This window comes from Vibrio sp. TRT 2004, assembly GCF_050113735.1.
Taxonomy (GTDB): Bacteria; Pseudomonadota; Gammaproteobacteria; order Enterobacterales; family Vibrionaceae; genus Vibrio.
Window position 1 is genome coordinate 1 of sequence record NZ_JBNJOH010000008.1, and the last position, 56,853, is coordinate 56,853.

Annotated in this window: 60 protein-coding genes and 2 pseudogenes (1 of these 62 only partly in view); 29 read left to right on the forward strand and 33 right to left on the reverse strand. The window is 44.8% G+C overall.

Annotation, left to right across the window (positions count from 1 at the left end):
- Positions 1–303 precede the first annotated feature (303 nt).
- From mutM to radC (ACQEXR_RS05140), 5 genes are all read right to left on the reverse strand, one after another.
- The gene (gene mutM / locus ACQEXR_RS05120; protein ID WP_427019877.1) at positions 304–1,110 is read right to left on the reverse strand and encodes a bifunctional DNA-formamidopyrimidine glycosylase/DNA-(apurinic or apyrimidinic site) lyase; all 807 of its coding nucleotides are present in this window, start codon (positions 1,108–1,110) and stop codon (positions 304–306) included.
- Positions 1,111–1,194: 84 nt separating this feature from the next.
- Entirely contained in the window at positions 1,195–1,683 is a 489-nt protein-coding gene (locus ACQEXR_RS05125) for a hypothetical protein (protein ID WP_427019878.1), read from the reverse strand.
- Between the two features lie 358 nt (positions 1,684–2,041).
- Positions 2,042–2,212: a 50S ribosomal protein L33 gene (gene rpmG / locus ACQEXR_RS05130; RefSeq protein WP_004410866.1), complete on the reverse strand. Its 171-nt coding sequence runs from the start codon at positions 2,210–2,212 to the stop codon at positions 2,042–2,044.
- 13 nt (positions 2,213–2,225) lie between these two features.
- Positions 2,226–2,462: a 50S ribosomal protein L28 gene (rpmB, locus tag ACQEXR_RS05135; protein ID WP_004743834.1), complete on the reverse strand. Its 237-nt coding sequence runs from the start codon at positions 2,460–2,462 to the stop codon at positions 2,226–2,228.
- Between the two features lie 462 nt (positions 2,463–2,924).
- Positions 2,925–3,593 carry a RadC family protein gene (radC, locus tag ACQEXR_RS05140; protein WP_138972944.1) on the reverse strand — a complete coding sequence of 223 codons (669 nt, stop codon included), beginning with the start codon at positions 3,591–3,593 and terminating at the stop codon, positions 2,925–2,927.
- 233 nt (positions 3,594–3,826) lie between these two features.
- On the opposite strand from radC (ACQEXR_RS05140), the gene coaBC reads away from it, so the two are divergent.
- The 4 genes from coaBC to lpxM all read left to right on the forward strand — a co-directional run bounded on the left by coaBC (position 3,827) and on the right by lpxM (position 7,681).
- Entirely contained in the window at positions 3,827–5,032 is a 1,206-nt protein-coding gene (coaBC, locus tag ACQEXR_RS05145) for a bifunctional phosphopantothenoylcysteine decarboxylase/phosphopantothenate--cysteine ligase CoaBC (protein WP_427019879.1), read from the forward strand.
- Positions 5,033–5,156: 124 nt separating this feature from the next.
- A complete protein-coding gene (slmA, locus tag ACQEXR_RS05150; protein ID WP_138972942.1) occupies positions 5,157–5,747 on the forward strand; it encodes a nucleoid occlusion factor SlmA in 591 nt (196 codons plus the stop codon).
- Positions 5,748–5,752: 5 nt separating this feature from the next.
- Entirely contained in the window at positions 5,753–6,703 is a 951-nt protein-coding gene (locus tag ACQEXR_RS05155) for a Kdo(2)-lipid IV(A) acyltransferase (protein WP_427019880.1), read from the forward strand.
- A 15-nt stretch (positions 6,704–6,718) separates the two neighbouring features.
- Positions 6,719–7,681: a lauroyl-Kdo(2)-lipid IV(A) myristoyltransferase gene (gene lpxM, locus ACQEXR_RS05160; RefSeq protein WP_427019881.1), complete on the forward strand. Its 963-nt coding sequence runs from the start codon at positions 6,719–6,721 to the stop codon at positions 7,679–7,681.
- Between the two features lie 243 nt (positions 7,682–7,924).
- On the opposite strand, the gene pyrE is transcribed toward lpxM, so the two are convergent.
- Positions 7,925–8,566, reverse strand: a complete 642-nt coding sequence (pyrE, locus tag ACQEXR_RS05165) for an orotate phosphoribosyltransferase (protein WP_138972939.1) — start codon at positions 8,564–8,566, stop codon at positions 7,925–7,927.
- A gap of 114 nt (positions 8,567–8,680) precedes the next feature.
- On the reverse strand, positions 8,681–9,397 hold the full coding sequence (gene rph, locus ACQEXR_RS05170; RefSeq protein ID WP_138972938.1) for a ribonuclease PH: 717 nt from the start codon (positions 9,395–9,397) through the stop codon (positions 8,681–8,683).
- Between the two features lie 268 nt (positions 9,398–9,665).
- Between rph and ACQEXR_RS05175 the strand changes: the two genes are divergently transcribed.
- Positions 9,666–10,532: a YicC/YloC family endoribonuclease gene (locus ACQEXR_RS05175; protein WP_427019882.1), complete on the forward strand. Its 867-nt coding sequence runs from the start codon at positions 9,666–9,668 to the stop codon at positions 10,530–10,532.
- 236 nt (positions 10,533–10,768) lie between these two features.
- A complete protein-coding gene (locus ACQEXR_RS05180) occupies positions 10,769–11,986 on the forward strand; it encodes a tyrosine-type recombinase/integrase (protein ID WP_427019883.1) in 1,218 nt (405 codons plus the stop codon).
- Between the two features lie 68 nt (positions 11,987–12,054).
- Here ACQEXR_RS05180 and ACQEXR_RS05185 read toward each other — a convergent pair whose 3' ends face one another.
- Complete coding sequence (locus ACQEXR_RS05185; RefSeq protein ID WP_206630362.1) at positions 12,055–13,935, reverse strand: ATP-binding protein; 1,881 nt, start codon at positions 13,933–13,935, stop codon at positions 12,055–12,057.
- A gap of 20 nt (positions 13,936–13,955) precedes the next feature.
- Positions 13,956–15,095: a DNA cytosine methyltransferase gene (locus ACQEXR_RS05190; protein ID WP_206630363.1), complete on the reverse strand. Its 1,140-nt coding sequence runs from the start codon at positions 15,093–15,095 to the stop codon at positions 13,956–13,958.
- A gap of 291 nt (positions 15,096–15,386) precedes the next feature.
- Between ACQEXR_RS05190 and radC (ACQEXR_RS05195) the strand changes: the two genes are divergently transcribed.
- From radC (ACQEXR_RS05195) to ACQEXR_RS05225, 7 genes are all read left to right on the forward strand, one after another.
- On the forward strand, positions 15,387–15,860 hold the full coding sequence (radC, locus tag ACQEXR_RS05195) for a RadC family protein (RefSeq protein WP_025792486.1): 474 nt from the start codon (positions 15,387–15,389) through the stop codon (positions 15,858–15,860).
- Complete coding sequence (locus ACQEXR_RS05200; protein WP_206630364.1) at positions 15,857–16,294, forward strand: DUF2787 domain-containing protein; 438 nt, start codon at positions 15,857–15,859, stop codon at positions 16,292–16,294. The genes radC (ACQEXR_RS05195) and ACQEXR_RS05200 overlap by 4 nt, the downstream gene beginning before the upstream one ends.
- 49 nt (positions 16,295–16,343) lie before the next feature.
- Positions 16,344–16,787 (forward strand): DUF2787 domain-containing protein, encoded by a 444-nt coding sequence (locus tag ACQEXR_RS05205; RefSeq protein ID WP_206630365.1) that lies wholly within the window; start codon positions 16,344–16,346, stop codon positions 16,785–16,787.
- A 3-nt stretch (positions 16,788–16,790) separates the two neighbouring features.
- The gene (locus ACQEXR_RS05210; RefSeq protein WP_071181090.1) at positions 16,791–16,967 is read left to right on the forward strand and encodes a hypothetical protein; all 177 of its coding nucleotides are present in this window, start codon (positions 16,791–16,793) and stop codon (positions 16,965–16,967) included.
- Positions 16,968–17,105: 138 nt separating this feature from the next.
- The gene (locus tag ACQEXR_RS05215; protein WP_206630366.1) at positions 17,106–17,846 is read left to right on the forward strand and encodes a WYL domain-containing protein; all 741 of its coding nucleotides are present in this window, start codon (positions 17,106–17,108) and stop codon (positions 17,844–17,846) included.
- 23 nt (positions 17,847–17,869) lie between these two features.
- Positions 17,870–18,229 carry a hypothetical protein gene (locus ACQEXR_RS05220; RefSeq protein ID WP_206630367.1) on the forward strand — a complete coding sequence of 120 codons (360 nt, stop codon included), beginning with the start codon at positions 17,870–17,872 and terminating at the stop codon, positions 18,227–18,229.
- 47 nt (positions 18,230–18,276) lie between these two features.
- Complete coding sequence (locus ACQEXR_RS05225; RefSeq protein ID WP_206630368.1) at positions 18,277–18,504, forward strand: hypothetical protein; 228 nt, start codon at positions 18,277–18,279, stop codon at positions 18,502–18,504.
- A 149-nt stretch (positions 18,505–18,653) separates the two neighbouring features.
- Here ACQEXR_RS05225 and ACQEXR_RS05230 read toward each other — a convergent pair whose 3' ends face one another.
- From ACQEXR_RS05230 to ACQEXR_RS05245, 4 genes are all read right to left on the reverse strand, one after another.
- The gene (locus ACQEXR_RS05230) at positions 18,654–19,361 is read right to left on the reverse strand and encodes an RNA ligase family protein (RefSeq protein ID WP_010433700.1); all 708 of its coding nucleotides are present in this window, start codon (positions 19,359–19,361) and stop codon (positions 18,654–18,656) included.
- On the reverse strand, positions 19,358–19,900 hold the full coding sequence (locus ACQEXR_RS05235; RefSeq protein WP_025792477.1) for a hypothetical protein: 543 nt from the start codon (positions 19,898–19,900) through the stop codon (positions 19,358–19,360). Before ACQEXR_RS05235 ends, ACQEXR_RS05230 begins: the two co-directional genes overlap by 4 nt.
- A complete protein-coding gene (locus ACQEXR_RS05240; protein ID WP_025792475.1) occupies positions 19,900–21,183 on the reverse strand; it encodes an AAA family ATPase in 1,284 nt (427 codons plus the stop codon). The genes ACQEXR_RS05235 and ACQEXR_RS05240 overlap by 1 nt, the downstream gene beginning before the upstream one ends.
- 262 nt (positions 21,184–21,445) lie before the next feature.
- Positions 21,446–21,613, reverse strand: coding sequence for a hypothetical protein (locus tag ACQEXR_RS05245; protein WP_158501039.1), 168 nt, complete (start codon positions 21,611–21,613; stop codon positions 21,446–21,448).
- Between the two features lie 240 nt (positions 21,614–21,853).
- Here ACQEXR_RS05245 and ACQEXR_RS05250 point away from each other — a divergent pair, with 240 nt between their 5' ends.
- A complete protein-coding gene (locus tag ACQEXR_RS05250) occupies positions 21,854–22,633 on the forward strand; it encodes an NYN domain-containing protein (RefSeq protein WP_025792473.1) in 780 nt (259 codons plus the stop codon).
- Between the two features lie 251 nt (positions 22,634–22,884).
- On the opposite strand, the gene ACQEXR_RS05255 is transcribed toward ACQEXR_RS05250, so the two are convergent.
- The 6 genes from ACQEXR_RS05255 to ACQEXR_RS05280 all read right to left on the reverse strand — a co-directional run bounded on the left by ACQEXR_RS05255 (position 22,885) and on the right by ACQEXR_RS05280 (position 26,952).
- The gene (locus ACQEXR_RS05255) at positions 22,885–23,985 is read right to left on the reverse strand and encodes a hypothetical protein (RefSeq protein WP_025792471.1); all 1,101 of its coding nucleotides are present in this window, start codon (positions 23,983–23,985) and stop codon (positions 22,885–22,887) included.
- A 125-nt stretch (positions 23,986–24,110) separates the two neighbouring features.
- Positions 24,111–24,548: a ribonuclease HI gene (locus tag ACQEXR_RS05260; protein ID WP_025792469.1), complete on the reverse strand. Its 438-nt coding sequence runs from the start codon at positions 24,546–24,548 to the stop codon at positions 24,111–24,113.
- 80 nt (positions 24,549–24,628) lie between these two features.
- Positions 24,629–24,829, reverse strand: coding sequence for an AlpA family transcriptional regulator (locus ACQEXR_RS05265; RefSeq protein ID WP_025792467.1), 201 nt, complete (start codon positions 24,827–24,829; stop codon positions 24,629–24,631).
- A 74-nt stretch (positions 24,830–24,903) separates the two neighbouring features.
- Positions 24,904–25,503, reverse strand: coding sequence for an inovirus Gp2 family protein (locus tag ACQEXR_RS05270; RefSeq protein WP_025792465.1), 600 nt, complete (start codon positions 25,501–25,503; stop codon positions 24,904–24,906).
- Between the two features lie 53 nt (positions 25,504–25,556).
- A complete protein-coding gene (locus ACQEXR_RS05275; protein ID WP_206630369.1) occupies positions 25,557–26,246 on the reverse strand; it encodes an inovirus Gp2 family protein in 690 nt (229 codons plus the stop codon).
- A gap of 61 nt (positions 26,247–26,307) precedes the next feature.
- Positions 26,308–26,952: an inovirus Gp2 family protein gene (locus ACQEXR_RS05280; RefSeq protein WP_206630370.1), complete on the reverse strand. Its 645-nt coding sequence runs from the start codon at positions 26,950–26,952 to the stop codon at positions 26,308–26,310.
- Between the two features lie 376 nt (positions 26,953–27,328).
- Here ACQEXR_RS05280 and ACQEXR_RS05285 point away from each other — a divergent pair, with 376 nt between their 5' ends.
- The 3 genes and pseudogenes from ACQEXR_RS05285 (at position 27,329) to ACQEXR_RS05295 (ending at position 30,064) form a co-directional block, all read left to right on the forward strand.
- Positions 27,329–28,207 (forward strand): hypothetical protein, encoded by an 879-nt coding sequence (locus tag ACQEXR_RS05285; protein ID WP_025792461.1) that lies wholly within the window; start codon positions 27,329–27,331, stop codon positions 28,205–28,207.
- A gap of 681 nt (positions 28,208–28,888) precedes the next feature.
- Positions 28,889–29,110, forward strand: coding sequence for an Arm DNA-binding domain-containing protein (locus tag ACQEXR_RS05290; protein ID WP_427019884.1), 222 nt, complete (start codon positions 28,889–28,891; stop codon positions 29,108–29,110).
- Positions 29,111–29,726: 616 nt separating this feature from the next.
- A pseudogene (locus tag ACQEXR_RS05295) lies at positions 29,727–30,064 on the forward strand (hypothetical protein).
- A 221-nt stretch (positions 30,065–30,285) separates the two neighbouring features.
- On the opposite strand, the gene ACQEXR_RS05300 reads toward ACQEXR_RS05295, so the two are convergent.
- From ACQEXR_RS05300 to ACQEXR_RS05315, 4 genes are all read right to left on the reverse strand, one after another.
- Positions 30,286–31,515: a type II toxin-antitoxin system HipA family toxin gene (locus ACQEXR_RS05300; RefSeq protein WP_427019885.1), complete on the reverse strand. Its 1,230-nt coding sequence runs from the start codon at positions 31,513–31,515 to the stop codon at positions 30,286–30,288.
- Positions 31,508–31,819 (reverse strand): helix-turn-helix domain-containing protein, encoded by a 312-nt coding sequence (locus ACQEXR_RS05305; protein ID WP_427019886.1) that lies wholly within the window; start codon positions 31,817–31,819, stop codon positions 31,508–31,510. Before ACQEXR_RS05305 ends, ACQEXR_RS05300 begins: the two co-directional genes overlap by 8 nt.
- A 262-nt stretch (positions 31,820–32,081) precedes the next feature.
- On the reverse strand, positions 32,082–32,561 hold the full coding sequence (locus ACQEXR_RS05310; RefSeq protein WP_140342541.1) for a PIN domain-containing protein: 480 nt from the start codon (positions 32,559–32,561) through the stop codon (positions 32,082–32,084).
- Positions 32,562–33,614, reverse strand: a complete 1,053-nt coding sequence (locus ACQEXR_RS05315; protein WP_222768339.1) for an XRE family transcriptional regulator — start codon at positions 33,612–33,614, stop codon at positions 32,562–32,564.
- Between the two features lie 346 nt (positions 33,615–33,960).
- Here ACQEXR_RS05315 and ACQEXR_RS05320 point away from each other — a divergent pair, with 346 nt between their 5' ends.
- From ACQEXR_RS05320 to ACQEXR_RS05360, 9 genes are all read left to right on the forward strand, one after another.
- Positions 33,961–34,434, forward strand: coding sequence for a hypothetical protein (locus ACQEXR_RS05320; RefSeq protein ID WP_427019887.1), 474 nt, complete (start codon positions 33,961–33,963; stop codon positions 34,432–34,434).
- A gap of 465 nt (positions 34,435–34,899) precedes the next feature.
- A complete protein-coding gene (locus tag ACQEXR_RS05325) occupies positions 34,900–35,478 on the forward strand; it encodes a restriction endonuclease subunit S (RefSeq protein WP_427019888.1) in 579 nt (192 codons plus the stop codon).
- A gap of 82 nt (positions 35,479–35,560) precedes the next feature.
- Positions 35,561–35,806: a DUF2188 domain-containing protein gene (locus ACQEXR_RS05330; RefSeq protein WP_077578217.1), complete on the forward strand. Its 246-nt coding sequence runs from the start codon at positions 35,561–35,563 to the stop codon at positions 35,804–35,806.
- 8 nt (positions 35,807–35,814) lie between these two features.
- On the forward strand, positions 35,815–36,045 hold the full coding sequence (locus ACQEXR_RS05335; protein ID WP_113606089.1) for a hypothetical protein: 231 nt from the start codon (positions 35,815–35,817) through the stop codon (positions 36,043–36,045).
- Between the two features lie 80 nt (positions 36,046–36,125).
- Entirely contained in the window at positions 36,126–37,760 is a 1,635-nt protein-coding gene (locus ACQEXR_RS05340) for a type I restriction-modification system subunit M (RefSeq protein ID WP_427019889.1), read from the forward strand.
- 109 nt (positions 37,761–37,869) lie between these two features.
- A complete protein-coding gene (gene dinD, locus ACQEXR_RS05345; RefSeq protein ID WP_427019890.1) occupies positions 37,870–38,712 on the forward strand; it encodes a DNA damage-inducible protein D in 843 nt (280 codons plus the stop codon).
- Complete coding sequence (locus ACQEXR_RS05350; protein WP_427019891.1) at positions 38,709–39,941, forward strand: restriction endonuclease subunit S; 1,233 nt, start codon at positions 38,709–38,711, stop codon at positions 39,939–39,941. The genes dinD and ACQEXR_RS05350 overlap by 4 nt, the downstream gene beginning before the upstream one ends.
- Positions 39,938–43,213: a type I restriction endonuclease subunit R gene (locus ACQEXR_RS05355; RefSeq protein WP_427019892.1), complete on the forward strand. Its 3,276-nt coding sequence runs from the start codon at positions 39,938–39,940 to the stop codon at positions 43,211–43,213. Before ACQEXR_RS05350 ends, ACQEXR_RS05355 begins: the two co-directional genes overlap by 4 nt.
- Positions 43,213–43,959 (forward strand): M48 family metallopeptidase, encoded by a 747-nt coding sequence (locus tag ACQEXR_RS05360; RefSeq protein WP_427019893.1) that lies wholly within the window; start codon positions 43,213–43,215, stop codon positions 43,957–43,959. The genes ACQEXR_RS05355 and ACQEXR_RS05360 overlap by 1 nt, the downstream gene beginning before the upstream one ends.
- A 280-nt stretch (positions 43,960–44,239) precedes the next feature.
- Here the strand turns inward: ACQEXR_RS05360 and ACQEXR_RS05365 are convergent.
- The 10 genes and pseudogenes from ACQEXR_RS05365 to ACQEXR_RS05410 form a co-directional block, all read right to left on the reverse strand.
- A pseudogene (locus tag ACQEXR_RS05365) lies at positions 44,240–45,312 on the reverse strand (DUF927 domain-containing protein); the annotation flags it as partial.
- Between the two features lie 399 nt (positions 45,313–45,711).
- Entirely contained in the window at positions 45,712–46,830 is a 1,119-nt protein-coding gene (locus ACQEXR_RS05370) for a hypothetical protein (RefSeq protein WP_427019894.1), read from the reverse strand.
- A 10-nt stretch (positions 46,831–46,840) separates the two neighbouring features.
- Complete coding sequence (locus ACQEXR_RS05375) at positions 46,841–47,845, reverse strand: YecA family protein (protein WP_427019895.1); 1,005 nt, start codon at positions 47,843–47,845, stop codon at positions 46,841–46,843.
- Between the two features lie 12 nt (positions 47,846–47,857).
- Entirely contained in the window at positions 47,858–49,213 is a 1,356-nt protein-coding gene (locus ACQEXR_RS05380) for a type II toxin-antitoxin system HipA family toxin (RefSeq protein WP_427019896.1), read from the reverse strand.
- A complete protein-coding gene (locus ACQEXR_RS05385; protein WP_020746923.1) occupies positions 49,203–49,493 on the reverse strand; it encodes a helix-turn-helix domain-containing protein in 291 nt (96 codons plus the stop codon). Before ACQEXR_RS05385 ends, ACQEXR_RS05380 begins: the two co-directional genes overlap by 11 nt.
- A 153-nt stretch (positions 49,494–49,646) precedes the next feature.
- A protein-coding gene (locus ACQEXR_RS05390) for an IS630 family transposase (protein ID WP_427019897.1) occupies positions 49,647–50,682 on the reverse strand; the annotation gives its coding sequence in 2 pieces (ribosomal slippage) (positions 49,647–50,210 and positions 50,212–50,682; 1,035 coding nt in all).
- 43 nt (positions 50,683–50,725) lie between these two features.
- Complete coding sequence (locus tag ACQEXR_RS05395; RefSeq protein ID WP_427019898.1) at positions 50,726–50,890, reverse strand: hypothetical protein; 165 nt, start codon at positions 50,888–50,890, stop codon at positions 50,726–50,728.
- A 374-nt stretch (positions 50,891–51,264) separates the two neighbouring features.
- Positions 51,265–51,690, reverse strand: a complete 426-nt coding sequence (locus ACQEXR_RS05400) for a phosphate-starvation-inducible PsiE family protein (protein ID WP_331427694.1) — start codon at positions 51,688–51,690, stop codon at positions 51,265–51,267.
- A 124-nt stretch (positions 51,691–51,814) separates the two neighbouring features.
- Complete coding sequence (locus tag ACQEXR_RS05405) at positions 51,815–53,128, reverse strand: DUF1501 domain-containing protein (protein WP_426953037.1); 1,314 nt, start codon at positions 53,126–53,128, stop codon at positions 51,815–51,817.
- A 4-nt stretch (positions 53,129–53,132) separates the two neighbouring features.
- Positions 53,133–54,965 (reverse strand): DUF1800 family protein, encoded by a 1,833-nt coding sequence (locus tag ACQEXR_RS05410; protein ID WP_426953036.1) that lies wholly within the window; start codon positions 54,963–54,965, stop codon positions 53,133–53,135.
- A 515-nt stretch (positions 54,966–55,480) separates the two neighbouring features.
- On the opposite strand from ACQEXR_RS05410, the gene gmk reads away from it, so the two are divergent.
- The 3 genes from gmk to spoT all read left to right on the forward strand — a co-directional run.
- Entirely contained in the window at positions 55,481–56,104 is a 624-nt protein-coding gene (gene gmk / locus ACQEXR_RS05415) for a guanylate kinase (RefSeq protein WP_138972929.1), read from the forward strand.
- A gap of 206 nt (positions 56,105–56,310) precedes the next feature.
- Positions 56,311–56,583: a DNA-directed RNA polymerase subunit omega gene (gene rpoZ, locus ACQEXR_RS05420; RefSeq protein WP_004410883.1), complete on the forward strand. Its 273-nt coding sequence runs from the start codon at positions 56,311–56,313 to the stop codon at positions 56,581–56,583.
- Between the two features lie 40 nt (positions 56,584–56,623).
- Positions 56,624–56,853: the 5' portion of a bifunctional GTP diphosphokinase/guanosine-3',5'-bis pyrophosphate 3'-pyrophosphohydrolase gene (spoT, locus tag ACQEXR_RS05425; protein ID WP_427019899.1), read on the forward strand. 1,891 nt of this gene lie beyond the right edge of the window; 230 of the gene's 2,121 nt are visible here — the first part of the coding sequence; its start codon is at positions 56,624–56,626; the stop codon falls past the right edge of the window.

Consider the following 56,853-nt stretch of genomic DNA (forward strand, 5'->3'; position numbering starts at 1 on the left):
TGACGAGTGACGAGTGACGAGTGACGAGTGACGAGTGACGAGTGACGAGTGACGAGTGACGAGTGACGAGTGACGAGTGACGAGCAAATCTTGGAAGGTTGACGTGAAAGCGTCAACCTTTTTTTCTGTATTTTAGACGTAAGTTCCCAACCAAAAGCTCTGGTTCAGATACCTACCCAGCAGCTATAACGCGCACCTCTCGAAGGACGGAGTCCGGTCTCGATTCTCGGAGCGAAGCGTTCTAGCATCTCGCAGGGCGAAGCCCGAACTCGGAGCGAAGCGTTCTAACGTCTCGCTCTCCCTCTATTTCTGACATTCGGCACAAAAAAACGTATTACGTTGGCCGATTTTAAGCTCTTCAAGTGGTTCTCCACAGCTTGGGCATGGCTCTCCAGCTTTACCGTAAACCTGAAGCTCCTGAGCAAAATATCCGGGCTTACCATCCGCTTGAGCAAAATCCTTCAGCGTCGTACCGCCTTGCTTAATGGCGGTAGCCAGTACCTGTTTAATCTCGTCGACAAGTAAAACCCACTCTTTGCAAGTCAGCGTTCCTGCAGGTCGGGTTGGGTGGATTCGTGCACTAAACAGAGACTCATTGGCGTAGATATTACCCACACCGACAACCACTTTGTTATCCATAATAAATTGCTTCACCGCGACTCGCTTACCTTTGGCTTTTTCAGCAATATATTCACAACTAAAATCATCAGTAAGTGGCTCTGGCCCCATCGTACCTAATGCAGTATGAGTCCCATCTTCGGTCCATAGCCAGGCCCCAAAACGTCGTGGATCATTATAACGCAGTACCTTGCCGTTAGTCAGTTTGAGATCAACGTGATCGTGTTTTGCTGGAGCGATCTCTGCGTCCAAAACTCGTAAAGAACCCGACATACCTAGGTGGACTATCGCGCTACCAATATCGGTCTCAATTAGTAAGTATTTGGCTCGGCGAGAGATATTCCGAATCACCTGCCCTTCCATTTGCTTAAGCTCTGTTGGAATGTCCCAACGCAGCTTAGGTGTACGAAAAGTAATTTTGGCAACCGTCTCACCGATTAAGTGAGGGGATATCCCCATTCGGCTCACTTCAACTTCAGGTAATTCAGGCATGTATAGGTCCTAGTTTCGAGTTTCGAGTTTCGAGTTTCGAGTTTCTTTAGATTGTTGCTCGGGGAACACAGCAAATCAAAGTGATTAAAGCTCGTTCGGAACAAGATACTCACTTTGCACCGAAATCGCGATCCACTTATCCTGCCAGTTTTTTAATAGCCAAAATTGAGGCGTTTGATAATAAGTGATCCTTTGCGGCTCTTCCTGATCCAAATACCAAGCTTCAATGGATTTCGGGGAGGTCAACTGAGGCTTCAAGCTATCAAAGTTCTCTTGTGTCACTTCAGTTCCTACCAAGCTCTGCCAACGCTGCGCAAGTTCTTGTTCAGCAATGGAGGTGGGGATCGTACTGCGCCAACGACCTTGGTTCTTTTCCAGCGACCAGTTTGAGAAATGTAATGCTTGCAACTCAGCATTGGGATTGAACAAATATGGGTGCTGGCTTTCCATCACCGGCTCATCAATCAAATAGGTTTTGATCAATGTCGGCAAATTCAGCAGGCCGATAAACGCAATAATGCCCAAGATAAGGATGTTGTTCCAACGCCTGCGGCGTTTTGGAGAGACTCGCATGATTCAATTCTTCACGGCTATTAACTTACTAAAAAATAGCAGAAAAAGAGACGAGAGACGAGAGACGAGAGACGAGAGACGAGAGACGAGAGACGAGAGACGAGAGACGAGAGACGAGAGACGAGCTTATTATCTCTTCGTAGGGACAAGTCCTATCAACACCTTAGAATTAAAGGTTCTTTCACCGTTCTACCAGCCCCAACCTCTCGGAGGACGAAGTCCGTTCTAGAATCTCGCAGGGCGGAGCCCGTTCTCGAAGCGCAGCGTTCTCGAACTTCACGCAATAAAAAACCCAACCATATTTCTATGATTGGGTTTCTAATTCACGCTTCCCGAAGGAAGTTCAAAGAATAATCAATTACTTGATTTTAGCTTCTTTGTACATAACGTGCTGGCGAACTACAGGATCAAATTTTTTGATCTCGAATTTGCCTGGCATGTTACGTTTGTTCTTATCAGTCGTGTAGAAGTGACCAGTACCTGCAGAAGATACTAGACGGATTTTCTCACGTACGCCTTTCTTTGCCATTGTCTATTTCCTCTTAAACGTTTACGCCGTTTGCACGGATATCAACAAGAACAGCATCGATGCCTTTCTTGTCGATGATACGCATACCTTTAGCAGATAGACGTAGTTTAACAAAACGTTTTTCGCTCTCTACCCAGAAACGATGAGTTTGTAGGTTCGGCAGAAAACGACGCTTAGTAGCATTGCGTGCGTGTGAACGGTTGTTACCCGTTACTGGACGCTTACCAGTTACTTGGCATACTCGTGACATGAATGTCTTCTCCAAAATCGTTTCAGCTCGATATCAACCTTGGTGGCCGAACCTCTCAGTTTCTAAAGTTAGAAGTTTGAGGTCTTATACCGCTATGGAAACCCATACAAGGCTATCAAAGGTCGCGCATTATACTAACTTGCGTAGCATTGCTCAAGACCCGAACAGATCCTTTTTACAGGTTTTCCTGATCTTTTTTAGGCAGAGCTGATTTATGTGCTAAAAAATGTCGGGCGATTGTAGCAGAAATCGACGTTCCCACAACCAAAACTTAAACAAAATCACAGAAAATAGCCGTTTCGAGGTTCTGGAAGCTCGCTCCTAGAAAGATTTCAGCTACTTAACAGTTGCAGATTTGCTGCTAATCAACCCCGAAATCGTCTTATCTACTTCTCTAATCGATCCACTAGCCTCTCTCGAAACTCGAAACTCGAAACTCGAAACTCGAAACTCGAAACTAAATTATATCCACCCTCGTTCCGCGAAAGACACTATCTCACCGTCTCCGATAACAAAATGGTCAAGCACTCGAATGTCCACCAGCGCCAGCGCATCACTGATTCGGCAGGTGATTCTTCTATCGCTTTGGCTAGGCTCTGCAATGCCTGATGGGTGATTGTGCGCGAGAATAAGTGCCGCTGAATTAAGTTCCAATGCGCGTTTTACCACCTCTCTCGGATAAACTGATGCGCTATCGATCGTACCTTGAAATAATGACTCACCATGTATCACTCGATGCTGATTGTCTAAAAATAGTACGTAGAATTCTTCTCTCTGCTTATCTCTTAGTAGACCAGATAAGTAAAGTTTCGTCTGCTGTGGACTGGTTAAAGCATCGCCTCGCTGCAAGGACTCAGACAAATAACGTTGAGTCATTTCCAACACGGCTTGCAGTTGAACATATTTGGCAACTCCTAAGCCTTTATAGTGACAAAACTGCTTCAGTTCCGCAGAAAAAAGCCGACGTAATGAACCAAACTCGCCGATCAAGTGATCAGATAACGCCAGCACATTCATTCCTTGCGTACCCGTTCGAAGAAAAATCGCTAATAACTCAGCATCGGTCAGTGCTTGTGGTCCGTGTGACAATAGCTTCTCACGTGGCATCGACGATTTCGGTATGGATTTCATTGTGTTCTCATCATAGTTATCAACCAAGCTAGGCTAGTATCACTCAAAAGGCACTCTGAGCACGAAATGAAATACTCTAACCGCGACACTTCAGACATTCTTGAGCAACACCCTAGTCAATTAAGTAGGAGATGTTTTGCTCCACTTCCAAATTCAATAACTCAGATAGCGACTCTAGGCACGCAATTATTAGCCGTGTTATCTTACGGGCAGAAATTTTAAGGAAGATCATCATGCAAACACTCGCAGGTAAAAAGATCCTTTTAGGTATTAGTGGTGGCATTGCTGCTTATAAATGTGCCGAACTTACACGTCGATTGATTGAGCGTGGTGCACAAGTTCAGGTTGTTATGACAAATGCAGCCAAAGAGTTCATTACCCCACTTACTATGCAGGCAGTCTCCGGCAGACCGGTATCAGATAGCCTGTTAGACCCAGCTGCTGAAGCGTCAATGGGTCACATAGAGCTTGCTAAATGGGCAGACTTAGTTCTACTGGCTCCAGCAACCGCAGATTTAATTGCTCGCATGAGTGCGGGTATGGGTAACGACCTGTTAACGACTTTGGTGTTAGCGACAGACTCTCCGATCGCGGTTTCACCGGCAATGAACCAACAGATGTACCGAAATATCGCCACTCAAGAGAACATTGCAACGCTAGAACGTCGTGGCATGCACATCTGGGGCCCGGCAGCGGGTGAACAAGCTTGTGGAGATGTCGGCCCTGGCCGCATGCTTGAACCAATGCAACTCGTCGGACTCTGTGAGCAATTCTTCGCTGAAAAACCATTAAAGGGTCAATCAGTGGTTATCACCGCAGGCCCAACACGTGAAGCAATCGACCCCGTTCGCTATATTTCCAATCACAGCTCAGGAAAAATGGGCTTTGCTCTAGCACAAGCGGCACACGCGCTGGGTGCAAAGGTCACCCTAATTGCAGGCCCTGTTTCACTGGCAACCCCTACAGGTGTTGAACGTATTGACGTCGATAGCGCGCAAAGCATGTATGACGCAGCCATGCAGCATGCAACAACAAACGATGTATTTATTGGCTGCGCTGCCGTAGCAGATTACCGACCAGCAACCATCGCAGAACAAAAAATAAAGAAAACCGATGATAGCGATCAAATGACCATTAATATGATCAAAAACCCGGACATCATCGCCTCCGTTGCCGCTCTGACTGAAAATAGACCCTTTACTGTTGGCTTCGCTGCTGAGACTCAAGATGTTGAAAGCTATGCTCGAGGGAAATTGGTCAAAAAGAATTTAGACCTCATTTGTGCCAATGATGTCTCAGTTGAAGGTCAAGGCTTTAATAGCAACAACAATGCAATCACCGTATACTGGAAAGATGGTAAGCAGTCACTTACTCTTGCATCAAAACAACAGATAGCACATCAAATAATGATGACAATCGCGGAGAAACTCGACGCTTAAAGCGCATTCATCTCTAGAGATGGAAATACCGCAGAACAAGGACATGTCATAGGTTGTCAGGTTTGAGCACGAAGAGGTTCAAACCCTTTTTTATTCAGAATGGTAACAAAATAAGGAAAGCTTCATGGCCGGAACAAGAAAAACCAACCGCCGAGATGAAATTTTGCAAGCATTAGCCGAAATGCTGGAGTCAAATGAAGGTGCTTCACGCATTACAACCGCAAAACTCGCTAAACAAGTTGGCGTTTCAGAAGCTGCGCTATATCGTCACTTTCCAAGTAAAGCGCGAATGTTTGAAGGCTTAATCGAGTTTATCGAAGAGTCTTTAATGTCACGCATTAACCGAATTCTCGATGAAGAGAAAGACACTCTGACGCGAATTCGCCTAGTATTACAATTAATCTTGGCCTTTGCTGAGCGCAACCCAGGTCTGAGCCGAATTTTATCAGGCCACGCTCTGATGTTTGAAAATGAGCGCCTGCGTGATCGAATCAACCAGCTGTTTGAACGCATCGAAACCTCACTTCGTCAAATTCTGCGTGAGCGCATGCTGCGCGAAGGAAAAGCCTTTCCAGTGGATGAGAAAGTATTGGCGGCCCAGCTATTGGGACAAGTTGAGGGAAGCTTGAACCGATTTGTTCGCAGTGACTTTAAATATCAGCCAACCGCTAATTTTGAGGAATACTGGGCGCTACTGAGCGCACAAATAAAGTAATAATTATGAGTAACAGAACCACCGTCGAAAAACCTAAGTTTTCTATTGCCTTAATGCACCCTAAATACTGGGGGGTTTGGTTTGGCTTTGGATTACTGGCCCTAATCGTTAATATCCTCCCATATTCTGTGCTATTTCGCATAGGACGTGGTATTGGACAACTTGGCATGCGAGTCGGTAAGTCACGTGTTCATATCGCTAAACGTAATCTGGAACTCTCTTTCCCTGACCTATCAGAGTCAGAGATCGACAACATGGTGACAGAGAACTTTAAGAACACGGGTATGGCGCTGATTGAAACGGGTATCACTTGGTTCTGGCCTACGTGGCGCTTTAAACGCATACTTGTTGCTAAAGATATCGAAGAGCTAAAACGACTCGATAAAGAAGGCAAAGGGGCTCTACTTTGCTGTGTTCATGCTCTCAACCTTGAAATTACCGCACGCGCTTTTGGTGTACTTGGTCTACAAGGTTATGGGGTTTACCGTCCACACAGTAATCCAGCCTATGAATTTATTCAGTACCGTGGTCGCAGCCACAATGGTAACCAATTGGTATACCGTCGTGATATCAAACAGATGATTCGAGTACTGCGCGATGGGCACCGATTGTTCTATTTACCAGACCAAGACTATGGTCATAACAAATCGGTATTTGTTCCTTTCTTTGCTGTAGAAGAGGCGTGCACAACCACAGGAACGAGCATTCTGGCTTACACAAGTAAATGTGCCATCGTGCCAGGTTCAGGTTTCCGCAATGCTGACGGTAAATACGAGATCATCGCTGATCGTGATATTTCGGCTGATTACCCGAAAAAAAATGAAGTTGCCGCCGCAGCCTACATGAATAAATTTGTTGAAGAGATTATTATGCGCGCACCAGAACAGTGGATGTGGTTACACAAACGATTTAAGTCGTTACCCGATCATACCCTGACTAACTCACGTTATAAATAATAAAGGCGTCGCTGAATGAGCACCAACGAAAAAAACAGCATTGATAAACATCTACATAACCCGACTTTTGAGTGGTCTTTTCTCCACCCAAAACATTGGGGGACTTGGCTGGGTATCTTCTTCGCCGCACTGTTTGCTTTTATGCCATACCGCTGGCGAGACAGCCTAGCACGCAAACTCTCTGTATTTGCTGTACGAAAAAATGGCCGAGTGGTTCGTCGTGCGAGAGTAAATTTAGAATACTGCTTCCCTGAGAAATCAGCGCAAGAGCGCCAAGCGATCCTTGAAGAGACTTTTGTAAAAGCCGCTCAGTATCTATTGGGCTACTCAGAGTTTTTGGTTCGTTCAACCAAACATAACCAAGACCGCGGTGTGATGATAGGTGAAGAGAATATCCTACCTCTGCTGGACGCCGGTGAGAATGTCATTATCCTTGCACCACATGCCTGGGCTGTTGACTACCCTGCGGTGATGCTTGCTGCAAAAGGCTACAAAGTGACAACGATTATGAAGCCGCAGCGTAACCCAATTGGCGATTGGCTAATGCAGGTACAGCGCATGCAGTATGGTGGTCGAATTTTTGCCCGTGAAGCTGGGGTTAAACCATTTGTTCGTTCAATAAAGGATGGATATTTGGGTTACTGGCTACCCGATGAAGATTTTGGTCCTGCCAACTCAGTATTTGTCCCTTTCTTTGGTACTGAAAAAGCGACACTTAAGGGATTTGGCAAAATGGCTCGCCTGTCAAAAGCCAAAGTCGTTCCTATTCTGCCTGCTTACAACGATAAAACAGGTAAATACGAAGTCCATATCCTACCCGCTCTCGAAAACTTCCCGACTGGTGATGAAGAAACGGATGCGCGCGCTATGAATCAAGCGATTGAAGATCTGGTTCGCCCTCGTCCTGAGCAATATATGTGGAACTTATCGTTACTGAAAACACGCCGAGATGGTGTGGGTATTTACGATAATTCGTAAAGGCGGTTGCGAGTTAAAATATTTAAGGGTTGACGCACAAACGTCAACCCTTTTTGTTTAGCTACGCTATGGAGGTGAGAGCTGGATTATTATCTCTTCGAGGGAACAAGTCCTGTCAACACCTTTGCACTAAAGTTTCTTTCACCGTTCTACCAGCTCAAACCTCTCGGTGGACGAAGTCAGTTCTAGAATCTCGCAGGGCGTAGCCCGATCTCGGAGCGCAGCGTTCTCGAAACTCAGTCTCTAAATCCCGTACTCAGCTCGGTACGCTTTCACTGCTTCAAGGTGCTCTGCATCAGTACCTTTCTCTTCTAGAAATGTCACTAAGTCCGTTAGACTAACGATAGAGATAATTGCACAACCAAAGTCACGCTCCACTTCCTGAATCGCAGAAAGCTCACCCTTACCTTTTTCTTGACGGTCAATAGCCACAAGAACACCCGCAAGGTCTGCACCATTTGCCTGAATGATCTCCATCGACTCACGAATTGCAGTACCAGCGGTAATGACATCGTCAACTAACATGATACGGCCTTCTAGTGCACTACCCACTAGGTTGCCACCTTCACCGTGATCTTTTGCTTCTTTACGGTTGAAGCAGTAAGGCGTATCTAGATCGTGGTGATCCGCTAGCGCAACTGCTGTCGTTGTCGCAATCGGGATACCTTTGTACGCTGGGCCAAATAGTACATCGAACTCAATGCCAGAATCCGCTAGCGCTGCTGCATAGAAACGACCCAGACGCGCTAAGTCACGACCAGTATTGAAAAGACCAGCGTTAAAGAAGTAAGGGCTCTTACGACCGGACTTCAGAGTAAACTCACCAAACTTCAGTACTTCCTTTTCTAATGCAAACTCAATAAATTCACGCTGGTATGCTTTCATTACTTTCTCTCTAAATAAAAGGTCTAGTTTTCTAGACGGTTTATAAACAGGTCAAAACTTAGCCTTAACTAAATCTTGATAAAAAAATAGCCCCCGTGATGGGAGCTATCTAAATCAATTTTCTAACGCCGCCTTCTGCGCCGCTACGATCTCGGTAATACCTTTGGTTGCCGACTCGAGCAATTTCATCAGCTCTGCATGAGTGAACGGTTCGCCCTCTGCAGTGCCTTGAACTTCGATCATGCGACCATCTTCGGTCATCACTACATTCATATCTGTGTCTGCTGCTGAATCTTCTGTGTACTCTAGGTCACAAAGGATATCCTCACCTAAGATGCCAACAGAAACCGCCGCTACGTGGCCTTTCATTGGATTCGCTTTGAGCTTGCCCTTCTCAACTAAGTGTTGGAATGCATCCGCCATCGCTACGCTCGCACCAGAGATAGACGCAGTACGGGTACCGCCATCAGCCTGAATAACGTCACAGTCAACCGTTACCATGATTTCACCCATCGCCTCTAGATCAACAACGGCACGCAAGCTACGTGCAATCAGACGTTGGATTTCCATCGTACGACCACCTTGCTTGCCACTTGTGGCTTCACGACGCATGCGTGAGTGTGTTGAGCGTGGCAACATGCCGTATTCAGCCGTTACCCAGCCTTTACCCTGACCTTTTAGCCAGCGTGGAACGTTCTCTTCAACGGTCGCATTACAAAGTACTTTTGTATTGCCGAATTCAACCAATACAGAACCTTCTGCATAAGCTGTGTAGTTACGAGTAATTTTGATTGGGCGAACTTGATCCGCCTTGCGATCGTTTGGACGCATGGGCATCTACCTTATATGAAGGGGGAGACGTTTTAGGTTGGGGTAGGATGATAGCATACCGAGTGGCGAGTGGCGAGTGGCGAGTGGCGAGTGGCGAGAAGGATAACACCACTTTCACTTGCGTCACCCTGAAGGAAGCACAATCGCAATTCAGAATCTAACTTCCGCACAAGCTGCTTTAGATTCCAAATAGCTCGAAGCTCGAAGCTCGGAACTGTGTTACTATTGCCTCGCGTTATTTTCAAAGATGATTAAACAGGAAAATTCGATGATCTATAGTATGACAGCCTACGCACGCCAAGAAGTGAAAGGCGATTGGGGTACAGCCGTATGGGAAATCCGCAGTGTTAACCAACGCTACTTGGAAACCTACTTCCGCCTGCCAGAACAGTTCCGTGGCTTAGAACCAGTACTGCGTGAACGCTTCCGTAAGTGCTTGGCGCGCGGCAAAGTAGAGTGTGCTTTACGCTTTGAAGCAAACCCTTCAGCAAAAGGCGAACTGAGCATCAATGAAAGCTTGGCAAAGCAAGTAATCGATGCCGCTAACCAAGTGATGAAAATGACCGGTGAAGAGAGCCGCCTTAACCCTTTCCAGATTATGAGCTGGCCAGGTGTGATGGAAACATCTGAACAAGATATGGACGCGGTAAACAAAGACCTACTCGCTGGATTTGATCGGGCTGTAGACGAGTTTATCGAGGCTCGTGGTCGCGAAGGCGAAAACATGAAAGACCTAATTGTTCAGCGCTTAGATGCTATCACAGAAGAAGTGGTCAAAGTACGCGCTCGCATGCCTGAAATTTTAGAATGGCAACGTGAGCGTCTGTTCTCTAAGTTTGAAGAAGCAAAAATTGAGCTAGATTCATCACGCGTAGAGCAAGAGCTGATCTTACTGGCGCAAAAATCTGACGTGGCAGAAGAACTTGACCGCCTCGATTCACACGTCAAAGAAGCGACTAATATCCTCAAAAAAGGCGGCGCTTGTGGCCGTCGTTTAGACTTTATGATGCAAGAGTTTAACCGTGAGTCGAACACATTAGCCTCTAAATCTATCAGCACCGATATCACCGCATCAGGCGTAGAACTTAAAGTGCTTATCGAACAGATGCGCGAGCAGATCCAAAATATAGAATAGATTCCCCTCTACTCCATACACTTCCACAAAGCCCTTATTTATAAGGGCTTTTCTGTTTCTATCATCCATATACATCCATAAAATTCATCAACAGCCATGAACAAATGGGGAGTATCTTGGGTAGCACTTTGCTATTCACTCCCCACCGTAGTATAAATATCACAACATACTCCCCACTTCTGGAGTGGTGATGTAGTCATAACTTCGATTAGAGATATAAATTCAAGGAGATAGAGATGGGTAATCTCACCGTCAACCAAGTTAAGGCGATAGTAAAAGACCAAAAAACAGGTCGGCATGCCGATGGTGATGGTTTCTATCTAATGATTCCTAGAATAGGTCGACCATACTGGATGCTAAGGTACACCCTTTTTAAGAAAAGAAAGGAGGTGACTATTGGCAAGGTCGATGAACTTTCTCTTGCAGATGCAAGGTTGAAAGCATCTGAGCTTCGAAAGCAAATAAGCGAAGGGATTAACCCAATTGCAGAAAGAAAACGGAGTAAGCAAGCCGATATACAAATCATCGATGACCTCTTCGAAGACTGGTACAAGGAGCTATCCAAAAGGCTCAAGCATCCCAATATACCTAAGCGTATCTATCAAAAAGAGATCTCTCCGCAAATTGGTCAATACACGTTGAAACGTGTCACACCTTTAGATATCCGTAACATCATCCAAATAGTCGCTGACAGTGGCCGTCCAACCACAGCTAACGACACGCTAATGTATTGTAAGCAGCTTTTTAAACACGGTATGAAGATTGGTGTTATTGAGTCTAACCCTGCACTAGCATTTTCTAACTATGATGCTGGTGGCATTGAAGAAAGTCGAGATCGGGTCTTAGAACTGGAAGAGATTAAACATGTTTTTTCCGTCTTCAATCAAAACATTTATAGCTTCAATAGAGACAATTACCTAGCTTGTGCTCTGCTTCTTTGTCTTGGCGTTCGCAAATCAGAGCTAACAGAAGCAAGATGGGCAGAGTTCGATCTTGATAATGCTTTATGGCACCTGCCAGCGGAGCGAAGCAAATCTGGCACAGGTTTCACGATTCCGCTTCCGGAGCTGTGCATAGAGTGGTTTAAAGAACTGCATATGCGAGCTTGTCGTTCGGAGTACGTCTTCCCAAACAGAAGGGAAAGCAAAGTACCTCACATGGGCAAAGACACACTGAACAGAGCTATTTCAAAGCTATTTGGTCGTGAGCCCGGTCGTAAGGTACAACCACCAAATAAAATGGGCGATATCAAACACTTTGCGGTTCACGATCTACGCCGCACCTGCCGTAGCCTACTCGCTTCGGTAAAAGTTCCTAGTCATATCGCGGAGCGCTGTCTAAATCACAAGTTGAAAGGTGTTGAAGGTATCTATGATCGATATGATTATTTGGAAGAGCGTAAAGAAGCGCTAGAAAAAGTCACTGAGCTAGTTAAGAATCACATAGTCATTTAGACATAAGCAAAAAAAAGAAAAGAGGATGCAACTAGCATCCTCTATAACTCAATTTGTATGTAAGAAAATCAGGCACCATTTAAGTTTGGCTTACCATCAGCTAAAAATTCTAACAACTCTATTGTCGCATCACGCATACTAAACAAGTCATTCGCATTACCCAAAACACGATTCCCATGAACTAATCCATTGAGAACCTGAACCTCTTGTTTAAACCTTTTAGCACATAGAGATAAGCGCTTTTTCATATCAGAAGGGTACAGACTATCGTTATCAACTATCCACCCTGCGCACATAGAAAGATCCAATGTACGTTTTTTGACATAATCGCTATCGTGATTCTTTTTGCGCCCCTCACCCTTTGTATAGTAATGCTCTTTGATTTGATCATGTAGTGAATGTTTTTTCGCAAAAGCTTTAAACGCAGCTTCAAAAAGTGAGCGATAAAGTAAACTAGCAGAGTTTGGTACTTCCGAGATCACAATTGTCGTGGCTTCAAGAGCTAAATGATCAAAAATCGCATCTCCACTCATTGGAAAGTAATCTGGAAGTATGGTTTTCCAAGACTTAGAATGCTTATTTGAATTGTTTCTCGCTGCTTTGGCACTATTTTTAGCAGTACTTAATGTAGGAGACTTAGTTTCTTTTGGAGTAAGTAGGGCTGTACTTGAGGTATTATTAGGATTATTTTTATGTGTTGTTAAAGTTGAAGCAGATACATTCGATCTATCTAACTTTTTGACACCGGTTTTAGCAGCAAAAATTTGCTTACGTTGTTCTTCTGGCAACAATTTTGTTTCTTTATTCGTCCATATATTTATCAACTTTTTAGCTTTCGAACGATACTCTTTAGCTAAAGGCTCGACGTTTTCCCTAATCTTGATAAAAAGAGGACTAAATAGCTTAACATCAGTTTTAGCCGTATTCCAAGGAAGATCCTTAGGGCTAGCACCGGTTACATGAGCTAAACATACAAAGCCGCCATATTCGGAGTGCCAGTTAGCGGTAAAACCATGCTTTTTCTCTCTGCTGGCTTCAACAATAACCCGATCATTAAATATGTAATATACACCGTATTGATCGGTTAGCTCTTCATTACATTTCGGCGTATGTCCATACTCTCCTGGAAAAAGATAATTTGCATGGATGCCTGTTTCAAAATCACATGAAACACCTCCAAACTCAAATTTTTGTCTCAGTGGAGCTATCAGTTCATTCCTCAACTGAGGCACTCTGGGATTAATAAAATATGTATCGGTTAAAGAATCTAAAGAACAAACAACTTTAACTTTTAGTCCCTTGCTAATAAAAATCGAATAACGGACTTCTAAGCTCTTAACTAAGGAGTTAATCCAATCGGCATTATGTATTTGTGATATTGTTTCTTCGTATAAAGAGGAAACAACAAAGACTGTGCGAAGTCTATTTGTTGATGGTGAACGCTCAGCCAACAACTGTACATCTCCATCAGAAGCAAAAGCTGCCATGTTAAAACGAGACTTATACTGATAATCCCCATTATCAGTTATCATCCCATAACGACTACCGGCTTTTAATAATGCTCGTTTTAGCCCAAGTCCATAATATCCAATACCATACTTATGATCAGAACGTCGTCCTGTGTAAAATGTGTTTTCTTCAAGAGTCTGAGTCCCGACTCCGGTGCAATTATCCTCGATTAAGATGCTTTCTCGAGAAAACCTCAATTTAATTTCATAGCCAGAATAGTTACTTGGCAAACCACGAGAATCTGTTTCATGGGATCCAGTAAGAATTTGATCTCGCGCAGCATCAATGGAATTATCTATCAAGTCAAACAATGCATCAGTAAGTTCAATATCAGTAGTCAACGTGTCAGCTAAAAATCTAGGATCAATTCCCGTTTTTAACCGCACAACCTCACGATGCTCTTTATCGCTTAACGATTTTACTGAAGTATTTTGTTCCATCTAGCCAATCCTAAAATTTATTAAACTGCTTTTGCTATATTCTGCGTACTAATTATCCGACTCTTTATCAAACCAAGTATTCTTTGAGAAACAAGCGGAGAAACACTATTACCAATCATCCTAAAACTATGCCACTTGGTAGCATGAAAGGTGAACCAGTCAGGGAAACCTTGAAGTCTAGCGGCTTCACGCACTGTTATAACTCTTCCCGAATTAGGATGAATAGGACGAACAGCTTGATGACTTCCTTTATCAGTTCCAGTACCAGCGCGAAGAGTTGGGCAAAAACCCTTGAGTTCTAGTTTTTTTGCTTTACTGGTTTTATCTATTTGTCCTTGTTTTAGGTGCGTATACCTCTCTCGTACTGAAGTCGTATGTTTAGTGTCAAAGTTTCCGGAAACTAATCCTTGAAATAACTTTTTATTCATTTCAGGGTCTCCTAACCCTTTAGGTGGAAAACTTCTCATCAACTTTGCATACTCCGACAAGTCCCTATCAGTTCTATATGTAGTCCAACCAAAATCTGTTTTATCTTTTGTTTGAGGTATAGGCTCGTTGATATCTAAAATAGCCTCTCCAACCGTAGTCCTTTTAGAGTTTACCGGAATTAACTCCGTTTCATGAATCTCAGAAACAAACTCCGGCATATAACCAACAACAATTACTCTCTTTCGACTCGTAGGCGCCCCATAATCTAACGCATTCACGACTACCGGTTGAAGAACCTTGTACTGGGGATCTATTATTTCGAGTGCAGCATCAAGTTCATATTTATTCTTATCATCAAGCAATCCTTCTACATTCTCCATGACAAAGAACTTAGGCTTAATGATGTTGATCGTTCGAAAAAAATGAGCAAGTAATGTTCTGCGTGGGTCATTTTTGTCTGAGTGCCCCATCCTGCTATAACCTTGACAAGGAGGGCCACCGATTACACCATCAATTTGCTGTCTATTTAGAATCAGTCCCCAAGACTCCGAGTCCATTTGAGCGATATCACTCAAAAGAGTTCTAGTTTCAGGAAAGTTTCTCGAATAGGCCGATTGCAAATTAGCCTCAATATCAACTGCTACAACAGATTTAAAACCAGCTAACTCAGCCCCCAGACCAAAACCACCACATCCACTAAACAAGTCGACTATTTTCAGCTCATTATTCATTTTTAAATATTCTCTACATCATATCTCTAATGGCATTTTACTGAATATAGCCTTCATGTCGACCGTCCCTTGCTCAAAGCATTCAATTTTCTAAAAGATTGAGGTAACGTCAGGGAAGTATGTCTAGCTCAGTACCTTAGACTCTAACCGCATCACTTGTTGCATATTACCTTAAAATCAAAGCTGAGTGAATCACCACTACTTCGCTAGACAGATCCACCTCAATCCAAAAATCTTCAGGCATATGTTATCAATGTGAATACCTACCATTGATTCCGACAGGAGCCTGAAATGAACCCAAAAACACCCGATTACCAAAAGCAGCAACGCTATCAGGAAAATGAAATCCTAGAGCATGCCGCTGAGATACTGGCTACGCGATACGTGCGTGGTGATGCCCTAACTAACCCTGATGCCACTAAAGAGTATGTGCGCTGTAAGCTAGGCAGCCATGAGCGTGAGGTATTTGCCTTATTGCTGCTGGATAACCAAAACCGGTTGATTGAGTTTAAAGAGCTGTTTCAAGGAACGGTGGATGCGGCCAGCGTCTACCCGCGAGAAGTGGTGAAAGCGGTGTTGGAAGTGAATGCCGCAGCGGTGATATTTACCCATAACCACCCATCCGGTGACTCAACACCATCTCAAGCTGACAGACGCATAACCGAAAGACTCAAGGACGCTTTAGCGCTGGTGGATGTCCGCGTTCTCGACCATATCGTGACAGGCGATACCTGCACCTCATTTGCTGAAAGGGGATGGTTATGATTGAGCAACATTACGGAGAGCTGTGCATTGATGACGCTTTACATGCGTCACTGGAAGCACTTTTGAATCGATACACTCTCCCAGAGAACGCCGAGCGGCTCGTGTTGAACTGCCGTCAGATGAGTTACTACCGACATCGACAAGGTTTGCACCCGATAGAGGTACAGTTTAAACGTGAGTCAACCTCAAGCCCTTGGCTGGTGGTGTTCTTTGCGAGCTTCTCTTACCCCGATGTCAGCGGTGTATCTGTTGAGCCTGAGTTGTACTTTCACCTTGCTAATCGCTGGTGCTATCAACCCGATGTGGGGAGCACGGATTTATCCCACCCAGAAGTACAAGAGCTGCTCTCAGTATGGATGAAAGCCTTTGCTCGCCACCTCTCTCGAAACGTTTTTGATGACGTGCAACTGACAATGGTCGGTACGTTCAACTAAATCCACTCTCTCTTTTCTAATTTGAATCCTGAAACAAGGAGGACTCACTATGTCCAAATTAACCTTCACAGCATCCACACTACCTGTGTCGAAGAAAATGCATAAGCTGCTAAGTGAACAACTCAGCGCTCATTTGCTGAGTAATGAAGCACTGACCACCAGCCGCTATCTGGTGTTTAACTTTCGCGATAAAAGTTACAGCGCGGAGGAAGGCGGCTTCCATCCGGTAGAGATAGCGATTTGCCATACCTCAACAGGGGCATGGAGCATCGAGTACATCACTGACTTTGCTTATATGGGCAACCATTACCCAGAGCTAGAGCGCAACTTGGATTTTGATTTTCGGGTTGGACAGTTCTTTGTGGCCTATCGTGGCTGGCTACCGATGCAAGGTAGCCGTGATGCCAAAGAGCTGTATCAATTGTGGGAGAATAACTTTCTTGATTATATCGATATAGACGCTTACAACGAGATAGCCGTCACCCCGCAATAGCTCATGACTTCCCTTCTTCTACAAATCATCAAACTTGTCACTGCCCTCATCACGTTGTTTTCCCTTTCCCCGTTCTTCGGTGCCATTGGAGCTCTATCCACTTTAGGGTTTCTGGTGGTGCTGTTAATTGGGTTATTGGTAGCGATTGCCGAGCTCAGTGATAAGCCTAAGCCTCGTTAATGTTAATCGGCTCACGCTTTGGTGATGCCGATTGATGCTGTTTTCACCGTTGGACATTATGTGTCTGACCCACCTCTATTCTCCCGACATTAAATGTCCGACTCCGGTGTGGAGCTTTGATGTATTGAGAGCGTAGTCATGAGCAATAAAACCAGCATTGAAGGGTTATCCGCTTTGCTGCACACGCTGATGCTTATTCCTCAACATCGATGGATCACCGTTAGGGAGTTGCAGCAGCAGTTAGCCCTACTCGATATCCACCGCACCACGCGCAGCATTAAACGCTACCTCGATGACATCATTGTGGAAGTGTTTAACGTGGAGTGTGATTCGATGAGCATGCCCCATGTTTATCGCAAAACCTCAGAGCAGTTACTGAAGCTCAACAAGCAGGAAATGCTCTATTGGCAACTGACCAACAAGTACTTACTACCTCTGGTTCCTGATGCACTGAATTATGGGCAAGGGCCCTCCTTGGAGAGAGATAAACCATTATTCCACAAGGGTTTATCACATTCAAAAGGACAAGAATGGTTGTCAAAAATACATGTAGCATTGCCCACTATTCGCGAGTGGAGTGACGAGCAACGGCACGTGTTGAATGCGGTACACACGGCATTACTGCACAACCGTATGCTCAAGATATCTAGCCAAGTTATGCAGCAAGAGAAGGCGCTCATTGAGCCACTGGGACTCTCGGTTCAGTGTGACGCGCTCTTGCTGCTCTTTCGATTATCCGGTCAACACACGATACGCACCCTCGCCTTGCCTTTGATTGATGAGGCCAGTGTATCGACGTTTTCTTTTACCTATCCCACTGATTTCAATCTAGAGCAGTTCATGCATGAACACGCTGAAATCCGTGCATCCCAAATTTAACTCACCACTACGGAGAGATACCTATGAATACCTTAACTCGAACCATCATGATGTGCTTGCTGATTCTCGGAGTCACCGCTTGTGGCGACCAAGAAGAGACTCAAGCAGCAACGGCAGATATTGAAGTGTCGATATCCACCAACCCTCACTGGGGAACATTAGTCTTTGACCTGCAAGCCATCACCGACAACACCGTAATTAGCAATGTAGTGATTAATCGTGGCAACTGCCGATTACCTGCAGGCACAACCTCAGAGCTTTCACGTAACGTTTCATTGAAGTTCGGCCGAACCTATACCGGATACAGCAACAACTGCACCGTAGACAGCGTGAGAGAAATCGAAGTCACCTCCAGTGCAGGCACCTTTGTCTACACCTTCTAACTTTCAATTCCCAAATAACACACTCAACCAACTCGTAAGGATAAACTATGAACAAGTCATCTCTACTCATCGCGACAGCGTTAGTTTTCTCAGCATCTTCCGTCTTTGCTGGTGGAACACTGGGCGGTAATCCATCTGCGGATTCGGGTACAGTCAACGTCAGTGTTGGCAAATGTACTCAATACAAAACGGATGTGAAAGCGGCACAACAGTCAGGTAAGGACGTCGCGACCATCACTGTTCCGGAAGGCTGTGAAGCCATCACAGAAAAGTAAGACCTACCACTAGCGACAGTAATAAAGACAATGGGGAGCAATTACGCTCCCCATTTCAACAGTGACATATACATATCTATATCTAATCTGGCAACCTAGATCATTCACTAAATTTTCATGAATACAGGAGGAGTAGTTGAAGATTTAAGTCATTCTCTATAGTGAGCAGAGTAATCAACATTGTTCCATTCAATAGTACGTTTACTCCAATGATGGACAATAGACTGAGTAAAGTCAGCTCTAACTAACTTTGCCCTTATTTCACATAAATCTGTAGAATCCTTCCGAAGGATAATACCCTCCATTGGCTTACCAAATCTAAATTTACTCGGTGTATTTTTTACTAAGTTTTCTAATTCAGGAAGTGAGGTGGAAAAAAACACCCCCACCCGTGGAACCAATGATAAACCGATTTCATGGGCTAACCGATCCCTCTTTGATACACTCCAAAAACGCTTTTTACTACGATCATAAACATCAAACATCAAAAATAAGTCGGGCAAACGACTATAATCTAGAGAGTGTCGTGCAGCACACCATTCCCCAAAAATGATGAGATTTGGTGATAAGTTATAAATTAAAGATTCAGCATGTTGGACAAGCCATTTGGATAACTTGGAAAACTGCCCAGTGTATGGCTCTGTAAGATACTGTCCCCGATTTTGGACAAGAAGCTCCCCCCCCATCCCCAAAGAGAATCCTATGTTAGCTCCATCTAGCTTCTCCTCAACTACAATTTCGTCAGCGAGAAGTCTTCTTACAAGCTCAGGAGATAACATTTTATCCTCTCTTGGTGCTTGATCGTGACCTAACCAAGTGATGTGAGGCGTAGAAGGAAAGCGATAGAAATCTGTCATAAAGCACCTTGCTTTCTTTTTTTCTTCTCTTCAAACTTTCTTCGTGACCACTCTTCAATTATTGGTTCAAGTAAAACTTGATTACTTATCAACTCTTCTTCCCATTCATGCCAATCAGTATCACCCGCAAAAGCGACGCACCCTTCACCATATTGTTTTTGGGAAGCAATTGCCGCTGCTACGATTTTTCGATCAGCCAAATCATGCACCACGGGCTCTAAGCAGGCAGGAATCCGTCCATCACCATTTTCATCATACTCTATAGGAACATTATCAACTTGTGCCATGCTCCATTTATGCATAAGAACTTGTATGCCGAAATCATTAAACGTAAGTTTATTTTCATATTCTTTTGAAATTTTCAGCCCTTTATCAAGCACCATTCGCGATTCACTGTCACTAAAGTTACTCAACCACTCCCAAACTCTAAGCCTTTCTTCAGGTTCTGTAGGTGTGGCATCTATATCCTTAGGATGCAATGGATCAGCGGCACTAGCTGCTATCAGAACATTAGTATCTACAACATATCGTTCTCTCATTAATTGGTTCCTTTCTGCCGCTCAAAGTACTGCTTCGCTTGTTCCTTAGTTTCACCTAAAGCGTCTCCGAAGAAACCCTTAGGCCAGTTATGAACTCGACCAAACTCATCAATTTCAAGAGGGCGTAGAGTCGCAGCTTTTTCTTTTCTTTCAACAAAGTACATTCCTACATGTTGAGGGGTAGTAACTACCTTTGATATTAAAGTTTGCATACGTCTAAACAAATGCTCAGAGTGTGTTTCGATAATAAACTGAACATTACGTTCTCGACTAATTTCAACAAATAGTTCAGCAAGTACCGATTGAGCAAGCGGATGGAGGTGGATTTCGGGTTCCTCAAGAACAATAGTGCTACCTCTAGGAGCAAAATACGCAATGACCAAAACAGGTAATACTTGAGAAACACCTATACCTACATCTCTCAAGTTACTTTCTATTTCTCCCCTTTGAATACTGAGCTCATATCTGTTTGATCTACCTTGCTGGCGCACTAAAAGACGATCTGCCATATTCATACGTCTCAGCCATGTCGATACACCATCTAAGATATAGTTCTGGTCTTCACCTCTTAAAAGTGCACTTGCAAGCAAAGCGTCAATGGCACCTTTGCCATCTGCACCTATGTCACCAGGATTAGTTCTATTCCAAGGGTAATCTCGCTCAGGTTTGCGTCTTAACGGGCCGAGATAACTAATTCCCTCAAGTTCACGACGAATAGACAAGCTAAGATCTTCAATTAGCTGCCCATCATGCTCTAATGCTGCAATTGCATCGACTGAAAATGCAATAGATCTCTCAGGTGCACCATTTCGCCCTTTGAAGATCGGTTGACTCTGGTCATCTACAAAAATTGAAAATGCTCCCTTTTCTCTACGTATAGCGCGAAATTTACGGGACCCAGCACTCAATTCAAGTGACTCTATTGCAACACTCTTTGACGATGTCTGCCCATAAGAGCAAATGAATTTTCCTGCTTCAACTCTAGCTGGCACACTACGTTGAAAATCAAACTCAATAGTAAATTGTCTAACTGATTCTGGCTGCTGATTAAGCACATCTTCAAAAGAACCGAAAGTAAACAAATCATTTACTTCATCTCCACCCAAATTGAGATGTACAGTACGATCAGGAGACAATGCTGTCTGTTTAAGCAACAACAAACTTTGTATAAGAGATGACTTACCCGATGAGTTTGTCCCGAGAAGCATAGTAACAGGCTTTAAATCTATATCTCCCGTATCCCACCACGCTTTAAAATTTTTTAGCTTTAGCCGAGTAAACATTCAACTATCTCCATAGCTTGAAATACATTTTCTAAATTAAACACTTGAATAACGTAACGTAAAAGAATTTACTATACAAAAACTTGTACATTTAATCATGGACCTAGCCACATATTAACTTATATCACGAGTGGTTAATGGGTGTTCATATAGCTACTCTCAATAGCAATGCACTTGATTTGAAATATATGTTATCTACAAAAACGCAAATAACAGGTAATAGCGGATTGTAGGGTTGATACCTACAATCCGCATTGTTGTGTTAGTCGATGTCGTTTCTCGCAGCATCTACTGCCAACGTATCCGCTCTCTCAGCAGACAAGCTCCACAATTTACTCATTCCCTCTCCGAGGAAGACTGGCTTAGAGGGGGTATCTGTTAATACCGGCAGTTCCACCACTTTGCAATGCAGTTTTTTTACCCAATCCATATTGAGCAGAGTTGATTCACTCTTTTTACTCCAAGCAATACGTCAGAAAGTAATTGTCGTTACTTTGGAGCCTTATATGGGAGAGATGCTAAAAATAGTATTTATTTCTTCATTTGACCAACATCAAGATAGATAACTCTGTACATACACTTATTGCTTCCTCGTTTTACACGCAGCATAATTGAATCACATTTAGGTGTTCTCACCTTTAGCACACAACTTGCGCATAAGGACATGGATTTGATTGATATAGACTCTGAAAAGAAAATTGCCGTTTTAATCGACGCAGAGAACGCACAATATTCAGTTTTAGATTTTGTGCTCAAAGAGCTCTCTAAACACGGACATATTTTGGTTAAAAAAGCGTATGGAGACTGGAGCTCAGAATGTTTAAAAAACTGGAAACAACCCCTCAATGAGTTGGCCATCAATCCCATTCAGCAGTTTTCGTACACACAGGGCAAAAACTCCTCTGATGCGGCCATGATCATCGATGCCATGGATTTGCTCTACTCAAATAAGTATGACGCTTTTGCCCTCATCAGTAGCGACAGTGATTTCACCAAATTGGCTTCTCGCCTAAAAGAATCTCAAATTTATGTCTTTGGTGTCGGTGAGAAGAAAACACCACTCGCCTTTCGTAATGCATGTGATGACTTTATTTACACTGAGGTCCTTAAAGAGCGATACGCTCCAAAAGAAGAAGTCACAGCCGTCATTTCAGACAAACCCAAGAAAGTAGAATCTCGCGAGACTCGCAATAAGCTACGAGGTGATACGAAGCTGTTGAATATCCTACGAGGTGCTGTCAGTGAATACCAAGACGAGGACGGCTGGTCTTTTCTGGGTCAGTGTGGTGGCCTAATCAAAAGGCAATACCCAGATTTCAGCTCAAAAAACTACGGCTTTAACACTCTGAGCCAGCTCATTGAGGCGACCGAGCTGTTTGAAATAGACAGAAGACATACTGAAGCAGGGGCCATACATATCTACATTAGAGATCAACGAAAAAGCACTTAGTCACTCCTAGTAACTTTCGCTCTTTCCCACCTCCCTGTGAATCTCTGTATTCATGCATGATGGTTGTCGACGAAAGTTCGTCAACAAACTCAACTAAAAGGAGCACCCCATGGGAAATAAACAAACACAATCAACAAACAACGCCCCACTATGGCCGACCAAAAATGGCACCTCAAACCCTTCAGGTGGTGGGCGCACCAACAATCCGCCAAGCAAAAAATAGAAGCAAACCTAGGCTGCCATAGCGCAGCCTAGGGAGCGTAGTGTTGGAAGTAACGCTGGTAACGGCTTGTCGTGTAGATATCAGGTAGAGAGCGACTACCCACCTTGTCGAGCGCTCTCATGAACAATGCATATATCAGTAAGTCCGCACCTTGACGCCCTGCATCCATATTGGCAAAAAACGTACTTAAGGCTTCTACAGAAGGAAGGCTTTTTCCGCTACGCCACTCTTTAAAGCGTGCCTGTTGAACATCGCGCTTTAACAGACCCTTTCGTTCATGCTCACTAAAGGGTAAGGCAACATACTCGGACAACTGCGCGTAAGTTTGGTTAGTCTGCGCTTTTATTAGGCCAAAAAACTTGCCAAGAAATGTGCTTTCTTCTCTATTAAAAACCTGTCCGAACACCCCGTACTGCTGCGCATGAACACTCGGAGTGTATTCTGCATAGTGTTTATCCCAATCTTCAAGAAACATGACATCAATGACCGACATTAAGGACAGCCAAAAATCATGACAGAAACAAAGCATCGCCTGCTCAGTTTCTTTTGAGGCAAGTTCACTGAGGGATTTGAGCCAGTTTTTTACTAGCACCTTTTCTTGCTCACTCAGCAACGTAAAGTCGAGAGTTGGTAGGTAATAGCCTGAGATTAACTCGCTTTGGTTGCACTCATTGATACCAGGCGTATTCTGCATAAAAGCCAACTGTCTTTGATAGGTGGCGCAACGTCCATCGATATAGCTAACCAAGAGCCCGAGATTCAACTCACCTGAAGTCGAAGATAACCCTTGCTGAACGCCTTTAAGAGTGTGAGACCACCAAAACGATAAGTCTCCTTTATGAATACCACCATCGGGAAGAGAAACGTTAAAGGTCCATCCTTTACGAACAAACACTCTCGCCAATTGCCAAGCAAACTGACGTATCGATTTCCATCGTATTCCCTCCTTGCTAATGTTATCTAGCGTACGGTCTGTCGGCAGCGCACTCTTTACCACTGACGCATTTAACCACTTTATTTTTTCTCTTGGAGAAACAGGGAGTCCCAAAAACGCTGAGACTTCATCCGGCGAAGGTAGAAATGGGTTGCCCAACTTGATAACGGGCATTCTAAACTTTTCGTTGAGCATTAACGATAACTCGTTCCTTGGGTAATACCGAAACGTTAAGACAAACTCTCGAAGCCAGCAATACTAATGATAAATAAGAATGACAGCTTGTGGAGTACACCCCACAAGCTGCATTTCATTGGTTGTTATAGGGTAGCGGCTTCAACCGCTAACAAGTCTGCTCTCTCATTCCCTTCGATACCAGAGTGAGCTTTGACCTTAAATACCTCGACATACTTCCTAGAACTCAACTCATCCACTTGTTGCCACAGTTGGCGGTTCTTAACAGGTTTCTTATCCGCTCGACGCCAACCTCGGTCTTTCCAATCGTCCATCCAGATATTGAAACCTTTCACGCAGTAATCACTATCTGAGTAAATCACGTCCCCATCTTCTGCGTACTCCAACGCCTCAACCAAGGCCAGTAGCTCAAGCTCAGCACTATTAGTTTTGCGGTCAATGGTAATGCTCTCTTCATGCACTATCTCATTGTCTTCATCCATGACCACCAGCCCGATACCACCTCGCATACAGACGTGTTGATTGTTTGGGGCTGCGCCGTCTACGTAAATTGAATAACTCATTTTTTATCTCTCTCTAATTGAAAAAGGGCGCATGACTTTGCTTAGCCTGCCCCCAGTTGATGGTTTATCTGATGTTTGTGTTACTGAAAGGATGCTTGGTTGTCTCGCATACTCAGACGCGATTCCATCCATTCTTCGATTTCACTTTCTACCCAGGCTACTGCTCGTCCACCAAGTGGCACACTCTTTGGGAAGTCGGTTTCATCGGCCATGAACTTGTAGATAGTGGAACGGCCTAGCCCTGTTAGTGACATCACGTCTTGGATTCGTAGAAATCTCATTGTCATTGGGAATCGTCTCCTTGCTTTGTATATACCCATGAGATAAGCCGCCACTGTAAAAAAATGCAGTCGGTCTAATCCAAGCTAGAGCCAAAGCTATAACGCTTTTCTTTCCACGCTTCAGCAAGACTGCTCATGCGATGAAAGACAGTCCGTTTGATGTTCGTGTCCTGCTCCCTACAGCGTGTTCCCAAGCCATAGTTGCCTCGGTCATTGAGAAACACCAATGAACGCGCTTTGCCGCTGTAGTGCTTCTTTATCGCTTCTTGCCAAGCCTCTTTAAGGTGCTCAACCAATTCGTTGCGTTTTTCCCAGCAAATGGCGGGGCCAAAGTGCTGGCTATAGTCAGTAAATAGCATCACGCGATAGTTGTGGGATGGCACCTTGTCTTCGCGCTTACGCCATACATAAAACAGAGAATCCGTATCAAGCTTTTCTTTAAGTAGCTTAAAGTAATCGTTGAGGATACTGAGGTCGGTATCTTGATGGTCTTCTGGCAAGAACAAGTCCAAACGTGTGGCGAGAGCGATGTCAAACTGACTGAGTGCCTGTTCAAAAACATCGACCATTGAGGTCAGTGCTGATTCGTATAACCCCTTGTCGCTGTAATACAGCGGGTAATCTTCAAAAGTTCTATCAAGGGTAATGCTTGGGAGGTAGGTTCTATTCGCCATGAGTAATGCCTTTTGTGTGTGAATGACATAGGCATTGCTCGCTCTGTATTTTTTTAAGGTGAGTCGTGACTGCAACCAAAGCTCTTGTTGCGGTGATCGTTCTGGTTGGCAATCGGTTTCGCGAGACGACTGATTCGATAAAAGAACTCGTTTAACTGTAACGGGAACACTTCAGCGTCAGACAACAGCTCAAAACCTTCATTCGTAGGAGAGTAGGCTAATCCAGAGCATGGTTGGCTGTAATAAGCTTCAACCACCCTATCCCATGTCTTCCTCACTTTTTTATAGAGAAAACGCCCCCAACCCTCTCGACCAGTACCTAAGTTTTGAAAGAGATCCCTATCAAAGAGCAAAATAAGATGATGGTGCTTGCTGGTGGATTCATTCGCCGTCGTCCAGATATAGCGAATGACCGTTTGTTGGTATCGATAAGTTCTATCGGTGTATTTGTCCTTACAGAGCTCGTTAGTCTCTGATTCTAAAATACGAAAGAAATGGGCAAACACCGTTAGGTAATCCCCCCCGAAGTCACTCGGTAGGTTTAGGTTGATGTGAACAGCAAAGATTCTTGGGTATTGGTTTAGTGCTTCAGTCAGCACTCGGTCTATACCCTCTAGGTATTCGAGGACGAGACCATCCTCAAAGTAGTAGAGTGGCTTTCCATTAAAGGTTCGGTCATAAGTGATGGTGTGGTGGTTAAGAGCATCTGAACGACTATGAGTAACGTTAAGTTGATGAGTCATGATTGGTTCCTGTGGTTTGTTGTGATTCCCACAGGAACTGGTACTACCGTTACTTTTTAAGCTACTTATGACTATGACCGAAATTATTCATACGCTTTCCAAAATGCTTCGTTCTTCGTTTCGCTAGATAGCTCAGTCGATAAAAGACAGATTGAAACACCTCCTCAAACTCCTCAGAGTTACGTAGCAAGTGATACTGGCCTTGTTTGGAGAAATGGATAGCGGATTTCTCTTTGCCTGAGTAGATGCCATCCACCGAACGCTTCCATGCATTACGAATACGGTTAGCCAAACTTTGCTGATACTCTCCAAAATCCCCCAGAGAGCGAAATATGTTCCGGTCAAAGATAAGTGCAACATGGTAGTGGCTGCTTGTTGAAGTATCACACTCTTTAGCCCATACATAACGAATAGTAGTCTCTCGATAGGGTTTGCGATTTAGGCGAGCACTACGTCTTCGATATGCCGCTACCTGAGATTTCAAAGAGCGGAAGAAACGAGTCATCACTGCTGAATCATCCCCTCTAAAGTCTGTTGGTAAGTTGAGGTCCACTCGAACGATAAAAAGTCTCGCGTATTGCTCTAGAGCTTTCTCAAGGACTGATTCTATTCCTTCTAGGTATTCAACGACCAAACCCTCCTTGTCGATGTATATGTTGTTTCCGTTGAAAGTAGGTTCGTGTGTGATGGTTAGGTTTTTAGACATGATGGTGACCTATGTTTTGTTAATGACATAGGTACTGTGAGTGACGTGATTTTTCGGGTAGGGGATGGGTTCCCCTAACAAGATATCGAGTGATGAGGTCGTTGGTTGAGGTGTGGGATTAGGTGAGTAGATGGAGAGGTATATATATTATTAATTACCGATCACCCTCGATTTACTCACCCCCTATTTTTCGATGATTACGGAGCCTTCACATCGGCAAAATTCATCCAGCTAACCCTATTTATTTTGTAAAAATCTCGGTTCATGCATTTTTTCTTCTAGAGTCCACTCACATAAAAAGTGATAGTTTACAATTAAAATATTACATCCTGGCCGTCGGATTACGGTTTTTATTACATACAACTAGGGTAAATAAATGACACTAAATGACAAAGACGAAGCCAATCGTTCAGAAGTACCGACCATACTGGAAACGCCAGCTATCAACCCAAACGCTGAGATCAATATCATCAATTTGATTAACGAATTCGATGTCAGAAGGAAATACTATCTTTACAACGAAAAGGAGAAAAAACTCATAGCAATGCATCTACCATTTGATGCCCAAAAGAGAACCAATTTCTATGAAGAGTTGCGTCGAGTTAAGACCATGGGACAATTTCGTGAGACCTATCTATTCAAAGAACACCCATCTATAGAGCATCAAAAACAGATTATCCTGCTACCGTATTCATCAATTTCAAGAAGCCATATGCCGATGAGTCACCATTCCGAGAGAGAGATTAATCGAACAAAAATCATCAACACATTTTGGAAAGGCAAGCTAAGCCTTCGCTATGAAGCTGCGGAAGCATTGATTCTGGTTTGCTCATTTTTAGCCAAGAATGTTGACCGTAATACCCTTGGATTAGGGATAAGCAAAACCAAGATGGCGGTCATTTTAGGGATGAGTGTTCGCCGTGTATCCGATACTTTAAAACGCCTCAAAGAACTCGATTATGTTAGGCTGTACACAGAGGAAACTAAACGGGGGAATCTCAGTCTTGGCACTTTTATACAGGTAACAGAGACTTTTTCGTCACAATTTTTTGTCCCCAAAAGGTCCGAGGGAGAGTCAGAGAAAAAGCAACAAAAAAGTTCTGAGCCTCAATCGCAAGCCCCCCCTGAAAAGCGCTATTTTCAATTTTTGGAAATATTGAGTGATCTACGACTTGATCTAAAGAATTTCATCGTGAAAAGTAAGAACCCGATACCACCAGCCGTTTTACAGCAGATTTTTAAGGTTTTGGAATAAATATTTGCGGGAGGAACGCCGACTTTAATGTGTCTGAACACCTTCGCTTAGCTGTGTAAAGGCATTTCCCATACACGTGATAGGACAGTCTTGATGACGTACCGATCTAGAACTAGATATACCAACAAAAAATGGAAAGGGGGGATTAAAACTCACGTTTCTCGAATACAGCTTAAGTCCCCTGATGAAGCAGCGTTTAAAATAAAGACATTGTTGTTTACGGCAGAATCACATGACACTATATTTACCTCAGTATGCACATATATCTCTCACAGCTTAGTGTTTCGATTGGTATAAATACCTGAATTAATAATGATAATAATTATCAATACAAGGATAATAGAACTATTGTCAACGTAAGAAACATAGCGACTTAAACCAACTGGGTAGTATATTGGGTAGTAAAATCCCAAAACAGACAACACAAGACTACTAAGTTTATGATTTTTAAATAATAAAAATAGTTACTCAACGAACAGATTCAAAACATCGAATAAGGTTTTTTGAGTCTCTTTAAGCTGACTTAATCTTACCAAGCCCCTGTAAATTGGGGCTTTTTTGTTTTCAGGAGATTTCAGGTCTTTGCCTGTATTTTCAACCAACTGGTGAGTTTAGTGGTGAGTAGGATTGATCTAGTATGCCCTTAAATGGTGAGTAACTTTCCATGATAAGGAGAACTATATGGGCAAGCTCAACGCACGAAAAGTCGCCGCTTTAGCCAAAGATGAACCACGCAAAACCGCAGATGGTAATAGCCTCTACTTCGTTGTACCCGCCTCTGGAGAACCTTTTTGGATCTTGCGATTTTCAATCAACGGCAGTCGTCCAGAAATGACACTTGGGTCCTATCCAGAACTACCCTTGCAGATGCACGCGATACCGCCTTTCAACAACGAAAGCTGATCCAACAAGGTATCAATCCACTGGCAGAGCGCCAACGCCGCCAATGGTCAGGTATAGAAACCGTCGAACAACTGTTCGATGATTGGTATAAAAACGATCTTCAAGTAAGACTGCAACACGCCAACATCCCCAAGCGTATCTACACCAAAGAAATCCACCCAGTTATGGGCAAAATAAGAATCGATCAAGTCACTGCTCTTGATGTAAGAGAAGTAATCAAGCGCGTCGTAGATAGTGGCCGCAAAAGCGAACTATGTGAAGCCATGTGGCGTGAAATGGACTTAACCACAGGCGTATGGGATCTACCCAAAGAACGCAGTAAAATAGGCGTGCCAATCAGCATCCCCTTACCGCGCCAAGCCATTACCTGGTTTAACGAGCTGCAAATCCGTGCTTGTGGATCGCCTTATGTTTTCCCAGCCAGACGAGCAAGCCACCGTCCACATATGGGGCCAGATACGCTGTCTTAACCATAAGCTAAAAGGCGTTGAGGGCATCTACGACCGACACGATTACTTTGAAGAGCGCCGTATTGCCCATCAAACCGTAGCTGATGTGATCGAACCGCTGGTGAACTTTGAGCCAGCTTCACAGCACCACACAGGAGGGCGTTAACATGCGACTGATGATGCGACTCGCCCCCATTACCTTTCCAATAGCCATGCTGGCAGGCCTTGGTTGGTGTATTGGCATTGCCTTACTCGAACAGCCTAATGGCATAGGTACGCACTTACCCGGTATTGCCTGATGGTATTCGTGGTACTCGCTCCTTGGCTGACGCTAAAACTCACGTTCTACGTGATTGTCAGTCTAGGACGCAAACTGGGGCTCATCCCGCCTGCACACCCAACGTACAGCCTAGGTTATGAAGAATCACTCTATTGGTTCAGAGTATTGGCCTTTTTCGATGGCAAACGCAGCCGTATGCCGAAAAAGCCCATCAGGCGAAACTAGCAAGCCCCCATTTACTCACTTACCGTGGGCAGTTGGGACAATGGGGCAACACTTGATACCACAAGCTTTAGAAGGTGAATAAGAGGGATTTGAACCGCCCCAAGGAATGGGGCAATTGGGGCTTGGATTAACAAAATAAGCCACCAAACAGACTTCTCAAACACAGCTTTCAAGCCACTATGGCCGACGCCTCTGCATTTTTGTACACGTCGGTTCTCATGTTAGCGTAGCGGTATGCTTCGTAAATGTGTTTCGATGGCTTCAATCATCAACCTGGTAAGCGGTAAATGCGCTTTTTCTTTCGCCCAGATTTCATGAAAGCCTGCCACGGTTTGCTTGGCGGTATCTAACACCAATTTTTCTGGCAGCATGGCTTTAGCGGCTAAGTGTGATAACTCATCCAGCGTGAAATCACTGAATTTCTTGCTACGACTCACCTTCAGCGACGCACTATCATCGGGGATATAGGGAATGGTCGAAACAAAGTCATAAGCGGGCGCAATGGATGCCGTGCGCTTGTCTTTGTAAATCACAGACCAATTCTTCAAATGCATATCGGCATTGCCAATTAAGGTATTGAACACCAATCTGCGTGTAAATTCTGCAATGTCTTCGTCTTGACCTTCGATGCCGATAACCTGAGCAATATTGCGCATACTGGCTTTTTTGTATTTATCTTGAGGATAGACGCCAAACACTTGCGCAAAATCTTCAATATGTATCGCTTGATCACCTGCACGATCAAAGCGCTTGATCACAAACGCCTGAGCATTTTTAAAAGCATCGCCAAATTTACCATTACCATCTGGGATATTAGCAATTTGGTTAATCGGGAGTAGCTGCGTTTCTGGCACATCCATCCCCAACATGCGAGCCAGTTCCATCATCGAATATTCATTTTCTGGCACTGCTTCAAATCGAGACGACGGCAATTTCACAATCCAAGAGCCACCTTTACCGGTTGCTGGAATGGTCAAACCGCCATTTGCCTGTTGCACGGCTGAAAACTTCAACTGCACACCCGCCAATGAAAAACGCATTGGCGCTTCAATTTTCGTTTCATCTTCAATGTCTTGATGCACATTAGGCGGCAGCGCTTCACCATCGGCCGGTTCAACCGTGATCGCGCCTGCTAAATCCTGCCCCAGTACCCACAATAAAAAAAACTCCCGCGCTGGGTTCACACCGGCACGCTCTGCGAGGTAATTACGCATGGTTTCTTCAGGCAAAAGGTTAGAGAAAAACGGAGTTAACTTGGTTTGGGTCGGTTTAAAATTAGTCAGTAAGCCACCCAGTGCATCTTTAAAACCCAGCCCCAACACGGGCCGTGATTCATCATTAATGTACGAATCCATAAAAGCAAAAAGGGTTCTGTCATTGCCCACGTTGGTGATCGTTGCGATGGGTTCGCCATAGAGCAACACGTTGAGCGTAGATACATGATTAGTCATCGTCGTCTTCCCCTAACTGATATGCGGACGACATTGTCTCACCTTCGTCGATGCTACCTTGGCTGCTTCGAATAATCGACTTGATAGCTGGCACAGACTTTTTAGGCACAACAAATAACTCTAGGTCGAGTACACGGGCAAGTGCAATCAAACTGGACATTCTTAAATCAACACCGCCAGACTCGATTTTCGAAATATGGCTTTGCGGTACACCCGACCGTGCGCCTAACTCTCTTTGGCTAAACCCCTTGCGTACCCGAGCTTCTCGAAGACTTTCTAGTATCTGCTCTGTTACATAGCTCATTTCGATATGCCTTAATGCATCAATTAAGAATAATTATATACAAAAACATATCACCGTAATCCCGCAAACACAAGAATGATTAGCTATTATGTATCACCAAGTAATTTTTGATATACAATTATAGATAAACTGTAACGCGCGCGCTCACTTACTGTGGGCAGTTGGGACAATGGGGCAACACCAGATATGCCAAGCTTTACAGGGTGAATAAGAGGAATTTTAGCCGCCCCAAGGAATGGGGCAATTGGGGGCTATGCAAAGTTTATAATTGGGTTAAACGCTGTTTTGCAAGCGTCCAAGGTAAGCGACGACCAGCTTTTGCCATTTTATCGTAGGCAGCTACGGCTCCTTCAACTGACAATACACTATGGGTGACGAGCTGCTCGACAACCCATAGCGTACCTTGAACCAATATCGCTTCTTTTTCAGCCGCCTTCCTAAGCGCCATATCCCCAGTTAGCAATGGACACTGTTCTTGTTTCGCCAACGCAAGTGCAAAGCAATCGTTCATGCTAGGGCCAGCATACTTTTGCCTCAGTTCAAATGAGTACATCATAGACTCAGGGCTTAACTCACCCAACAACAACCCTAACTCGAGTAAATAGCCATGTTGATCGCTTAGCTCCTCGTGGAATAACACATCTGGCACTTTGAACTGGTAAGGCAAATTGAAAAAGACTTCTAATAATTGGCCTTCTTCGAGATCAATGAGAATATTGGCATCACTGATCAACAAATACATTTAAACAGCCTCAGCCAACATTTGACGCTGCTTATGCAATGCCATTACTGACATCTGTAACAGCTCAGCGGCTTTCGATTCACTAACAATTCCCTCTGCCAATGCACGATAAACCAACTGCTCAAACAATAATGTCTGTTCTTGTGGATAAGGATTCCCAGGCTCTTGCTTGCGCCAACCGTTTTTTGAGAACTGTATAAATATTTGGCGTTTTTTCTCTTCGGTGATCACACCAAGGTCGGCACTGCGATACAAACAAGCTGCCATGCTTAAGCCATATTCGTGTTTCAGGAAATATAGCTCTTTGGGGTCTACGTTCGAACGTCGCTCTCCTAGATGCTGAAAAAGGCCTACTTCGGGCAATAAAAACGCAGAAGCAAAGCGGTTGCAGGCCATCTCTTCGTCAATGGATTCATCTAGTATGCCATGTAAAACAAGGTGGCCAAGTTCATGCGCCAATGTGAACCGCTGGCGGCAACCAGGCCAATGAGAAGACACAACAACAATAGGCTGCCCTGATATTTTGGCTTGTAACCCATCAAATTTATCGGCTTGGGGTACGTTACTGACAATCACCAGAATACCTTTAGACTCAAGCAAGTCGATTAAGTCTGGCAATGGATTCATACCCAACTGCCAATCAGTACGGACTTTAGCAGCAACCTGTTCTACTGCATCTAAAGTGCTTACAACAGGAACGTCGGGGTGGTAGTTAAAACTCGCTATCGGGAAGTTTGGCCATACATTTTTAAGCGCTAACCAGCGCTCAGCTTGGTCAACCACATCAGACTCAATCTTCTTTAGCAACTTAGCTGAAGCTGAGGCTTTTTTACGATACTCCACCTCACCCAAAGTCACCTGTGCTGGGCGAAAGAAGTATTCAGTACGAACCGACAAAGCCGTCGCCAATTTAAGTAAAACTCCCGACGAAGGCATACTCTGGTCGTGCTCGTATTTTTTAACCATGTTGGCACTAATACCAACTTGCTTACCCAAGGCCTGCATCGACAGGCCAGCGGCTGCACGGGCTCGTTTTATGCGCTCTCCAATCATACAGACCTCTGGTTTATAAAAACTAAAATTATTTTAAAAATATAAACCAAGTTGGCGTTTTTGTCGATTGGTTTTACAGAGCAATCATTCGCGTGTTCGCGCACACACTTCCCCATGCCTTTACCCCCATACGCCAAAACCACTATCCGTTTGGCTTTTGGATCGAAACGCCAAACAGCGCCGTATTGGACTATGTATATCAAACAATTAACCACGCACAGATCATCATAAAAAACCGATTTGACTGGTTAGTTTGATGGCCATTTCTTTCATCTATTCCACCACCGCGTCTGCACCCGACGACTGAAAATAGACGGCATGATGAGCCAAAAAGGTGATAAGTGACGTGTTATGGGCAAGTGACAACGATTGGAATAGAGAATGGATACAGCAGGTGGTCGCTTTACTGGTTGGGCATACCGCGTTTACCCTCTACCCGGCACTAAGCCAGTGCGATAATGCCGCCGAACGCTTAACCCGCTGGCTGACCTATCAGTTACCGCGCGTTAAAAAAGCACACCCTAGCTGCCCGATTCACCAATGGCTGAACAGCATTGGCGCACAAGAGATCGTGGAAAAGTGGCAAAGCCCCGAGCAATGGCCAAACCTGTATTGGCTGCCCAGTTCGCCGGAGCAAATGGGTAAATCATGTACGGAGTTATTACTGAGAGGTTTTAGAAAGGAGAGCCAAAAACGAAACGGCAACGTGATCAGCCACCAAATCAATCTAGCGCTGCTGCACCACCTTTGTGGACCGGAGAATGATGTGTGGTTGAAAGCGAATTTTGGTGCCGTAACTCATTACGGTACCAAAAATTAGAAGCCTGAAAAAAGAGTAACCCCTCGCAGGGCGCTGATCTGACGGGTAGCGGGAGGGGTGTTGTTGGTGCGATTTTAATATCAAAAGCGCCAAATAGCTCGATGTTTTTGGCTAGAGCGTTCTCTGTTAGGTTTTTACTCAGGCTTCACTTTGAACTATTCGGAATTTCCAGATGGTTGCGTTTTGTACAGCTCTACCAGCTTGGTTATATGACTCTTAATAATTAACTCTTTTTTATCAGAAAGATACCTGGTACCGACATAAATGTCGGCACCAGACAATAACCACTCTTCCCTCTCAATACAGCCAGGTATCCGGTCAATTCAAGCATTTCCAGACGCCACTCAAAAAATTAAATCTACAGTAACGGCGTTTTTGCAATTTAAATAGTTGACGACTTATGAATCTCAGTTTAAGCTTATTCACAAGTTGCAGAAACGCCATTACAACGCATTTGAGGTGACAATGAAAGTTAATTTGAAAAAAATTGCCTCTGTACAGATGGGACACTCTTTTAGGTCAAAGCTTGAGCCAGACGCTAATGGAAATATCTCTGTTATTCAGATGAAGGACCTTACTGAAGATAACCGATTAAATGCCCAAGAGCTAGTGCAGATTGCTATGCAGGACTTAAAGGATCATCACAGAGTTAAATATAACGACTTAGCATTTCGCTCTAGAGGTCAAACTAATACGGCAGCATTGATTGACCAAGAGTTGAGCGATGCTGTTATCGCTGCGCCACTGTTGCGAATTCGAGTTGAAAGTGATTCGGTTATACCAGCGTATTTATGCTGGTTTATTAATCAACCGACTTCACAAGCAGTATTACAAAGTAAGGCAACAGGCACGGCGGTAAGAATGATTGGCAAACCTGCACTTGAGGATCTGGAGATAGTAGTCCCTAGTCTCGATGTGCAGAAAAAGATCATTGAGATTTACCAATTATCCATCAACGAGCAGAAGCTAATGAATGCATTAGCAAAGAAAAAGGAGGTGTTAACTGACGCAATTTTAATGAATCTAGCAATGAACACCCAGTAGACAAAGCTACTGGGCTTAAACGAACCAAAAGTGCTGCAACACTTTTAGTAAAACTTTAATTCCAAATATAGGAAACAAAATTATGGCAAAGAATACATCATCAAGCAAGGGCAATACCCGACATGTCGTACCACATCCTGATGGATGGGCAAACAAAAAGGGCGGTGCAGAACGCGCTTCAAGCGTACACAGCACCAAAAAAGAGGCCGAAGCTGCGGCGCGCGAACAAAGCAAGCGTGAAGGCACTGAGCTGTTTATTCATGGCAAAGACGGCCAGATACAACGCAAAGATAGCCACGGTAACGACCCAAAAGACATTAAAGGATAGGAGCCCTTATGAGTGATGAATACAAAAAGAAAATAGGCGTACCTGAATCGCATACCCTCAACATCGTAAGTAGTCAGTGGTCGCAACGCAAAGGCCAAGACACTGATACCTATGAATGTGTAGAGCTAAACGAGCAAGGTGAAGTCATTGCACGGTACACCATAAAGGACAGTACATCGATTTACCCTCCATTTGGGCGGTCGATTACCTGGACTCAATCAGCCGTACTCGATTCTTAACCTTTTAACTTACAGCTAGCGGGGCGCTACCGGTATAGCCTGCCCCGCTTTATGACACTGACCAGATTTGAGGAATTTATATGACTAAAGATATGAACGACAAGATTCAACAAAAAGACATCAACAATGCAGCATGGGCTGCATGCGATACTTTCCGAGGCGCGGTAGACCCTGCGCAATATAAAGACTACATCCTAGTAATGCTGTTCGTAAAATACATCTCCGATGTATGGAATGACCACTACGCAGAATATAAAAAACAGTACGGTGACGACGATGTCCGTATCAGACGTAAGCTTGAGCGCGAGCGTTTTGTACTGCCAATGGTTGAACTCACAGAAGAAGTAGAAGACAAAGTAACCAAAGAGAAGAAAACCGTTGTTACCGACACCTTTTTGGCCAACTACTATTCATTGTTAGAGCGTAAAAACGAACCCAACATTGGCGAGCTGATCAACATTGTTTTAGAGCATATTGAAACCGCGAACAAAGCCAAGTTAGAAGGCGTGTTCCGTAACATCGATTTCAATAGCGAAGCCAACTTGGGTAAAACCAAAGACCGCAACCGTCGCCTAAAAACCTTGCTGGACGACTTCAACAAGCCCGCACTCGACATGAGCCCGTCGCGCGTGTCTGAAGATGTGATTGGTAATACCTACATCTACCTTATTGAGCGCTTTGGCTCCGATGCAGGTAAAAAAGCAGGTGAATTCTACACCCCTCATAAAGTCTCTGAGCTGGTTGCGCGTCTGTCTGCACCAAAATCGGGGGCGCGTATTTGTGACCCTGCCTGTGGCTCAGCCGGGCTATTGATTGAAGCCGCACGCCAAGTGGGCGACCGTAATTACTCACTCTACGGCATGGAAGTCAACGGTAGTACTTGGGCGCTGGCGCGTATGAATATGTTCTTGCACGGCTCAGACTCTGCCCGTATCGAATGGTGTAACACCCTTACCTCTCCAGCGTTAGTCGAAAACGATAGGCTGATGAAGTTTGATAACGTGGTTGCCAACCCTCCGTTTTCACTCGACAAATGGGGTTCAGAAGACGTTGAATCCGACAGATACAACCGCTACTGGCGCGGGCTACCGCCTAAATCAAAGGCCGACTTTGCCTTTATCAGCCACATGGTTGAAGCCGCCGTTGAAAAAGAAGGTCGTATTGCCGTGGTGGTGCCTCATGGTGTGCTGTTTAGAGGGGCAGCCGAGAAGCGTATTCGCCAACAATTGATTGAAGAAAACCTATTGGATGCCGTGATTGGTTTACCCGGCAACCTGTTCCCAAGTACCGGCATTCCCGTGGCAATCCTGATATTTGACCGCTCACGTGAAAAAGGCGGTGCCAATGAAAACCGCAAAGACGTGCTATTTGTCGATGCCAGCGGTAAAGATCATTACCAAGCGGGTAAAAACCAAAACATCCTGCTGGATGAACACCTAGACAAAATTGTTGCAGCGGTAACCGCCCGTGAAGAGGTAGAAAAATACGCCCATTTAGCCACCTTTGACGAGATCAAAGAGAACGACTTTAACCTGAATATCCCGCGCTACGTCGATACCTTCGAAGAAGAAGTTGAGGTCGATATTGTCGCAGTACAGGCTGAGATCACCAGCCTTGAAAGCGAACTTGCTGATGTTCGCAGCAAGATGGCGGCGCTGTTGAAGGATATCGTACCTAACGAGGCGCAAAGCAACACAACGGAGGTGGCTGAATGAGCATGACTAACAACAACCATTTTGTTGACGCCAACAAAATGGTGTCTAAGTGTGAGTACGGCACTACAAACCAATTGCGTGACGTCACGAAAATGGTGGGAGGTGCACGATGAGTAACAAGCAGCTTACCCAACCAGAACACACCAGCTTTGAAAGCTTAAAGCATGAATCGGAAGGCAATGAGTTCTGGTATGCCAGAGAGTTACAGACTGTGCTTGACTACAGTACTTGGGACAAGTTTGAGCGTGTTATCAAAAAAGCGATCACAGCTTGTGAGGGCTCCGGCCAGTCGAGTAAAGACCATTTTTCCCAGGTGGGAAAAATGGTCGATATTGGCTCGGGGGCTAAGCGAACTACCCGTGATTATCAGCTTTCCCGTTACGCCTGTTACCTGATTGTGCAAAACGGTGATGCCAGCAAGCCGGTGATCGCCAATGGCCAGACCTATTTTGCCATTCAGACTCGTCGCCAAGAGCTACAAGATGACACTGGCTTTCAGCTGTTAAATGAAGACCAAAAACGCTTAATGCTGCGCAATGAATTGGCCGACCACAACAAGCAACTGGCTGCAGCGGCTCGTGATGCAGGTGTTGAGTCTGGTTTGGACTATGCCATTTTCCAAAACCATGGTTACAAAGGCTTGTATGGTGGGTTAGACAACAAAGCCATTCACCAGCACAAAGGCTTAAAAAAGAGCCAAAAAATCCTCGACCATATGGGCAGTACTGAGCTTGCCGCTAACCTGTTCCGCGCCACGCAAACAGAAGAGAAGCTAAAGCGTGATCAGGTCAGTAATAAAGCCCATGCCAATCAAACTCATTTTGAAGTGGGTGCCAAAGTGCGCGCCACCATTGAAGAGCTGGGCGGCACTATGCCAGAGGATTTACCAACGCCGGAAAAAGGCATTCCCCAGTTAGCGCGTGCACAGAAGAAGTTGGAGGGTGACCAATGAGTAAGGAATGGAAAAATGGTCGTGTTGGTGACTTGATCAGTTCATTTGAGTCTGGAGTAAGTGTAAATGGCGAGGACCGTGAGCCTAGTGATAATGAATATGCCGTATTAAAAGTAAGCTCCGTGACGTATGGCCACTTTAATCCCAAGGCAAGTAAACCAATATCGGGAAAGGAGCTTGACCGAGCAAAATGCACTCCACGTGCGGGGCAAATTATTATCAGTCGTGCCAGTGGCACTTCTGCTCACGTGGGTGCAAGCACATATGTATATGAAAATTACCCTATGAGGTTTCTTTCAGACAAACTATGGCAGACTGTTCCCAATCCAAATGTTGAAACAAACATGAAGTGGCTATCCTATTGTTTGGCATCGCCAAAAATTAGGTCACAAATACTTGGGTTTGCAACGGGAACCAACATCAAAAACATAACAAAAAAAGAATTTTTGTGGATTCCGATACAAATCCCACCTATACAAGAGCAAAATAAAATCGCAGAAATGCTCGATCTTTGGGAAAACGCCATCGAAAAAACGGAAGCGTTAATTTCGGCCAAGGAAAAGCAGTTTGAGTGGTTGAGATCCTACTTAATCAGCAGCTCTCAGACCGATCAGACGCTAAAGTTTGGAGATTTTCTAACTGAAAGCAGAATTCCAGACACTACACAAGATCCAGAGAGAAGGCTTACTGTCAGATTACATTTGAAAGGCGTAAGTGTAAGAGATTATCGTGGCACGGAATCGACTGACGCGACGAAATATTTTCATCGTAAATCAGGCCAGCTTATCTATGGAAAGCAAAATGTATTTAGAGGCTCTATAGGAATCGTTCCTTCGCACCTAGATGGCTATAGCTCATCGCAGGATATTCCAGCATTCGATATAGCTGATAATGTTAATTCTAAATGGCTGTACTGGTATCTTTCTCGTCCATCATTTTATTCATGGTTAGAAAATTTTTCAGCAGGCTCGGGCTCTAAGCGATTACACCCAAAAGAGCTATTTAAAATCAGCGTTGATCTTCCAACATTGGAAGATCAGAAGCGTATTTCTGACAGTTTAAATTTAGCTGATAAGGAAATCAGACTTCTCAAGAAGACTTTAAAGCAATACCGCAGTCAGAAACGCGGTCTGATGCAAAAGCTGCTTACAGGTGAGTGGCAAGTGGGTAGTTCTCAGCACCTCTCTGAGGAGACTTGTCAGGAGCTTTCTAGGGAGGGCGTCGCATGAGCACACCGCCAGTCAATTACGATACAAACTCGGAGCCTTCGGGCTTCGAGTTTAACGAAAAGTACTTGTCGCAAATTCCTGCCCTACAACAGCTAATCAATTTGGGTTATCAGTACCTTACCCCTGAGCAAGCGCTGGCTGAACGGGGTGGGCGCAGTGCCAATGTGATTTTAGAAGGGGTGCTACGTCAGCAGCTAAAAAAGATTAATCGCATTAACTATAAAGGTGGCGAGTATCTGTTTAGCGAGGAGAACATTCAAACCGCGATCCAAAAGCTGAAAAATATTAAGTTTGATGGTCTGCAAAAAACCAATGAGTCGATTTACGATTTAATCACCTTAGGCTCAGCCATGGAGCAAACCATTGAGGGGGACTCAAAAAGCTTTACCCTCAATTATATCGACTGGAAAACGCCTACCAATAACAGCTTTCATGTAGTCGCTGAGTTCTCGGTTGAGCGCGCACGCAGCACCGATACCGTGCGCCCCGATATCGTCCTGTTTGTCAATGGTATTCCCTTTAGCGTGATTGAATGTAAATCACCTAAAGTGGATGTAGAGCAAGCGGTATCACAAAACATTCGTAACCAGGGTGATGACTATATTCCGCGCCTGTTTACTTATGTGCAGCAAGTGTTGGCAGTGAATAAAAACGCCGCCCAATACGCCACAGCTGGCACACCTAAGAAGTTTTGGGGCGTGTGGAAGGAGCAGGAAGATAAAAGCTCTTTATTCGAGAAGGATGTCGATAAAGGCATAAATACCACTTTAGACGAAGACACTAAAGCACAGTTATTCAGTGGCGAGTTTGCTGCTGCACGACCGTTTTTTGATGCGCTAGAGGCGGAAGGTAAACGCTTGGTGACGGAACAAGACAATGCCATTCACAGCCTGTGCCGCCCAGAGCGTTTATTAGATTTAGTATATCGCTTTACCCTGTTTGATGGTGGCATTAAAAAAGTAGCCCGCTATCAACAATATTTTGTGATTAAAGCGACCATCGCCCGAATTAAGCGTTTGACCAATAAAGGCAATGGCGCTAAAGAAAACCGTCAAGGGGGTGTTATTTGGCATACCCAAGGCTCGGGTAAATCGCTGACCATGGTGATGCTCACCCGCGCCATGGCGCTAGAGCCGCAGCTTATCAATCCAAGAATCATTTTGGTTACCGACCGGGATGATCTTGATAAACAACTGGGTAATACCTTTGCGGCCTGCGGTTTAAGCCGCGAACGTGCCACGTCTGGCCGAAACTTAGTTAAGCACCTGAAAAACAAAGTGGGCTTGATCACCACACTGATCCACAAATTTGATAAAGGCTGGGTGGCCGAGAAGTTTGTTGATGAGTCGCACGATATTTTTGTATTGGTCGATGAAAGCCACCGCACCAACTTTGGCTCATTGGCGGCCCGAATGCGCCAAATGTTGCCCAATGCCTGTTTTCTTGGCTTTACTGGTACACCACTACTGAAAAAAGAAAAGAATAACTTTGCCAAGTTTGGTGGCCTGATTGAGCCGCACTACACCATTAAACAAGCGGTTGCCGACGAAGCAGTATTGCCACTGCTGTACGAAGGCCGACATATTGAGATGGAGCAGAATCAGTCGGCTATCGACCTCTGGTTTGAGCGCCACACCGCCGATTTAAGCAAAGAGCAAAAGGCCGACCTTAAAAAGAAATACGCCCGCGCTGAAATGCTAAACAAAGCTGATCAAGTGATTTACATGCGCGCCTTTGATATCAGCGAGCATTTTCGTGCGAACTGGCAAGGCACTGGCTTTAAGGCTCAGCTGGTTGCCCCAGGTAAACAGGCCGCATTAAAGTACCAAGAATTTCTACAGGATATTGGCATCGTCACCACTGAAGTGGTGATTTCTGGCCCTGATACCCGCGAAGGCCACGACGAAGTGGACGAAGGACCAACCGATGAAGTGGGTAAATTCTGGGACAAAATGATGAAGCGCTTTGGCTCTGAAGAAGAGTACACCAAGCAAATCATCAATCAGTTTAAATACGGTGATGACCCTGAAATACTCATTGTGGTGGATAAGCTATTAACCGGTTTTGATGCGCCGCGCAACACCGTGCTGTATCTATGCCGAACCCTGCGAGAGCACACTCTATTACAGGCTATCGCTCGGGTTAACCGCCTGTACGAAGGTAAAGAGTTTGGCTATATCATCGACTATGCCAGCGTATTGGGCGAGCTGGATAAGGCCCTAACCATGTATGAAGCCTTTGAAGGGTTTGACGAAGATGACTTAGCAGGCACGCTCACCTCCATCAACGAAGAAGTGTTTAAACTGCCACAGCGTTACTCTGACTTATGGGATTTGTTTAAAGCCGTTAAAAACTCAAAAGACGAAGAAGCCTATGAGGTGTTGTTGGCCGATGACGAGTTGCGTGAAGAGTTTTACGAATGTTTATCGGCATACAGTAAATCTTTAGCCATCGCTTTATCGTCTGAGCAGTTCATTATGAACTCTGACGAGAAAAAGCTACAAACCTATAAAAACGATTTAAAGCGTTTTCAGAACTTAAAGGCGGCAGTTAAGTTGCGTTACGCTGAGGCGATTGATTATCGCGACTACGAGCCGAAAATTAAAAAGCTGCTGGATACCCATATTCAGGCTAATGAAGTGACTCAGCTTAACGAGCCCGTGAATATTTTTGATGAAAAAATGTTTACCGCCGTGAAAGAAGAGCAAGGGGTTTATCAAACCAAAACCACGGCCTCAAAAGCGGACACCATCGCCCACGCCACGAAGCGCAGCATTTCGGAGAATATGGACGAAGACCCTGCGTTTTATGAGAAGTTTTCGAAGCTGATCCAAGCCGCCATTGATGACTTTAAGGCCAAGCGCATCTCAGACTTAGAATATCTCAACCGAGTGATTGATATTCGTAACAAAGTGGCCACGAAGCAGCATGATGATATGCCTGATTGCATTCGTGAAAACGACGAAGCGTGTGCCTACTTTGGCTTGATTAAGCCGCAGTTTCAGCAAGTGGCAACCCTCAATGAGTTAGATGATGCTCAGCTTGATGCCATTGCGGCACAAACATCGTTAGCGATACAAAAAATCATTGATGCTCATTGGAAAGTCGATTTTTGGGACGATGCCGACGTTCAAAAAACAGCGATGAATGATATTGACGATTTTCTTTATGATGAAGTCAAAGAGCAGTACGGCGTGACGCTGAGCTTAGAACAAATGGACGAAATCATTGATAAAACCATGCAGGTTGCGAAGCACCGGAGGCATTCTTGATGTCGTCAACCATCAAGCAGGCTGAGATACCAACGGCAAGTGCTGAAAGGCTAGCGGTTGTATACGGAGGGGGAGAAATCCCCTTCCAGCTGGCTTTTTCTAAACGCAAATCGCTGGAAATATCAGTTCACCCAGACAAATCAATTTTTGTGAAAGCTCCTGAAGGCACCGACCGTGAGGCCATTGAAGCTAAGGTGAAAAAGCGCGCTCGGTGGATCAAGCGCCAAATTCGCTACTTTGACCAGTTTGACCCAAGAACCCCTTCTCGCAAATACGTCAGTGGTGAAAGCCATTTATATCTAGGCAAAAAGTACCGGCTAAAAATTGAATTAGGTAGTGATAACGGTGTGGCGCTGAAAGCGGGCTTTTTTGGGGTAACGTCTGCCAATGGTAAACCAGACCATGTGGAGTCACTACTTAGTGATTGGTATCGAGAGAAAGCCGATTTTCATTTAAATAAGGTATTTTCAGATTGTTGGGACAAGTTCACACATTCAGATGCAGATAAACCCACCATGAAAATCATGCAACTCAAAAAGCGCTGGGGTAGCCTATCGAAAAATGGAACGCTGACCTTAAACCGCGACTTAATTAAGGCACCGAAAGAGTGTATTGAGTACGTGATCATTCATGAACTGTGTCACCTAGAGCACCACAACCACGGCCCAGAGTTTTATCGCTTACTCGAACGCTCTTTACCAGATTGGGTGAAGCGCAAACATAAACTGGAAATGGCATTGATTTAGTCAGCACGCTGTATCGAATAGCTAAGTACACAACCAGTACACTAGCGGTATTGTCCGCGTTAGACTTTGAACCTCGCCCAGTCCTGATGTTTACTGCCGGTTCACTGCAAGGCGACAAGCACACACAGGATTCATCGCCTTTTTAGTCATCCAAGATGCTGCCTTTAACACCCTGTTTATTTTAAGAGAAGTGCGTGGGCGGGTGTTGTCGGGCAGGCAGACTTTGCGCTGTGGTCGGTTGCCATCGGGGATTAGGTAGCCTGCGGCCATTAGTGCTTTGGCGGCGCACTTGGCCGTCAGCCTCGGGAGGCAAGCTGGCTAAAAAGCGTTGGCGTACGTTTTGGAAAACGGGTCGCACCTGAACGCTGTGCTGCGTTAAATACCGCAACCAATCCAAGGCCAAGCTGCCGTAATGTCGGCGACTTTGTTGTTTTAGGTGGTCGGCTAAATCGGCGGCGTTCATGCCATGGCTATGGTTAAACACGCCCATTTGCGCTCCAGCATCGGCACTGAGATCAATCACGCGCACTTGCTGCCCTGCTTTTATGTTCAGGACGAACGGTATGTCGTGGGCGCATGGATGCGCAGGAACGACCACGCGCTTGCCGATACTGGCAAGGTGGCTTTCAAGCGTCACTTCGCCAGTAGATAAAAACACCAAGCGCCAACGAGCGGGTAAGCGCATTTCACCGTATTTGCCTGCACGGGTTTTACCTTGGCCATTAGCAAGCATATAAGCGACATCGCCCGCCTCCTTGGGGTCAACTTCGCCCATTTCATCGAGCGCCAGTAAGGCATCGTTATGCGCAAGCGCTGTGCCTTCTAAACCGTTGGCCGTGGCACGCCAACTGTGACGCAGCTGATTAGGTTCGCCCCAAACCGATAATGCCGGATACTACGCTGCGGTTTTACCGGTACTGCTGGCACCGTAGAGAGGTAAACCAAAACCATCCACCCCACATAAATGCAATAACGGTGCGGCTAGTGCAGCGCAGACGCCAACAATTAATATAGCGGGTTATCCAGACAATAACGGCCAACGTGCTGCCGCCAACTGTCGCTACTGCCTTGTTGAATAAAGCCTTCTATCGGGTGCATGGTTTGCAGCACCATGCGCGGGTTGTTGCTGTGTTCTCTGGGGTAAAAGGTGAGGCGCGGATGCACATAAGCGTGTCGATGCCAGCCAATGCAGTTCACGCTGATAGCCTTTTGCGTGGCCAGTTCGCCCATCAGCGAGAGCAACTGCCGCCCTTTGTTTTCAAGAGAAGTGTCCCCTTGCGGATCGCGAGTACGGGCGGCCACTTGCAGCCAAGAGCAGATTTTGACTGGGCTATCTTGCCCTGCCGGTTGCATCACCAGCCAGTTTTGCGCGTTATAGGCAAAACCAGCTGGTAATGTTGGTGTGTTGCTAAGTAGCGTGAATTAAAGCTTTGCCCAAACTGCCCCAAAAGCCCAAGGGATAAGTGCCCAAAGCCATCTCCAAAGGGAAAGTCTTGCTCAATTAGAACATCGCAACACTTTTATGCGCATAGAAGTGTAGAATTTCGCACTTTTCTGCGCGTAAAAGTGTGCAATGCAAGTTGAGTACTCGTCAGTGTATTTTGCTGAATGGATAAATGCAGCGGTTAGAGGTCTACACAAAGTTACCTTATGGGTAACAATTTGTAGACCTTTTAGTGGGCTTACAACCTTTCAATCAACCCTCAATCAGTTTATTGCTAACGTCATTTGGCCAGCCTATCGCCTCATCGTTTAAAGCAAATCACTCAAGCGATTTAACAGCGCTTTCCGGCTATTATTCGCCACAACAAAGCGCTTAAAACGTTGTTCAAACGCCGCTTCATCCGCTTTGAACTGATAGGCCTCAAACAGCTGATGCAGATAGCGTGATGCCGCATCGTAACCACTAGCGCAAGTTCGCTCCGCTTGCTCTTGTGATTGTTGCCAGTAGTGCTCACGCTGATTGTAGATATCCGTCAACGCTTTTTCTTTTTCCGCTTTTTCGATGGCTAATTTTTTTGCGAGTGCTGCGGCTTGTTCTTGCTGCAATTGACTTTGCGCTTGCTCAATGAAAGGGGAAATCAGATCGGGTGTTAACCAATATTGATAGATCTCGTCCGTGTTGGCAGATTCTTTTCGCGTCAGCGCTAAGGCTTGGTGACGGGTTAGCTGGCCTTGCTCAAACAACGTGCGTAATAGCGTGTCTTTCTCTGCTTCCGAGAGGTTGTTTAGCCACTTGTCAAACTGAAACTGGGTTTGTTTGGCTTGATGACTGGGTTGTTCGCTCAGCACCATGGCGAGCGCCTTAACAAAGGCTAAGGGAATATCATACAGTGCCACAAAGGCCTGCAACTCTTCACTGAGGTGTTCAAAATCAAATTGAATCAACGGCATTCGCTCAACGTCATCATTAAAATCAAACGCTTTGAGCCACATAAAGTACACAAGGCGCCAATCCCCTTGCATTAAACCGCTGCGTAAAGCAGCTAAATGCTGGAAAAAGTCGTCAGCATCTTCATCGTCAAAATATTCGCCATACTCCTCGATGGAAAAAATCAGCAACTGCCACTCATCGTTTTCGTGAACATGAAGCCCATCACTTGAAAAGCCAAGTAAAGCTTCAGGGAGCGTTCCAGCTGGTAGCTTGATGTAGGCATCGATTGAGCCCCAATCAGCATAGTAAAAACCGATATCAAAGTATTTTAACATCAGCTTAAAAGGCTCTGCCTTTAGATCACTGTAGGTGTAATACACCTGAAAGGACGTAGCGCTGATCTCGGCACGGCTTGAAATGCCTCTGAGTGCTTGACGTGCTTTAGCATCTAAATACCCATCCAGACGCTCAAATTTATAGTATTGATATTCGCTCACGATGACCTTGTTATGTATTTATTGTGAATTGAAACGTTTGTTTCAATAAAGGCTGTACCTGAACCACTCTGGCGACGGGTTCCGCATTTATATAACGTCTTGGGTTAATGGTCACAAATCCCCAAAACTGCAAAAATCGCTCAATAAATCGTGATTCGATGAGCATGATTAAGTTTCTTTCTGGCGAGCAGTAATCATCCGTAGGGAATGCCAGCAATAAATCAGGGAACGCTGTCATCACCTCTTTCACAAGCTGATCCACACTGCTGTGGCTTTGAATACGCCACAACATAAACAACCAAAAAGTGCGCAAGTCGACATCGTATTCAAAACCGTCCAAATAGCCCCAGTTATATTTGCTGATGGCGGCCTCTAACATAGGTTTGAAAAAGGCCTGTATGCCTAGAACTTGATACTGTTTTTGCGCTGATTTTTTTATATGGTAACGACCACTGCGCCGATAAATAATGCCACTAATTTCGGCGAGCACTCTGGTGTAGTGTAAGGCATTGAATTTGTCTTCATTACTGCCAGCAAACTCGCTGATACTGATATTTACAGGAAACTGAGCAACAGCAAACTCAGGTAATAACTCACTGGCTTGTTTGACCAACTTAGCCGGTAAGTTGCCTTTACTGGTGGCTTTGAAGGAGCCATCTTGCGCCATGGCCTCATCAAGAATGAGTGCTAGATAACGCATCACCGGGCTTGCAGAAAGAGAGTCGGGCGTGCTGATTGTCACCCACTGTAATTGATCAAAAGGCGCATAAAGCCAGTTGGCCATTTGCGTTGGCGTTACGCCACAAAAATCGGGATGAGGTTGATTATTGCGATCCTGAACTTTGTGTTGCAATGCGGCATTGAGTTCATCAAGGCTCAAATTTGGGTTCATCGCCAGCATGGCATCAACATCATCGAAGACTTGGGCATGTTGCTTGGAAACGCTGCTCATACAACAACGTTTAAATTTTTTACCACTGCCACAATGGCAAGGATCGTTTCGGCCGAGCTTCATTGCTGTCCCTCCTTATTGTTGTAGAAAAAGCGCTGCATTTTCTTGTTTGCGCTGATCCAGTGTTTTAGTAATCGCAGACACTGTTGTTTTACTGATCCCTTGCTGCTGTGCCAGATACGTAAATTGGCTGATGGCTTCTGCGACTTCTTCAATGACTTGCCTTGCATCATGCCAATTCGCAAAGCCAGCACTGGTAGCAAGTTTTTGCATCACCTTAAGCGGTGGCGCTTTACCATAACCTCCGAACGCAGTGGCGTGTTCGTTGAATGGATGTGGGCTGTAGGTAACATCGTAAAAAGGGGCAGGATCCCATTGACCGTCATCCGCTTGCAAAAACGCCCAGTTTTTACTGTGGTCGTCTTGATTAGACGACAGCAGGTTAAAAACGGCACGGCGAAATTGCAGCTGCCCAGCGGCTGGCGATTTACAGAGCTGTCGGCTGGCTTTAATTAAGTCAATATAATCTAAACTTGGCGTTCGAAAGTCTGCATCCAGTAGCCCGCAAGCGCTGTGCATATGCAAGCGACCTGCACTGCGATTACCGCTTAAACTGGCCTGCTCGGTGACATAATCAAAACGCTTAAGCGCCAACCAGGCAGACGCACCGCTTGTAGGTGGTGCTTCAATGAGTTGCCAAACTGGTGGTTGACACTTAGCAAGCTCGGCCATTTGTAAATAAACCGCCTCACACAAACCTTCTTCATGGCCGAGCGCGAGATTTTTAGAAGTAAATTTAATCAGCCATGCTTCATCGCCAGGCTTTGCAAAGGTTCGGCATTGCCGAGCTTCTCCAGCAGGCATATAAATTTGTGCCTTTGGCCTTGCCCCGCCCGAACTACCACCCGCGACCAATGCAGCCAACACCTGTTGAGTATGCCCATCTAACTCATCGTGATTATCATCCATATACTCTGACATCGAAGCATCGAACAGCGTTTGTGCTTCTAGACCTAACGTAGCTAAATCAATGTCCGCATGAGTCGTGGCTGAAAACTCAGACACCGGAGAAAAAGACAATGCTCCCATGCCTTTATCACCGACAAAGGCCAGTCTATCCATCGCCGTTAATTGATTAGGTAGGATGCCCTTTTGCCGGAAAATACGATCTTGTAACAACATGCCCCAACCATCGGGCAAACAATCTCCAAATACGCCATGTACACCTTGGTGCGGCGCTATAGGTGCGGCTTGAACTTGCGTATTCGACTGCAAGGTAAACGGTGATAAATTGCCAAACTGCTGCAAATAGTCATCAGCATACTGAAAAAAAACGCCTTGCCGATTCTGCGCCAAGACTCCAACAGAGATCTGTTCACCTGAGCTCAAAGTGCGAGTTACGGCGAGTTTTTGAATGGGTTTAAAACTCATCTTTTAGCACCTCATCAATACTCGTGGGTATAGCAGCGCGTTCTTTGCTAGGTTGCGTGAGCTGATAAAGCCTATCTAGCGAATCAAGGGTCTGCCATAGCAACAGCAATTGACGAAATGAAATTTGCCCGGTCAGCTCAAATTTCTTAATGGTGGCCGCAGGTACGCAGCTTCGCTCAGCCAATGCAGCGCGCGACAGCTTTGCCTGCTTGCGTAACTCACGTAAATAAGCCGCATAAGCTTGGCTTACATCGGTATCATCAAGTAAGGTAAAATTCATCCGCAAAGACCAAATGGGTACAGTTATATCCATTATAGCGAAATAAAACAGCAAATGGATATTATTGTATCCATTAGCGAATAGCAACCAAGACCAACGCCAGCGGTTGTGATAAAACGTCTTGATGGCATCATCTAATACCAATCTGGAAAATTAACTGGTCAGGTTAATCCACTCCCTTTTGCACATCGTTTGCACCCTATCTGCGCTTTCCAAGAAGCCATTCCATGCTCTACATACCTTCTCGACAACATCGTTATAGTTCGTAAAACTTTGGTTGGCTAAATAGTGTTGTCGCAGCCAACTCCATACTTGTTCAATTGGATTTAGCTCTGGTGAATAGGGAGGCAATTTGATGATACTGACATTGTCAAACTGCTCGGCAATATCACTGGTATGCCATCCAGCACTATCCATTATGACAACTGCATGACGACCTCGCTCGGTGGCTTGCGATATTTGACTAAGGTGCTGAATCATAATCTCTTTGTTTACCCAAGGGACGACTATCGCCTCTCCAATTCCTCTTGTAGGACAGACTGAACCGAATAAGTAAGCATATTCAAATTGCTGCTGTTTCACCGCTCTCGGTCTTGTGCCGCGCTTAGCCCAAAGACGAGTTGTTGTATTTTGTTGTCCAAATCTAGCTTCGTCTTGGAACCAAACATCGACGGCCTCAAGCCCCATATGGCCGGGGATCTTGAGGATCGTTTCAATTTTGAGTTTTTTTAAAATCGTCTTGGGTTTGTTGGGATTGAGAAGGGTGTTTGGAGCGCGATGTTATCCAAGAAAAGCCCATATGATTGAGCAAATAATAGATGGAGTCAGGGTGATAATGTTTGCCAAATTCTTTGATGATGTAGGCATGAATATCGCTACCCGTTAATCTACCGCCAGAAGAATCTGAAGCTCGACTTTCAATAAATAGGCTTAACTGCTCACGCTGTTTTGGGGTAAGAAATGCAGGGCGTCCTGTTCTTGGCTTTTCCTGTAGTCCTTCAAGCCCCTCCTCAAGAAAGGTTTGAACCCACTTGTTCACGCTAGTGCGGCTTACCTTCAGGTATTTGGCAATCTGTGTTCGAGACCGCCCTTCTTTAAAGTGTGCTAGAGCAAGTAAACGCATCTTCATTTGTATAGACTTCTGCTGACTAGCGAGTTTTTTAAAGTCGATGTTGTCGAGGCTATCCATGGCATTCTCGTGTAGAAATGACAGCCTTAATTAGATCATATTTTTACTTAGATTGGTATAATTTGTCAGGTTCGGTGAAGTCAAAACAAACGGCTCCGCCAATCTTCTCCGGCAGTTGCTCTATGGATTCAACATAAACAATTTGATCAAACTCAGTGGTTTGCTGAGGCTGATTTCCAATCCAATATAGGAAGGTAGTAGAAGGCATACATCGTCTCTAAACAGTAGTGGGAAATGCGTGTGGTGCATTTGTAAACACATAACAACCGAACCTTGATGATCAGACTAAGTCTAGCTCACAGTCTGAGAGTCTATCGTGAAATATACTTTAAAGAACGTCGTACCATCACTAAATTAAACTATTGGTGTAGCGGCAGCAAATTGTGTGACGGCAGATTAGGACATAAGAAATGTCTCACATGTGAGACATGCGATTATTTTATATTTGCATACAAAAATTTAGCTTTTTTGAGATTTTAAGGAAGCAAAAACGTAACCTGAGACTTACGCCTTCACAGCGCTAGAAGCATAGATGTTTGCTCCTAGCCTGAGGATGCAAGAGATGAAGAAGTGGATTAGTGTCTACTCATCCTTCTCTTCTGTCGTGTGATCAACATAAGGCCAATAGTGATGACCAACTCGAATCACTAAAGTGGCAGCTGCTAGAATAAATGCAGCAATAGAAAGCCAAACAACGAGAGTCGCATCAAGCTCCTTCATACCTAATGTGATGTAACGAGCTATTGCCATCATAGCAATGTATATAGGATAGCGTACAGGGATCTTACCGTTCATCACGAATTGTTTCACCATCGCCAGTACTTCTAGATAGATGAACATCAATAGAATGTCTGTCAGTAAAACACGTTTCTCAGTAAAGACATGAACAAACTCTTCCACCATAGCAAACAAGGTCGCTAACGTTATCGCAATCAAGAGGACAGCTTCTAAAACGTGAAAACTCTTGAGAAATGGTTTACTGAAAGATTTAGGTAGATTGGAAGGCATAACCTCTTTTCTCGATAAGACATTAATTCAATAAGTAGTCTATCACGCGAAGTACCAAAAGAGGTTAGATTCCGCTCATCCTTTAGTCGATTTTTGCCTTAGCTTTGGATAAGTCTTCTCTCTATCAAGCGAACAAAGAGAGTATCGATGGAGTGAACTTATCTAAATTTGGAAATACCGCTGTTAACTGGGAGTCTTGAACACCAAGCCACTGGGCCATAGTCGCGCCAATTTGATCAACAGACGTAGTTGGTATTAAACGCCCAGTTGAAAAATCATCCCGGCTGCCTGGAACTAATGATGGCCACACTCCTGTCGTATTCGATGTAAAAGGTGCGCCTCCAATAATAAAGTGATTGTTGCCCCAGCCATGATCAGTTCCCGTATGATTCGGGACAATACGGCGGCCAAAATCTGACATAGTGACACTGGTAACTTGTGTAGCTAGCCCCTTCGCATCCAATATATCGTAAAAGTTCTTCATCGCGCGGCTGAAGTTCTCCAGCAAAATATGGTGATCACTCACCTGATTCGCGTGGGTATCAAAGCCTCCAAGATTGACGTAATAGATCTGGCGGTTCTGACCTAAAACGACCCTGCTATCGATAAACTTAACCACCGCATCCAACTGCAAACTCAGTGAGTTTTCAGTATCTAACCGCAATGCCCCATAAGGATCCGGCGACTCTACCTCTAAAATAGCGTCGAGCTGCTCACTAGCGTAAACACTATCACGCATCAAACCACGCATATACTCTCTAAAATATTCAGGACGTGGATTATCTAAAGTGTTTTTAAACTGCTCTAATGTTCTGGGGTGCATTGTCATACCTTTAGCGCCGGAGGGAGATAAACTATTCGATTTGATGCCACCACGAAACAATCGAGAGTTACCCGAGAAACTGTATAGTGGCGAATGATTACTGGTTAATAGTAGCTGCTGCATTAAGCGCGCCCCCCAACCACTCGGCAGTGCCCGATCAGCAGCATTCCCTCTTAACCACTCTTGAGATTGGGAGTTGTGCGAGAACAACATGCTCGGTTCGCTACCATTGTCCCCTCGCTCCATTGGTTGCTTGAGCACTCCACAATTAATCACAGCGTTAACATAGCCTCGATTAGATAACTCTTGTATCCCAGTCATTGCGGGATGAAGACCCAACTGAACTTCCATACCATCATTATCAAAACAAGTTAGATTGGTTGGCAGTAAGTCATTTTTTTCGATTTTGATCGACTCTCTTATCGATGCGTACTCAGAATAATGAGCATCGTCCATCGGAATAATTGTATTAAAGCCATCATTACCACCACTGAGGAAAACACACACTAATGCTCGATAGTCATTTAAGTTCACCGATGGTGTAGCCCAACCAAACTGAGACACCATAGTTGTTGCGCCTAGGCCCTTGATAAAGGTTCTTCTTGATAGCGACATAACATTAATCCTGTATAAAAAACTCTTCGGAACTCACAACCAGCTCTGCCAACCTTTCTGCGTAAAAGTCATAACTAGACGCATTGACACCATCCTGAATAGTTGTTCGAAGTTCAGCCTCAAGGACAGGTTCAATACTGTTACCAAAATAGAGATCGCCAATGGCTTTAATTAACTTATCCGGGTCATCGAAATGCTGAGTAAAGTAGCTAAGATCAGGCTGACCAGTCTTGTTTTTGCCCCTGATATATTTGCGCATATAGTTATAGGTAGTGCTATATGTTGACCAAGTAAGAAGCTCAGCTTCTGGGGACAATTTACGCTCTGTGCCAATCTGATAGTCAGGAGAAAAGAAGTTAAACACTGATGGCGAACGCAATGGTCCTTGACCCGCGGGGTTGTAGGCATATTTACTACCACTAACAGCTGGATAGTCAGTCAATGAAGTCAAACTCACTGTGGGATCGTTCGATAAACTCAGGTTAGCGCGATACAGGTTGAGAATAGCAACGATAGGCTCTTTGAATTTAATCGGCTGCGCCACATCAGAAACACCTAGGGCTTCTTCATCTAATAAAGTGGCTTTGACAACCGCTTTGATGTCTCCACGTACTCCTTTGCCATTATCAATAAATGCCCCAGCGACCCTTTCAACATAGGCGGGAGAAGGATTCGATGTGACTAACCTCTGGATCATGTGCTTGGCAAAAAAAACAGGCGTGTTGGAATGCTCAAACAGTATATCCAGCATCTGACGCATATCTTCTAAGGCGGTTTGCTCAGCAGCAAACGAATGACCCAACACCTGCTTTCTACCTGTATCGTGGTGGGTGGGCTCTGCTACCATGGGAACGGTATGGTTTGCGCCCATTCGCCAACCTGTAAATACACGGGCAACATTTAGGATATCTTTTTGAGTGTAGGTTGGGATGGTGTTCCCCTCGCTATCTCTCTGTAGTGTGCCATCCGAGTTCAGCTCATATAGACCAATACTAAATAGCTGCATCACTTCACGAGCATAGTTTTCGTCAGGCATAGAGCCCTTCGCCTCATCCATCTTACGACTGTTAACCAGTGTAAGATAAAGCCCCATCGCAGGGTGCAGAGAAACCGTTTCGAGCAGATCTCGATAGTTACCAAATGCCCCCTCAACCAAGGCATCGTAATACGAGATTGCTGCAGCTGGTCGTTTTGCTAACACTCCAAACTGTGAGACCACAAACATCTCACTTAAAGCAAATGCGACTCGCTGACGTAATTGGTCTGGCGCATAAAGGCTTAACTTGAACCATGCGTCATTACGCTCTTCATGTTCCCAATTAGGGGTTAACGGTGAATGGAGCGTTGCTGGCAGTTCAAACTGCGCCTCTATCCAATCTAATGGCTGAAGTTGAGTGGCATTTTCTATATCTTCTTGAGTGGGGCCAAAGGTGGACTGTAAAAAAAACCGATGAGCTTGCTGGATATCAACGCCATTACTTGAGAAAGTGAGATTCGCTGATCGGGACTCGGACTTCCCATCACTCAAGGTAAAGGAAACCTTATGTGTCCCCGGAGATAGAAGAGTAATTCTGGCACTGCCATTGCCAGCGATGCTAATCGAAACATCATCCCCGGCTTCAAGCGATGCAAACTGCAAGTTATCCCCATCTGTATCACTCCCGACTGAATTTGGATCGATAGATACTGGTTGTCCGTATTTCAATTGTTGTTGATGGGTATAGTCTCTAGCGACAGGAGACTGGTTGACACCTCTCTGTTCTTGCTCCGATTGATCTAAGCAGCCTTGTAATAACAAAGCACTTAGGCATAGAAAGCAGTGAAGGCTCTTTTTCATATCACGTAACATCACTCTTAACACTTAATATCAATAACTAGTGAAATATGAGCGATAACAGAGAAGGTAGACCGAAAGGAGCGCGATAGCAACGACCTTGATGATTGGGCTTGATGTACTTTGTTGTTCACTCACATTGGTGATAAATATTCCCAGCCTAATTACTGACAAACAACTTAATTAAGTAGAGATATGAAGCGAAATCACTCCAAGTTCAGTAAATAAGATTAACCCTACAGGAATATTCCGAACCATAAGCAATACAACCATGCATAGCTCATAAGAAATATCCCCGCAACAAGAAAATACGTAATATCAGCCGGACTAACCGCCAAGAGTGACAAAGGAAACCCAAAGGCCCAGATACTTGTTTCTGAGTGATAGATTGTGCTACTCTTCGCCTCCATTTTCTGGCCTAAATTTAACCACTTCGGTGTTTTAGTGGGTCAGTGCTATCTTTAGTATGTCAGTCATTAGATACTGACGGTCATCAAGCCAAATATGGAATCGTCCCTATGGGTAAAGGCACTCTCTATATCGTATCTGCACCAAGCGGTGCGGGAAAATCTAGTCTGATTTCGGCCATGCTAGAAACCAACCCAACCTACGCGATGAAAGTGTCGGTATCACATACAACTCGAGGTATGCGTCCAGGTGAGCAAGATGGTGTCCACTATCACTTTGTACAAAAAGAGCTCTTTGAAGAGCTGATTGAAAAAGGTGAGTTTCTAGAATATGCAGAAGTATTCGGGAACTACTACGGCACCTCTCGCGTTTGGATTGAAGACAACCTAAAAAAAGGCATCGATGTTTTTCTAGATATTGACTGGCAAGGTGCTCGTCAGATCCGTGAACAAATGCCATTGGCAAAAAGCCTATTTATCCTGCCACCATCAAACGGTGAACTAGAGCGTCGCCTTAACGCGCGTGGTCAAGACAGCGATGCTGTGATTGCCAAGCGTATGGCAGAAGCGAAGTCTGAAATTTCACATTATAGTGAGTACGACTACGTGATCGTTAATGACGATTTCGACAACGCACTAATGGATTTTAAGGCCATCATTCGCGCAGAAAGATTGAAGCAAGACAAGCAAGCTGATAAATATAAAGGCATGCTGGATGCTCTTTTAGCTGAATAAGTTGTAGTTTCGAGCTTCGAGTTTCGAGTTTCGAGTTTCGAGCTTCGAGCTTCGAGCTTCGAGCTTCGAAAAGATAATAGTTCTATTAACCAATAGGCGAGAGTTTCTACAAACCAGTGGCTCGTAACTAGTGACTAGCATCTAAGCCACTCTACCTGTATAATTTCTCGTCATTCAAAATTTAAGTTAACTAATTTGGAGTTCTCATGGCACGCGTAACTGTTCAAGACGCTGTTGAAAAAGTAGGCAACCGTTTCGACCTAGTTCTAATTGCGGCACGCCGCGCTCGTCAAATGCAAACTGGTGGCAAAGATTCACTAGTGCCAGAAGAGAATGATAAGCAAACGGTTATCGCTCTGCGCGAGATCGAAGAAGGTCTTATCACTAAAGAGATCCTTGATGCACGTGAGCGTCAAGAGCAGCAAGAGCAAGAAGCCGCTGAACTAGCCGCTGTTAGCAGCATCGCTCACAGCCGTTAATTAACGCTTCTCTATAACAACTATCTTCCGGGCCTAAAGTTTGTATCTATTCGATAGCCTTAAAGACGTTGCCCAAGAATACCTAACAGAGCCTCAAATTGAGGCTCTGCGTCAATCTTATGTGGTAGCGAAAGACGCCCATGAAGGGCAAACCCGCTCTAGCGGTGAACCATATATCATCCACCCTGTTGCTGTTGCTCGTATTCTGGGTGAAATGCGCCTAGACATCGAGACGCTACAAGCCGCTCTGCTGCATGATGTCATTGAAGA

Excerpts from the sequence above, each read along its gene's own strand:
- ACQEXR_RS05380 (WP_427019896.1), bottom strand. The coding sequence starts at position 49,213 with ATGAGTTTTAAACCCATTCAAAAACTCGCCGTAACTCGCACTTTGAGC.
- ACQEXR_RS05220 (WP_206630367.1), top strand. The coding sequence starts at position 17,870 with ATGAATACCTTAACTCGAACCATCATGATGTGCTTGCTGATTCTCGGA.
- rpmG (WP_004410866.1), bottom strand. The coding sequence starts at position 2,212 with ATGGCAAAGAAAGGCGTACGTGAGAAAATCCGTCTAGTATCTTCTGCA.
- ACQEXR_RS05225 (WP_206630368.1), top strand. The coding sequence starts at position 18,277 with ATGAACAAGTCATCTCTACTCATCGCGACAGCGTTAGTTTTCTCAGCA.
- ACQEXR_RS05155 (WP_427019880.1), top strand. The coding sequence starts at position 5,753 with ATGAGTAACAGAACCACCGTCGAAAAACCTAAGTTTTCTATTGCCTTA.
- ACQEXR_RS05275 (WP_206630369.1), bottom strand. The coding sequence starts at position 26,246 with ATGACTCATCAACTTAACGTTACTCATAGTCGTTCAGATGCTCTTAAC.
- radC (WP_025792486.1), top strand. The coding sequence starts at position 15,387 with ATGAACCCAAAAACACCCGATTACCAAAAGCAGCAACGCTATCAGGAA.
- ACQEXR_RS05410 (WP_426953036.1), bottom strand. The coding sequence starts at position 54,965 with ATGAAAAAGAGCCTTCACTGCTTTCTATGCCTAAGTGCTTTGTTATTA.
- ACQEXR_RS05270 (WP_025792465.1), bottom strand. The coding sequence starts at position 25,503 with ATGGCGAATAGAACCTACCTCCCAAGCATTACCCTTGATAGAACTTTT.
- coaBC (WP_427019879.1), top strand. The coding sequence starts at position 3,827 with ATGCAAACACTCGCAGGTAAAAAGATCCTTTTAGGTATTAGTGGTGGC.
- ACQEXR_RS05300 (WP_427019885.1), bottom strand. The coding sequence starts at position 31,515 with ATGACTAATCATGTATCTACGCTCAACGTGTTGCTCTATGGCGAACCC.
- mutM (WP_427019877.1), bottom strand. The coding sequence starts at position 1,110 with ATGCCTGAATTACCTGAAGTTGAAGTGAGCCGAATGGGGATATCCCCT.
- ACQEXR_RS05215 (WP_206630366.1), top strand. The coding sequence starts at position 17,106 with ATGAGCAATAAAACCAGCATTGAAGGGTTATCCGCTTTGCTGCACACG.
- ACQEXR_RS05235 (WP_025792477.1), bottom strand. The coding sequence starts at position 19,900 with ATGAGAGAACGATATGTTGTAGATACTAATGTTCTGATAGCAGCTAGT.
- ACQEXR_RS05180 (WP_427019883.1), top strand. The coding sequence starts at position 10,769 with ATGGGTAATCTCACCGTCAACCAAGTTAAGGCGATAGTAAAAGACCAA.
- radC (WP_138972944.1), bottom strand. The coding sequence starts at position 3,593 with ATGAAATCCATACCGAAATCGTCGATGCCACGTGAGAAGCTATTGTCA.
- ACQEXR_RS05260 (WP_025792469.1), bottom strand. The coding sequence starts at position 24,548 with ATGAGTTATTCAATTTACGTAGACGGCGCAGCCCCAAACAATCAACAC.
- gmk (WP_138972929.1), top strand. The coding sequence starts at position 55,481 with ATGGGTAAAGGCACTCTCTATATCGTATCTGCACCAAGCGGTGCGGGA.
- ACQEXR_RS05305 (WP_427019886.1), bottom strand. The coding sequence starts at position 31,819 with ATGAGCTATGTAACAGAGCAGATACTAGAAAGTCTTCGAGAAGCTCGG.
- ACQEXR_RS05315 (WP_222768339.1), bottom strand. The coding sequence starts at position 33,614 with ATGATTGGAGAGCGCATAAAACGAGCCCGTGCAGCCGCTGGCCTGTCG.
- ACQEXR_RS05200 (WP_206630364.1), top strand. The coding sequence starts at position 15,857 with ATGATTGAGCAACATTACGGAGAGCTGTGCATTGATGACGCTTTACAT.
- ACQEXR_RS05405 (WP_426953037.1), bottom strand. The coding sequence starts at position 53,128 with ATGTCGCTATCAAGAAGAACCTTTATCAAGGGCCTAGGCGCAACAACT.
- ACQEXR_RS05375 (WP_427019895.1), bottom strand. The coding sequence starts at position 47,845 with ATGAAGCTCGGCCGAAACGATCCTTGCCATTGTGGCAGTGGTAAAAAA.
- ACQEXR_RS05330 (WP_077578217.1), top strand. The coding sequence starts at position 35,561 with ATGGCAAAGAATACATCATCAAGCAAGGGCAATACCCGACATGTCGTA.
- ACQEXR_RS05395 (WP_427019898.1), bottom strand. The coding sequence starts at position 50,890 with ATGCCTTCTACTACCTTCCTATATTGGATTGGAAATCAGCCTCAGCAA.
- pyrE (WP_138972939.1), bottom strand. The coding sequence starts at position 8,566 with ATGAAAGCATACCAGCGTGAATTTATTGAGTTTGCATTAGAAAAGGAA.
- ACQEXR_RS05185 (WP_206630362.1), bottom strand. The coding sequence starts at position 13,935 with ATGGAACAAAATACTTCAGTAAAATCGTTAAGCGATAAAGAGCATCGT.
- ACQEXR_RS05265 (WP_025792467.1), bottom strand. The coding sequence starts at position 24,829 with ATGAGATTTCTACGAATCCAAGACGTGATGTCACTAACAGGGCTAGGC.
- ACQEXR_RS05190 (WP_206630363.1), bottom strand. The coding sequence starts at position 15,095 with ATGAATAATGAGCTGAAAATAGTCGACTTGTTTAGTGGATGTGGTGGT.
- ACQEXR_RS05400 (WP_331427694.1), bottom strand. The coding sequence starts at position 51,690 with ATGCCTTCCAATCTACCTAAATCTTTCAGTAAACCATTTCTCAAGAGT.
- slmA (WP_138972942.1), top strand. The coding sequence starts at position 5,157 with ATGGCCGGAACAAGAAAAACCAACCGCCGAGATGAAATTTTGCAAGCA.
- ACQEXR_RS05230 (WP_010433700.1), bottom strand. The coding sequence starts at position 19,361 with ATGACAGATTTCTATCGCTTTCCTTCTACGCCTCACATCACTTGGTTA.
- ACQEXR_RS05205 (WP_206630365.1), top strand. The coding sequence starts at position 16,344 with ATGTCCAAATTAACCTTCACAGCATCCACACTACCTGTGTCGAAGAAA.
- ACQEXR_RS05350 (WP_427019891.1), top strand. The coding sequence starts at position 38,709 with ATGAGTAAGGAATGGAAAAATGGTCGTGTTGGTGACTTGATCAGTTCA.
- dinD (WP_427019890.1), top strand. The coding sequence starts at position 37,870 with ATGAGTAACAAGCAGCTTACCCAACCAGAACACACCAGCTTTGAAAGC.
- ACQEXR_RS05335 (WP_113606089.1), top strand. The coding sequence starts at position 35,815 with ATGAGTGATGAATACAAAAAGAAAATAGGCGTACCTGAATCGCATACC.
- rpmB (WP_004743834.1), bottom strand. The coding sequence starts at position 2,462 with ATGTCACGAGTATGCCAAGTAACTGGTAAGCGTCCAGTAACGGGTAAC.
- ACQEXR_RS05340 (WP_427019889.1), top strand. The coding sequence starts at position 36,126 with ATGACTAAAGATATGAACGACAAGATTCAACAAAAAGACATCAACAAT.
- ACQEXR_RS05125 (WP_427019878.1), bottom strand. The coding sequence starts at position 1,683 with ATGCGAGTCTCTCCAAAACGCCGCAGGCGTTGGAACAACATCCTTATC.
- ACQEXR_RS05285 (WP_025792461.1), top strand. The coding sequence starts at position 27,329 with ATGACACTAAATGACAAAGACGAAGCCAATCGTTCAGAAGTACCGACC.
- ACQEXR_RS05280 (WP_206630370.1), bottom strand. The coding sequence starts at position 26,952 with ATGTCTAAAAACCTAACCATCACACACGAACCTACTTTCAACGGAAAC.
- ACQEXR_RS05385 (WP_020746923.1), bottom strand. The coding sequence starts at position 49,493 with ATGAATTTTACCTTACTTGATGATACCGATGTAAGCCAAGCTTATGCG.
- lpxM (WP_427019881.1), top strand. The coding sequence starts at position 6,719 with ATGAGCACCAACGAAAAAAACAGCATTGATAAACATCTACATAACCCG.
- ACQEXR_RS05240 (WP_025792475.1), bottom strand. The coding sequence starts at position 21,183 with ATGTTTACTCGGCTAAAGCTAAAAAATTTTAAAGCGTGGTGGGATACG.
- ACQEXR_RS05360 (WP_427019893.1), top strand. The coding sequence starts at position 43,213 with ATGTCGTCAACCATCAAGCAGGCTGAGATACCAACGGCAAGTGCTGAA.
- rpoZ (WP_004410883.1), top strand. The coding sequence starts at position 56,311 with ATGGCACGCGTAACTGTTCAAGACGCTGTTGAAAAAGTAGGCAACCGT.
- ACQEXR_RS05325 (WP_427019888.1), top strand. The coding sequence starts at position 34,900 with ATGAAAGTTAATTTGAAAAAAATTGCCTCTGTACAGATGGGACACTCT.
- ACQEXR_RS05210 (WP_071181090.1), top strand. The coding sequence starts at position 16,791 with ATGACTTCCCTTCTTCTACAAATCATCAAACTTGTCACTGCCCTCATC.
- ACQEXR_RS05175 (WP_427019882.1), top strand. The coding sequence starts at position 9,666 with ATGATCTATAGTATGACAGCCTACGCACGCCAAGAAGTGAAAGGCGAT.
- ACQEXR_RS05290 (WP_427019884.1), top strand. The coding sequence starts at position 28,889 with ATGGGCAAGCTCAACGCACGAAAAGTCGCCGCTTTAGCCAAAGATGAA.
- ACQEXR_RS05310 (WP_140342541.1), bottom strand. The coding sequence starts at position 32,561 with ATGTATTTGTTGATCAGTGATGCCAATATTCTCATTGATCTCGAAGAA.
- rph (WP_138972938.1), bottom strand. The coding sequence starts at position 9,397 with ATGCGTCCAAACGATCGCAAGGCGGATCAAGTTCGCCCAATCAAAATT.
- ACQEXR_RS05245 (WP_158501039.1), bottom strand. The coding sequence starts at position 21,613 with ATGGATTGGGTAAAAAAACTGCATTGCAAAGTGGTGGAACTGCCGGTA.
- ACQEXR_RS05255 (WP_025792471.1), bottom strand. The coding sequence starts at position 23,985 with ATGCTCAACGAAAAGTTTAGAATGCCCGTTATCAAGTTGGGCAACCCA.
- ACQEXR_RS05355 (WP_427019892.1), top strand. The coding sequence starts at position 39,938 with ATGAGCACACCGCCAGTCAATTACGATACAAACTCGGAGCCTTCGGGC.